Below are 57671 nucleotides of genomic sequence, written 5' to 3'. Positions count from 1 at the left end.
GGAATATGAAGGGTTCGGCCTGGTGGCGCTGGAGGCGATGAGCGCCGGTCTCCTGCCGGTGCTGAACGCCAACGATGCCTTTGCGACGCTTGCCGCCCGGCATCCCGCTCTCATGCTTGCCGATTTCACCAATTCTGAGACCGCCGCCACGGCGCTCGAAACGGCCTATGAACACCTTTGGCGCCAACCGGACACCGTTCGAACAGAGCTTCTCGACGCCGCCCGCGGCTATTCCTGGGATATCGTCGCCGGACGCTATATCGATCTCTACAGATCGCTTGATGTCGTCGCCGCGGAAAGCATCTGATCCCGTCTTCCTGCCGCATAAGCTACAGCATTGCGCGTGTGAAACGACGCGGCGCTGTAGCATCGCCGGTTATGCTTTCGCCAGACGGATGATCTCGTCGAGCACGAATTTACGCGATTGCGGCGGCGTCAGATTGTGATCGGCATCCGGCAGCATCAGCAGCCGCACGTTCGGATAGCGGGAAAGCCTGGCGCCGCGCGGTCCGAAGTGGAAATAGACGTGGTCGAGCCCGACATCGGCCTCGCTGTAGATCAGTGTCAGCGGTACCTTACGCTTACCGAACAGCGCGAATGAGTGCCGGACCTCGCGGGCGATATGGCGCCGGTCGGGAAGCAGCTCGAGCAGCGGCGCGATCCACGGCGACAGCCGGCGGCCGGCGGCGATGACGATGTTCTGCAGCGCCGCAACGACGTCGACCTGGCCGCGCAGCAGCCGCTTCAGCGTGTCGAGTCGCGCCAGGCGCTGGCTGTAATCATCAAGGCTACGCGGGACCGAGACGACATGCTCCCGGCGAACCGGCACGTCGGGATCCCAGTAATAGACGAACGGATTGATCGACACGACTGCCTTCAGCCGTTCGTCGGCGACGCCGGCGCGGAAGGCGACATAGCCGCCGCTGCATCGGCCGGCGACCATGACGGGACCGGCGACGACGTTTTCGAGTAGATCGAGCGCGGCGACAGCATCTGCGGTCTGCGTATCCGAATAAAGCACCTGTTCCGGCGCATCCGGCCGCGGCGGGCTGTCGCCGACATTGGCGGAATCAAAGCGCAGCGAAACGACGCCTTGGCGGGCAAGCTCGCGCGCCATATCAACCGTCGTGCGTCCCCAGCCGGCATGCCGGTCATAGGCCGTCGACAGGAAGAGCACGGCATTGCCCTTGATCTCGCCGAGCGGCCGGCTGACGACGCCGACCAGATGGTTATGGCTTCCGAAACGGACCGGCGTTTCCTCAAAACCTTCGCCGGCAAGCGGCGGGTTGTCGATCGCTGCCGGCGAATGGGCGGCGGATGTTTCCGTCGTCGTCGCCTCCAGCCAAGCCGTCAGCAGCGCCACGACAGCCATCGGCGTCTTGGCAAACAGCGGATTGGTGGCGAGCTCGTCATAACCTTCGAAAGCCTTCTGCTCGACATCGGCGCCAAGCGCCTTCAGCGCATCGGCAAAACCGGTATCCTCGGCCTTGGCAGGACGTTCGAGGATCAGATAGCGGGGGGCTGCGATCCCCTGCGGCGAGGCGATGCTGAGCTTGCCGAGCTCGGCAGCGATCTCTTCGGGCATGACGAGCCCGGCGATCTGCACCTTGTCGGTCTGGACATGCTCCTTGCCGAGGCCGAGATCGGCATCGATGATCTTGGACCACATGTTGAGTTCGCGTAGATAGGCTCTGCCGCTCAGCACCGGCGCCAGCATGACGAGGCTGTCGACGCCGTCGATCGAGGAACCGACGCGATGGGCAAGGGTCGCGCCGAGGCCTTGGGCGATGAGGATGACGCGGTCGCAGCCGCTCAGTGATTTCAGCTCGGCGGTGGCCGCACGGATCGAGTTTTCCCAGGTTTCCAGCCTTGCCGGCAGCGCGGCGAAATCGAGCGCGTCACCGGTGCCGCGATAGTCGAAGCGCAGGCTCGCCACGCCGATATCGGAGAAATGCTCGGCCGCGACGCGGAAGAATTTCCGGCTGCACATCTCCTCGAAACCCCAGGGACTGACGAAGAGCACGGCGGCCGAACGTTTCTTGGCGAGAGGATTCTCAGGCATGAACAGCCCGATCGTGCCGTCGAAGACGACAGGCAGGGCGGCACTCCGTCCCGCGCCTTCTGCCGGCTCGAGCGAGAATTCACCAGGCGCGACCTTGGCGCGATCGGGATCGCCGGGAAGCCGCGGCGCGATGAAATTGATCGCATGGCCGACCGGCCGGCGCAGCAGGGACGGCATCTTCTCGAGAATGGAGCGCATGACTTCGACATCCTCGCCCGGCACGGCGCGCAGCACCCGCAGTGCTGCGAAATAGCAGAATGCGCCGACGATGATCGCGCCGACGAGGCCGAGCGGACCCTGGACGAATTCCAGGACGGAAATCGCGCCGCAAGCACAGAGCACGGAGGCGAGTGTCACCTTCGTCAGGCTCGCGTAGAGACCCGAAAGCTGGGATCCGAATCCTGTCTGTCTGATCATCATCACCGACATCGCAACGAATACGAAGATGCGCACGAGTGCGGCACCCTCGGCAGCAAGCCTAGGTATGATCAGTAAACAACCCGCTACCATCAGTAGGCCACCTATTACACTGATGTTCAGGCGAGAGCGGGCCCTGTCCATCGACAGCAGGTAGAGGCTGAGGATCTGCATGAAGGTATAGGCAGGAGCAACAAGCGCAAGCAGCGCCACCACCGTCCCGCTGCGGCGGAACGCTTCGCCGAACACCACAAGCACCAGTTCGCTGGAGATCGCGGCAAGCCCGAGGCTCATCGGCAGCACGATATAGGCCATGCTGCGGGTAACGGCGGTGAAGACCTCGACCGGCAATGTCGAATCGTCGCTGCTGTGCCGCCGCTCGGAATAATAGGGCAGCAGGCTGCCGGTCATCTGGATCGGCAGTTGCAGCGCGATATTCGCAATCGACAGGCCGACGGCATAATAGCCGACCATCTCTACCGACCAGAACTGCTGAAGGAACAGCAACTCGAGGCGGTTTAGGAAAATGGAATCGATGATGAACTGGATCGACAGGATGACGGAGGAGGAGGCGAGATATTTCAGCGAGACCCCGCACCAGTCGCGCCGCGCCAGAAGGATCGGCAGGGTGGCGAAAAACAGCACGAGCTGGCCGAGCGCATAACCGACGAGAACGCCCTCGACGCCGTAGAAAACGGCGCCGACGGCAACGCCGGCAAGCTGCACGATCGAGACGGCGACCGTCAGCTTAAAGAAGGCGCCCAGCTTCTTTTCGCCGATCAGGTAGAATTTGACGAAGGATCCGATCGCCTGGATGAAGAACAGCACCCCCGTGACTAGGGCGACGGATGGCGCGGTGTCGGCCCAGTGCATCTTTTCGGAAGTCAGGAAGAACAGCGCGTAGAGCGCCAGCAGCACGACGGTCGAGAACATCATGAAGCTGACGAGGATGGCGGCAAAACCCCGGCGGCGGCGCGCGTCGAAGCCTTCCGCCGAAAGTTGCGGCAAGGTCTTCAGCAGCGTGATGCTGGAGCCGAGCTCGGCGATCGAGGCGCCGGTCACCACCAGCCAGAGCGAGAAGGCGACGATGCCGTTGGCTTCCGGCCCGAGCAGCCGCGCGGTTATGATCGATGAAACAAAGCCCGTCAGAAGCAGCAGCATGCCTGCCGCTGCGTTCATCACCGAGTTTGCGATAATACCCTTCGACATCTGTCCATCCGTCAGGATCGGCCTAAAGCGCGTCGCGATCTTCAGATCGCTCCTCGCACTTTAGGTTTTTGTTTTTACGCATGTCGTTATCGCAAAACCGCTGCACACTTTTGCGCGACATGCTCTAAAGCCGCATACCCGCCATCTCTAATGCGAAAATGTTAAAATAAAGCGGAGTGACACCTTAGCTGGCCTGCATCGCCGCCAGCGTCTGAAGCGCCTTCTCGTAGCTGTTTTCCGCGAGGTAACGCAGCAGGAACTCTCGCGCCTTCTCGGCCTTCTCTCGTGCACGCTCGGGTGTGCGGAAGATATCTTGCAGGTGCGCGGCGGCTGCTTCTGGAGAGGGATCGGCCCAGACCGCGCCTTCGAGCCCGGCAAATTCGGGATGGGTATCGACCACCGGAATGAGGGGAGAGGCAACCGGCCAGCTGTTGTCGGGATCGCAGAAATCCACCGTGCCCGACCAGGCCGTGGAAATGACAGGCGTACGCTGCATGATCGCCTCGGCCACCGTCAGCCCGAAACCCTCGGAACGATGCAGTGAAAGATAGGCGTCTGAACAGCGGATGAGGCCATTAATATCGGAGTCCGACATCCTGTCGGTGACGATCCTGATCCGGGTATTACCCGCGACCGAGGCGACCAATTCGCGAAGGCCCTCGTCATTGTTGATGTCGCCACTGGCCTTCATCAACAGGAAGGCGCTGGGGCAATCGGCGGCAAATATCCTGAAGGCCTCGATGACGGCCTGCGGATTCTTCCGGTTGATCGAGGAGCCGGTGCTGAAGATGAAGCTGACGAGAAAGGCGTCTTCATCGATGCCGAATTTCTGACGCATGCCTTCCGTCGCCGGCTTCTCGGTGACAGGATGCGGAACGACGATGACCGGTGCCGCAGTGAGGGGCGCTATCGCCCGCCTCGTGAATTCCGACGGCACGAAGACGGCATTCATGTAATGCATCGCATTGCGCCACTCGGCCGGCACGACTTCGAGCTCCCAGGCGAAATAGCCGATGTTGAAGGCGCGGGTGAAATTGGCAACGCCCTTCTTCAGGATGGCGCGCGGCAGCATCGGCGGATTGAGATGCCAGATCCGGCTCCCCGCGGGTTCGGTGGAGAGATGTGACGGCATCCATCCGGCAAAGGAATTCTCGTCTGGATGCGTGCTGACGTCGGAGAGCGAAATCGCCCGCCCAGCCTCCGATAGAGCGCCGGCGCAGAGCCTTGCCGATTCGCCGACGCCGACCGCCATCGAGAGATAGCCGACGATTTCCACCGGCCTGCGCGGATTGAAGGCAAGACGCGACCGCGGGATCAGCCGCTGCAGGACATGGGCGCGCAGAAAGCGGTATATCGTTCTCAAATCACGGTCTTTCCCAATGAATCGGCATCATCCTTCGCAGCGGCGTCAGCCCTCGATTGCGACGCGATGCAAACTGCCTAGACTTCTGATTTCACCCGCAGGCGGAATATCGCTTTTCACGCCGGACAGCGCGTGGAGCTTCACGCGCCGCATCGCGCCGGGGGCAAGGTGGAACCAGTCGTCGTTGGCCCGATAGCCTTCGACGTCGATATGCACCGATTGCGCCAGCCGGTCGGTCCTGAGATCAACGAACCAATCGTCGCCGTCTCTGGTGAATGATGCTTCGATACCTGCTTCATGCAACGCCTTCCCCCGTCCGCACGGGAAGTGGAAGCTCTCGGCGAGAATGGCACCGTCCGCCAGCGAGCGCAGGCGCGCCACACTGGCATCATGCGCCGGCGGCCCGAAACGGAAAGCATAGGTCGTGTCGAAGAAGGCGCCGAACAGCGCGGTGCAGGCAAGGCGCTCCGTGTCTCTTGCCGCCAGCTTGAAGGCCCTGCTGCCGCTGACGACCTGCTGTTTTCCGCCGCGCAGGCAGACGACCTCGAGCTCGACGTCGAGCACGGCATCCGTCTCGTTGACGACATGCACGTCGAGACCGTTCGTTCCCTCGTCGGTGAAGACCACTTGCACCGGCCGGAATGCACGGCGCATCGCATACCAGACCGGCTTCGGCTCGCCGGTGGAATCGATCACCCCCCAGCCGGGGCCGGGCAGCAGGTCCTGCAGCGTCCAGACGAGCGCGCCGTTGCAGGCAGAACCCTTGCGCCGCCATTCGGCAAAAGTCTCCTCGATCATCTCGCCGGTAACGGCGCGGGAGAGATCGAGATAGCGTTCGGGATCTTCGCGGCGCAGATGGGCCGGATCGAAACCGTAGAGAAGCTGCAGGTAAAAGTCGCGAACATCCTCGAAATCCCACGATGCGCTGCGGTCGCGGGGCACGCGGGCCTTCCACAGCGGGCTGTGGACGGCGGGCACATCGAGATGACGCTGCAGCGTCCTTTGCTGCGGCACATGCGCGAAGGCGAGGCATTCGGAAGCAAAACGCACATCGGCGCGGCGCGCATCGGCAATCGGTCGCATATAGGCGCCGACGCCGTAATAATGCGCAATGCCGGCATTGGGCGAAAAGGGCATCGCTCCGCCATGCGGCGAGTTCGGCACATAGGGCACGTCGGGGCGCATGCGCGCGACGACCGCCGGAATGATTTCATCGGTGACCGGTCCGCTCCAGAATTCCGCCGGCAGACCGAGCATTGCAGCCTGCTGGTGGATTTCGCTGCCGCCACAGAGCACGGCCAGCGAAGGCGATGCCTGCACGCCGTGCAGAAATTCCTCGACCTCCGCATGCACGTGACCGAGAAAAGCCTTGTCGTTGCGCGGATAATCGAAATTGGCGAACATGAAATCCTGCCAGACGAGCAGACCGAGCTCGTCGCAGAGCGTGAAGAAATCAGGCGTTTCGTAGGCCATGGTGCCGCCGATGCGGATCATGTTCATGCCGGCTGCAGCGGCAAGCCGCAGGAACGGCTCATAATCCGCCCGCCCGCCCGGCAATCGCGCGATATCGGCGGTCGTCCACACCGCGCCGCGGCAGAAGATGCGTTCGCCGTTGACGAGGAGCGCGAAGTCATCGCCATCAGCACCACGGTCGACGTCGATACGTCGAAAGCCGGTCCTGCCGAGCGGATATTCCACGCCGTCGGAAACCAGCGTCAGCGCGTAGAGACGCGGAGCGCCATGCGTATGCGGCCACCATGCCTCGATGTCGGAAAGCTTGAGGATAGCCGAGTAATGACTGTCACCGACCTTCTCGAAGGCCTGCTCCATTCCGCCGCAGCGCAGCAGCATCGCCGGATCCTCGGCATTGCTATGGAGGGAAACGCTGAGACGGCCGACGCCACTCTCCTCCAATACGGCGCGGATGGAGACATTGTCGATCGAGATCGGATGACGCCGCACCATCGAAATCGCCCGCCATGGCCCGACGGCATGGATATCGGGGCACCAGCCGGGCATATGACCGAGCAGCGTCGTGCGGAAATTCTTCAAGCCCGCCGGCGTGATCATCTGCGGCCGCCAGCGCGCGCGCGGTCCTGGCTCCGACAGGCGGGGGCCGAGCGCCCGGAAGCACAGTGCCAGTTCGTCGCCGCCCGAAAGCGTCACCGGAATCTCGTGCGCCGTGAACATGCTCTCGGAAAACAGGATTTCCTGGCCGTTCAGGAAGACATGGCAGAGCGTCGCCAGCCCTTCGAAACGCAGGATCGCGTCGCCGGGCTCGGCATCGAAAAGCCGGCAGAGATACCAGGCATCCCGCGTGTTCAGCGGCTCGGGATTTTCACGGTCGAAGAGCCCGGCTTTTTCAAGCGCTGCGGCGACGGTGCCGGGAACGGGTGCGGGAATGAGCTGTGCGGAGAGCGGGATGTCATGCGGCACGGCGCAGGCGCCCGGCTCCGTCAGGATCAGGTTCCAGCCTTCGGAAAGTAGACTTTCCTCGGCACCGATGCTCGCCAAACGCCCCCGCATGGTCAGATCTCCGGCCTCAGATTCGCCCCGCAAGCGACGCCATCATGGAATCCCATGCATCGGCGGCCGGATCAAGTGCTGCCTGCAACGGCTCGAACTTCCTGCGGGTGACCGCGCGGGCAAGCTGGAACTGCACGGATTTCGCCACCTCCGAAATGCGCCTGGCATGCTCGGCAGCAGCCGCGAATTCATCCGGGGAGAGCCAGGTGAGATGATCGGCCGCCAGCTCGAAATTGGCGCCAACCTGGCGAAGCGTGTTGAAGGCGTATTTATGGAAGAAGCCGAACGGCCGTTCCGCCACCGCCTCGACCTGTTGCGGAAAAACGCTTGCAAAGGCGCGGATCGGGTTTTCGCGGGGACGCCTGATGAAGTGAAAGCCGGCAAGCCGCCGCGCGGTCGAACGCAGATGCGCTTCATCAGCCGGTCTTTCCGGGAATCGGGCAAATTCCGTGTAGGGCAGGAACGGCGGGTCGTTTTCCGTCAGATGCAGCTGGAACAGTCCGTCGAAATCCTCGCCTTCGAGACGGAAATAACCGGCATTATGGAAATAATCGACGCGCTTGGCCGCAACGTCCAGCCGGTTGATCGCAACCGTCGTCTTGCCGTGCTCCTGCCGGTAGGCGGTGCCGCGTGTATCCGGCATGTAGAAGGAATCCATTTCGATCAGGCAGAGACGGCCCCGCGCGATCTGCACCTCGACATGGCGTTCGACACGGTCGTAAATGGCAAGCTCGGTCGCACGAATGCCGTAGAGGGCTTCGAGATCCTCGAGCGGCACTTTGAAGAAGGTGAACTGATCGCCCTCGAAATCCTGCGTCAGGGTAAAACCCAGCATCGCCTCCGGCGCAACGCCTGATGTCGCCAGCACCTCGATCCAGAGATCGACATAGCAATTGGTTTCCGGCCAGGCGCGCTCGCCGGAATGCAGCGCATGCGCCCGGTAGGTTTCCGGGTCGATTCCCGAAAATACCCCCGAAAATGCCGATACCATCGATTTGCTCAGCCCCACAGCGCTTTCCGGACGCTGACCGGCCATTGCTTCACATCTAGTCCGTGATGATGGAAGAGGGCAAGGGCGATGCGCTCCAGTCCGAAGCCGACGCAGGCGGTGTGCGCGACACTGCCGTCCTCGAGATTGAGACCCCACTTCGTGCCGAAGGCATCCTGATGGTAGTTGAAGCTCATGCAGGCGGTCGGATTGGCGGCCGAGGTGATCGGGATCAGAAGCTCGAACTTCAGGTTCTGGTCGCGCTGATTATTGGCGAGCATCTTGCCGGCGCGGCCGAAGAACGGATCATTGGCAACGTCGATCGTCACCTCGAGGCCGACTGCCTTCATCATCTCGACGCCGCGATCCATCCAGCGCTGGCGGAAATCCGTGACGTGCAGCTCGGTGCCCATGCAGACATATTCACGCATGCGGAACAGCTGCTGGCGGGCCGGATCTTTCGACGGCTCATGGCGGAAGCAATAGGATTGCAGGTCGAAGAGGCCGCCCGTCTTTGGCAGGTTGCCGCGCTTGGCGATCGTCGGATAGAGCGGATAGCAGGCAGCCGGCGTCAGCACGATGTCGGTCGCCTCCTGCCCCTTGGTCCAGTCTTCGCCGACTTCCATGCATTGCAGCAGGCTGACATGATCGAGCTCGCTGCCGCAGAAGCTGTGCACCGTGCCGGCGAGCTGCGGGAAGCTCTTCATGTAGCCGCTCTTCTCGAAGAAGGCGCGGTTCATGCCGGGCGGAAAGCGCATGGCTTCGGCACCATCGGCGCCGCCGAACGTGTCGATCAGGCGCTCGAAGGCAGCGATCACGTCTTCGAACTGGCCGCTACGGCCATAGAGCCCGTCGATGCCGGTATCGATCAGCAGACCGGATTCGAAAAGCCGGTCCAGAAACGAGGTCTGCATATCCATGACTGTCACCCCAGTAGGCTAGTGTCCTGCTTATGGACAAGAAGCATGCTCGACGTATTGCCGAGGATGCGGTCATTCGAAATCATGAGCTGTGCGGAATGCGCGTCGCGCAGATGGCGTCCGAGGCTGAAGGGCGTGCCGTTCTTGTAGCCCATGATGCCGCAGATCAGCATGGCATGGTTGACGATCTCCAGGATCGTCTCCGAAGACGCGATCTTGACGTTGTTCATCGCCACCGCAAAGCCCATCGAGGACAGCCTGTCCACGTCGGCCTTAGCATCCTCATAGGCCTTGAGACCGGCAACCACGTTGGATTTCACCATCTGCAGCAGGGTCGAAACCTCGGCGAGGCGCAACGCGCCCGGCGGCTGGGCATCCGGCGCCTTGCGGGCGGCAGCACGCACGAAAGCCTGGGCGCGCACAACGGCGTCGACGGCGATGCCGTACCAGACGCCACTCCATAAGAGGTGCGAGGAAGCAAGCATGGATTGCGCCGCGATCTCCGCGAAAGGCTTCGGCAGGATCTGGCAAGCCGGCGCTTCGCCCTTGAACAGGAAGCCGTCCGAGCAGGTGCCGCGCATGCCGAGCGTATTCCAGACATGCGTTTTCTCGAGCGTGTACTGGTCCTTGAGGAAGGCAGTCAGCACCTGATCGGAGGAAGCCGCCTGCGCGTGGGCACGCGAAGTGATAAGGATGGCGTCGGCATGCGAGCCATAGGAAATGACGGTCGCATCCTTTTCGAGGCGGCAGGTATCGCCATCGACCTCGACCGCGCAGATGCTATTGCGCAGATTTCCGCCGATACCGCCTTCGGTGGTGGCGGATGCGATCAGCAGTTGTTCGGCGGCGATGCGGCGCATGAAACCACGATGCCATTCGCTGTCGGCGCCATGTTCGACGAGGCTCGACAGCTTGATGTGGTGCATGGCGAAGACCATGGCGCTTGCAGCGCAAGCCTGACCGAGCATCGAGCACAATTCGGCGATCTCGGTGATCGAGGCGGATTCGCCGCCGAGATGGCGCGGCACCTGGATGCCGAGCAGCCTTTCGGCCTTCATCGCATCGACGGCTTCCCGGGGGAAACGGGCCTCGGCATCAACGGTATCCGCGTGCTTCGCCGCGATTTCGGCGACGCGGGCCACCCTTGTGACAAGACCGTCCTGCATGATCTTGACGGGGAAATTCATCAGGCGACCTTCCGGCTGTCCCGGATGAGATCGACGGTCCTGGCGATGGCCGAGATGCTCGCGAAGGATTTGCGATTCAGGAGATTGTCGGGAAATTCGATGTCGAAGGCCTCTTCGAGGCCCAGCATCAACTGCACAGAAGCAAAGGACGTCAAACCTGCCGCATAAAGATCGGCGTCGTCGGCGACCTGGTCGATCGACCCAGGAAGCTTGCCGAATTTGGCTACGAGGTCGCGGATTGCCTTATTCATCCCATCACTCCAAGATTCTCATGATCCCGAACCGGCGTTCATCGCCTTGTCATGAGCGTTCTTTTAGTGCGGAAAACAGAACATTCCGCTAATTTATTGAGTTAAATATGACTGAGGCTCACAGTTAGGATTTTAGCGATCATTCCCGCACCGTCGTAAACAACCAGCTTAAATCAATGACTTAAGGTAATTTCGATACTGCGACACACTCTGGTTTCTGGCGTGGAGAGTACAGAAATGACACGCAAACGCCGCGTTTTGTCTCAATCGGCCGGCGGATAGGAATGCTCACCGCCGCGATAATCGGTGACGGAATAACATCCGTCGCCTGTCGCCCGCATCGCGCTTCCGCTGATGACGGCCTTGCCGTGACCGCCTGGGATATCGAGGATGTAGGCCGGCTGGCAGAGACCGGAAATCCGGCCGCGCAACCCCGCGACGATCTCCTGCCCCTCGTCGATCGTCACCCTGAAATGACTGGTGCCGGGCGCCAGATCCGGATGATGGAGGTAATAGGGTTTGACGCGGATTTCGACGAAGGCCTTCATCAGCTTCGCCAGCACGTCTGGATCGTCGTTGACACCCTTGAGCAGCACCGACTGGCTGACCATGGCGATGCCGGCATCGACGAGGCGGCCGCAGGCGGCCCGCGCTTCCGGCGTCAGTTCGCGCGGATGGTTGGCGTGCAGCGCCACATACACCGTCTTGCCGCTCGCCTTCAGCGCGGCGATCAGCGCCGCATCGATCTTCTCGGGGTCGACGACCGGAACACGCGTGTGGAACCTGATGATCTTCACATGCGCGATGCCGGCAAGCGCCTCCATGATCTCGCCGAGCCGGCGCGGAGAAAGCACCAGCGGATCGCCGCCGGTGAGGATGACTTCCCAGATCCCCTCGTGACCGCGGATATAATCGAAAGCGGCCTGCATCGCTGCGGCATCGAGCGTGCCGAGGCCCTGCGGCCCCACCATTTCGCGCCGGAAGCAGAAGCGGCAATAGACCGGGCAGACATGCACGGCCTTGAGCAAGACACGATCGGGATAGCGGTGAACGATGCCTTCGACGGGGCTGTGGGCATGATCGCCGATCGGATCGGCACGTTCTTCCGGGGCGATCGTAAGTTCGGCTGCATCGGGCACGAATTGCCGTGCGATCGGATCATCGGGATCGGCTCGATCAATGAGCTTGCTGATGCCAGGCGTCAGCGCAACCGCGTAACGCGCCGCCACCTCCTCGAGCGCTGCGCGATCGGCAGACGCGACCAGCCCCGCCTTCACAAGATCGTCGACGCTCTTGATCTGTTTGACGACATTCATCTTCCATACTCCGCCACCGGCGCCCAGAGCACCTGGTCGATGCGCGATGCTCCCGTCGCCAGCATCACCAGCCGGTCGAAGCCGAGCGCGATACCGCTTGCCTCAGGCATCAGCGACAGCGCGGCGAGGAAATCATCGTCGATCGGATAGGTCTCGCCGTAGACCCGCGCCTTCTCGGCCATCTCGATCTCGAACCGTCGCCGCTGTTCGGCAGCGTTGGTCAGTTCGCCGAAGCCGTTCGCAAGCTCGACGCCGCAGGCATAGAGCTCGAAACGTTCGGCAACTCTGGAGTCGCGTGCCGAGGGACGGGCAAGGGCTGCCTCCGAGACCGGATATTCGTCGAGGATGGTGATGCGGCCGAAACCGAGATGCGGCTCGATCTTTTCGACCAGCACCCGGCTGAAGAGATCGGCCCAGCCGTCGTCATCGGCAACACGCATGCCGACGCGCTTCATCTCCCTCGCCAGATGGTCGCGGTCGGTCGAACCGTCGGCTGCGACCGAGGCGAGAAGATCGATTCCGGCATGACGCTCGAACGCTTCGGCAACGCTGATCCGCTCCGGCCCGGCGAAGGGATCGCTCTCGGCGCCGCGATAGGCAAGCTTCCCGGTCTTCGCCGTCTCAGTCGCCAGCGCCAGGATCCGCACGCAATCCATCATCAGGCTTTCGTAGCCTTCGCCGGCCCGGTACCATTCGAGCATGGTGAACTCGGGATGGTGCAGCGGCCCGCGCTCGCGATTGCGATAGACATGCGCAAAACACGAGATGCGCTCCTCGCCAGCCGCAAGCAGCTTCTTGCAGGCAAATTCCGGCGAGGTGTGCAGGTAGAACGGCGCCTTTTGCCCATCCGTCGTCAGTGCTTCCGTCGCGAAGGCATGCAGATGCGCCTCGTTGCCGGGGGAGACCTGCAGCACCGCGGTATCCACCTCGATGAAATCCTCGCGCGCGAAAAACCCGCGCAACGCCGCCTGGATCGCATTGCGTCCGATCAGGAACGGACGGCGGTCGGCATGCACGGACGGGGTCCACCAGGGGGACGCTTTCGCCGAAGAGTTCATTCCAAGCTTTCTTCGCCGGAGAGGCCGGTATGGGGGGTGGCTATTTCCCGGATTTTAGGTTAGTTGCGCCCCAAAGAAAAACATTTGCGTCTTCGGAGCGTCTCGACAGTCATCTACGACGCCGAAAGCCGAGTTACAAGGAAGTCTTATGGTCAAGGTCATCGCCTCTTCGGTCCGCAAGGGCAACGTTCTCGATGTCGACGGCAAGCTCTATGTCGTTCTCACCGCCCAGAACTTTCATCCGGGCAAGGGCACGCCGGTCACCCAGGTCGACATGCGCCGCATCGTCGACGGCGTGAAGGTTTCCGAGCGCTGGCGCACCACCGAACAGGTCGAGCGCGCCTTCGTCGAGGACGTGAACCATCAATTCCTCTACGAGGACGGCGAAGGCTTTCACTTCATGAACCCTCAAAACTACGATCAGGTCGTCGTCGATGTCGACACGATGGGGGACGACAAGGCTTATCTGCAGGAAGGCATGACCTGCGTTCTGTCAATGCATGAAGGCATTGCGCTGGCGATCCAGATGCCGCGCCACGTCACGCTCGAAATCATGGAGACGGAACCGGTCGTCAAGGGCCAGACGGCTTCGTCTTCCTACAAGCCGGCCATACTGTCGAACGGCGTGCGCGCCATGGTGCCGCCGCACATCAATGCCGGCACCCGCGTCGTCATCGCGACGGAAGACAATTCCTACGTTGAACGCGCCAAGGACTGATCCTGGTTTCAGCCTACCGAAGAGGCCGGCTCACGCCGGCCTTTTTTGTATCCGCCGCCTTTAGAGCAATTCCTTGCCTAATGGTAGACTCCAAGTTGTCAAGGCGCGCAGATCGTGGCCCTTGATTGCACAATATCGAACTGTTGACCAGTCGGTACCGGTCCCCCGGCCTCATGCCCTGATCACGCTCCGAGCAATCGGCCCGCTATAGCGATTCGCTTGTCTATCTCTCCTGACGTGTCTTTCGGGCGCTCCACATATTTCACGAATGCCTCAACAGCGTCCTTGAGCGTCGATGCGGAAACGAACGAACGAGACCGCCTGGCTTCGGCAATGATCAACGCGATGTTGAGGTCGGGGTCCATGAGTTGCTCCACAGAGTACCCCTTCCCCAGTCCCGCTGTCTGATTGCATTGGAAAAGTCCGAAGCTCTTTTCCGGAGGATCGGATGCCGCCCTGGGATTTAAGCCAGACTCCCTTATCCCGTTTGCCAACGCCGCCACCAGCTGATGTCGCGTGTTGAAACCCGCTCGCTTGAACCTATCGACAATCAAATCACCGTATCGCTGGAACTCCGCCTTGACCTCAGCCTTCGTCATGTCGAAGGCACCGGCCGCTCCAAACGGAAGAGCCTCGGCCAGCATTCGTATCGCCGAAATTTCCGTCACGGCAAACGACTTCTGCGAGACCTGATCGTCCTGATTGCCTCCGAGCAACTCCACTTTCCGGTTTTCCGCGAACTTCTCGAAGAACGCGACGTGCCCGCTTGTCTTGGGATCCTGGGGCTTTAGAACGACAACCGCGCCCAACGGAATATCTGACGCACCAAGCGGAAAACTGCGGTTACCCCAAGTCTTCCAGTTCGCCGCGCGGGCTGGCCCGTCAGGCAGGCTTGCTCCTGAAGTCTTCACGCAGAAGCCAACGAAGGCCCCGCACCAATGTGGTACCTTGCTGTTTATATTTCCGAATCTGATTGCGTCGAAATATACCGGAATCCGGTCTGCGTTCACCGTTTCACTTACGGGCCGCGCCAGTTCAGATCGCGCAATCGTCAACCATGGAGGAACGCCCCCCTCGGCCTTAGGCAACTCGTCAGCCGCCAGGGTTTTAATACGGTCGAATGCGGAGTCGAGCAGACGGGCGAGCACTTCAGAGACGTTCTTGAGGAACGCGGAAACCGTCGTGTCTGATTTCGTTCCAGCGAGGCCCGATCGCGACGACAGGGCAGAAATAGTCGCGTTCGTGAGGCCGAACTGAGCCAACGTTTGCGACTTGTCCAACGCTGGATCGGATAGAGCCACGGCTGTGCTTAGATCGATGAGGTAAGCGAGAAAGAGATCCAGATAACTCGGGACATCGACATCGTTGACAGGATTGGTCCTCGCGGTGCTCGCTTTGCTGAAGTCCCTCGCCGTCTTGCTCACGGCGTATCCGCAGGCGAATATCTGAGCCAGTAGCAGCCGGCTGTCGCCCGGACCGAATTCTTTCGCGAGGTCTAGACCAGACAACGTCAGGAAATCGCTGAACTCTGTCGAAGTGAGAGCGAGCGGTCCCATCGGCCCGGCCAAGCTCACGCCACCTGCCGAGAGGCCCGTTTCAAAGATCGCACGCGCGATCAAATAATCGGCAGCGACGTACCAAGGTGCCGTCTTGGCATCGGCGTTGAGTTCCCGCTCAACAGTCAAACAGCTTCGCACGAAGAACTCTTCGTCGAGGGGACGGGGAGCTGGGTCGGGCTCCTCCTTGAAATCGATAGCGAGGATCCACCCAGTCGTTTTGTCGTCGGGAAGAAACACCTCAATCCACTCGGATGGATCGTTCTGCGTCGCGCCGGCAACAGTCTTGCCTGTGCCGAAAAGCTTTTCGCCCGGCCCCACGCGCGCGAGCCGACCTGCATCCGGTTCAGGCATTGCCCTGACCGGCTTAATACCATTCGCGGCATAAACCATCACAGCCCCCTTAAAGTTTGTCGATGAGTTCCGCAGTCAATTGTTTGGATAGCGTTGGATCATTGAGTTCAAGACCCAGGCTCGGATCGGCGCGCACCTTCGCGATGCCCGCGCGGATCGTCGGCTCGTCGGCTCCGGCCGGCAGTCGGTCTGCCTCGGCAAGGCGTCCGTTGATGAGTTCGATCAGGCTGTTGCTCGCGCTCATGATCCCAGACGGATATGCCTTCTGTTCATAGAAGTTTTGTGCCGTCGAAAGCGAGCAAGGTGGCAGGCCGGCAACCTCGGCTAAATCGCCATCGTCCATTTTGCCGTCGAGGACTTTGCCTGGAACGGATTTCCTGATTTTCCTATACTGCTGCAGCACTTTAACGAGTACAACGGTGTGCGGCGTGGGATTGTCGACTTCCTCTGGGGAAGCGCAAATCGCGGTAAGTGCACTCTGGATCAGCTTTGTCGAGCGCAGGTTCGCCTTAGTCGATATCAGCTCGTACTTTGAGTTACTATCGATGGGAGGGTTCGGCGGCCGATAGACCGCTTTCTCGGGTTTGAGCGACTCCCGCCGCAGAAACGCCAGATCGATCAGCGGCGTTTTTTCAGCGCTTTCCAGGGCTCGCGTGCCGCCAAGCTGGTAAGTGGTGATCGTGGTATTGATCTGGTTCTCGATCGTATAGGGCATGCAAAGGCGCAGATATTGGCGCAGCACGTAGATTGCCGTCGGACGATTCTCGACGCGAACCAGTGCAAACTCCTTCCGGAAACGTTCCTGATTCGACAGCACGATTGTCTGGACCGTCGAGTGGTTCACCTCCATCAGGAGCCGAGATTGAGTGTTGTCAAAGCTATTTCGCGCAAATCCGAAGGCTGCAGCGACGATCCCTATGGCAGTTCCGGTAGCACCCGTGGCTGCCATTACCGTGGCTGTTGTGGTGGCGGTATCCGCGATTTGCTTTTGTATGGGACCATTTGTGCGGCGGCGGTTGTCGAGCCACGCCAGGTAACCGTCGCAACGTGCGTCGATGTCGTTCATCCCGGCAAGCGTAAAGCCTTGCCAATCAACCGAGCAGATGCCTGGCGCTGAGCCAGATTGCCGGCATATGAACGTCACGTAATTGTCCTCGGCGGCGGTGCGCTGCCCCATAGTGCTATAGGAAAGCTCGGTACCGACGCCCCCGCCGTATGTATCAACCACACCCTGCGTGCATGCGGAGACGACAAACGAGCAGCAAAGAAGAACAGCAAGCAGTTTGAAACGCATGAGACCCCCACAATCCCAAGTTCGAACACGATATCAACAGTTCACTGCTAGGCGCGTCAGGAGGGCGGGGGTATCAAGTCCGGGCAAGTGAGCGGCTGCCCCTTGCCTTTAACCCAGCAAGGATATGAAAGCTTATCGGTGACATCGTCACCGACACTGGCACGTGTGGCTTTCTCGAACTTAATCCGTCGGATCTTCTGCGTGTCGCTGTAGAACAGGGAAACCCGATAGACATAATCCAGCTTGGTTGTCGTGGAAGCCGAAACCGGCGTTCCCACCGCCACTACTTCCACACCGGAGCGCGTGCCGGCGTTGGCTACCTCGCCAACCTGAGAGCGACGGCTAACCAGGATCTGGACCGGCGACTCTTCCGATGTTTCGATCTGGTAGCGGTTGAGATGGAATGTATCCAGGCAGCTGATCAGATCGCTTTTCGCTATGTTGTAACCGGTGCAGGACGGAAGGAGGTTGTCGCCCGTCATGTCCTCGACCTGCTCCATCTCGTCCTCGAGCTGGTCCTGATAGATCGTCATCGTCGTCATTCCCCGACGAAGACCTGTCGCGAAATACTCGATGCGGTCTTTCGTCGGTACGGTTTGGTTGACCAGCGGTTCGAAGATATGATGTACCGAGATTTTCTGCCAGTCGCTCTTACTGAAGCACACCGATGATTCTTCTGTGTAGGCGGCTGACTTTTCGCCGCTCGAAAGAAGCTCGTAGATCATCCTGGCGGTGTCGATATCGTTGAATCCGAACGTGTTAAGCCCGATTGTCCGCAATTGCCTGCAGGCATCAGAAAGCCCTGTCGTCGCCGTCTTTTCATATGCAACCGCAGAGAGGATCTTCAGGTCGCCATCGTCGGAAGCGAAGCTCCCCAGAATGGTATTCTTCTTGTCGCCGATCGCCGGGAGTTGGTATCCAAGGATCCCGCCGACCGTCGAGTAATCAACGACCAAATCCTTTGGGCTCCTGTCGGACGATATCGAGTTGCCGGCAATGATCGACCGTCGCATTTTGAGCGACACGGTCAGGCTTCCGATGTCTGCGTCACCCTGCCCCGATTTCAATGTGAGTACGCGCTTGACCACGCCGGCGGCGGCCTCGTCGCCAAGTGAGAAGCTGGCGGTCGTTGACTCATCGGAATTGTAGTAGGCATCGAGCACCGTGTCAGTGACATCCGCGACAGCGTTGAGCGCCGGCTTAGCCGCTTCGGAAACCAACCAGACGTTCGGCGATGCCGTCGCGATAATCGGCTGTACACGATCTATCAATCCCTTGATGTCGTGATCGGCCTTGCTTGTCGCGCGCGCCTTGAGCACGAAACTCAGCGGTTGTTGATCGTATCGTATGTAGGGCGTCGTGAATTCGAATTGGCCGGATGTTCCAAAGGTCCGCTCCGGCTTGCTCGCGACGTAGGTATAGATTGGAGTCTCAACCGAGTCATAGTTGCCGATTTTCGGCAGAACCGAGAGCGCGATCTCTTGTGCGTCGTCCTTGGTGACCAGACTTTTCAACGCGTCAAGAACGCTCCTGCTCTCCGCTGACCCGACCGGTTTGCTTTTGAGAACGAAATGGAATTGCAGGGCTGCGTAGATTTGCCCGGACGGAGGTACGTAGCCGTCCTTCCAGTTTTGGCAATCCGTTTGGATAAGGTTCAAACCCTTCCAGGAAGGCGAGCCTCCGTCGGCGCAAGTCGTTTGTGCGGCGGCGGTGGCCGCGCCTATCAAAGAGCCAAAAAGAACAATGCTACACGCACGCAACATCCATCGCCCTCCCCACAAGAGTGGAACGTCTTTACTTGCCAATTAAGCACAGCTTCACCCGGCGGCGAGTTGCTGCAGAATTATATGCGTATTCACCGACCCTGATGAACAGCATATACTGTGATTGAGATTACCACAAGTTGATCATTTCGATACAACCTGTGTTCATTATTGCAGAGGTTGAGCTTAGAGGAGTGGAAGCTTCAATGCATTTGATCGAGAGCATTCACGAGCGACGGTCGACTGGGAAACATCGAGCGCGCGGTTGACGTCGTAACCGACGCGGACAGAGAAGCTGTGATAGCTACAGCCCCGCAGCTTGGTTCCAACAAAGTTTAGCCTCCACCTGCATCATGCCGCATACACTGGATCACCGCTTCACTTGCTGTCTATCGCGCAGATATCTCATCAGTTTGGCGCATTGAACCCCCAGCACCCGAAATTTGGAGAAATCTCCGGCGAGAACCGGGCTCTCGGGGATAAGTATCGTTGGATCTGCTATTGTGAGGGCATCGGCGTCCGACGTCGAATCTTTGATGCTTGCTAGATCTGAAAGTCCGCGCAGAGCAAGAAGAGCAGTCATGTTCGGTTCTCGGTGTGGTATAGCAACCGAGTCGAAATCTTTGGACGCACACTCTTCGATGTGTTCGTCACCCTCGCCGTCGATCGAATTTGTTCGGAGCTGTGTGCCGCAAAACTTGATCTCTGGAACGAGCTTAATGGTTCCCGGATATCGGAAAAGACTCTCCATCTGCTGTTTATTCGACTTTGGTGCCACCCGCACAAAGCCCCTGACGCGCTCTCATTGATCATCTCGAAGTGCGTCGCAATCCATCACTGACCTCCGTAAGTCAATGTTGAATCTGATTGGCACCAGCCTGGGAATCCCCAACCGTTAAATCGTCACCACGCTCTAGAGATGCGGGTTGCGCGGCCGGTATTTCTTGACGAGCTTCTGGTTGATTTCGGCGGCACCCGGCATGTTGGCGCTGAGATAAATTGGCGCATCGCCGGATTTCGAAAGCTCCGAGGCGACGTCTGCGAAGATCGCATTGATGACCGTCACGCCCACCGCCGTCGAAACTGGCCCAACCCGAAGCCCCGTGCCTTCGAGATCGAGAACGGCGTCACCCGGCGGCAGCCCGTTGTCGAGCACCACATCGGCCACGTCGGCGAGCCGCCGGCGGCCATTGGCGATCGCTGAGGAGTAGGCGATCGAAGTGATGGCAATCACCTTTGCGCCGATTTCGCGCGCATAGTCGGCGGCCTCGATCGGCGCGGCGTTCACACCCGAATTGGAGGCGATGATGATGACATCGCCCGGCTGCATGCCGTAACGCTCCAGCATCGGTCGCACCAGGCCCTGCGTGCGCTCATAGACCGAACTGATGACCGCACCCTCATGCAGCATCGCCGAGCCGACAAGCACCGGCACGGTGAAGGCAAGCCCGCCGGCACGATAGTGCACCTCTTCCGCCAGCATATGCGAATGGCCGGTGCCGAAGACATAGACACGCTTGTCGGCGTGGGCAGCATCGAGGATGACGGCTGCTGCCTGCGCCATCGGCTCGGCCAGCGTCTGCTTCAGTTCTTCCAGCCGACCGATGAGGTTGGAGAAATAGGCATCGGTAATGTCGGTCATCCCACTTCTCCTAGAGCATGTCGCGCAAAAGTGTGCCGCGGTTCGCGATAACGACATGTGTCAAAACAAAGATCTAAAGCGCGAAGGGCGAATCTGAAAGGTCGCGACGCGCCTTAGCGTTCAGGCGGCTTCGCCGCTGAGCCAGGTGGCGGTGACGGCAAGCGCATCGGTGAGATGCACGAGATCGGCGCGCGCACCCGGCGAGAGATGGCCGCGGTCGGCAAGCCGGAGGAAACGCGCCGGATAAAGGGTCGCCATGCGCAAAGCCTCGGCAAGCGTCAGGTCGAGATAGGTGACGCCGTAACGGATCGTCGAGATCATATCGACATCGGATCCGGCCAGCGTGCCGTCGGACAGCACCAGCTTTGAGCAGAAGCCGCCCCTTTCGCGTCGGACGGTGCGCCCATTCAGCGTGAACGAATCCTTCTCAGAGCCAACGAGCGACATCGCGTCGGTGACGAAGAACAGCTTGCCCTCGCCGCGTTTGGCGCGCAGCGCCGTGCGCAAGGCCTTCGGATCGACATGATGGCCGTCGGCGATGATGCCGCACCAGGTCGAGGGATGATCGATCGCCGCGCCGACGAGACCGGGCGCACGGTGTCCCAACTGGCTCATGGCATTGAAGAGATGCGTGACGCCCCGCGCGCCGGCATCGAAACGTTCTTCCGCCGCCTCGCTCAAACAATCGGAATGGCCGATGCTGACGGTGACGCCGGCTTCCGCAAGCTCACGCACCTGGGCAACCGTCACCTGCTCGGCGGCCATGGTGACGAGCAGCGTGCCGATCGCCTCGCGCGCCCGGATGAAGGCCTTGACATCGCGGTCCTCTACCGGCCGCATCAGTTCGGCCAGATGCGCGCCCTTGCGCGCAGGCGCCAGATGCGGGCCTTCGAGATGCAGGCCGGCGACGCCGCGGTTCATTTTCACTGCCTCCTGGGCCGCCTCAATGGCGGCAATGGAGGCCTCTGATGTATCGGTGATCAGCGTCGGCAGAAGCGACGTCGTGCCATAGGGCCGGTGCCCGCCGGCGATGATGTCCATCGACGCGACCGAAGGCTCGTCGTTCAGCATCCGCCCGGCGCCGCCATTGACCTGCGCATCGATGAAGCCGGCCGACAGAACACCGCTGGCAAGCGTCACCACCTCGCCGTCCGGCAGATCATTTCTGCCAGCGACTGCTTCGACACGGCCGCCGGCAACGATGAGGGCTTTGTCGTCATGGAAGCGCTCACCGTCGAAAATGCGGGCACCGAGGAAGATCTTGCGGGCCATCAGACCGTCTCCGTCACCTTGAGCAGGTTTGCCGGCTTGTCGGGATTGAAGCCCCTGCGCCGCGTCACCGACTCGATCAGCCGGTAGTAGATGAGCAGCGACACCAGCGGATCGATGAGGCCGTTGCCCGTCGTCGGCACGCGCAGATGGACACCGGAAAGCGGCTGCGTCGAGAAGCCGACGGTGGTGGCGCCGAGTTTCTGCAGACGTTCCAGCGCCTGCACATTGTTGGCGAAGGCCGCATCGTCGGGTGCAAAGGCGACGATCGGGAAGCCCGGCTGCACCAGGCGCATCGGACCATGCATCAGTTCCGCCAGCGAGAAGGCCTCGGCATGCAGGCCGGAGGTTTCCTTGGCCTTCAGCGCCGCTTCGAGGGCGATCGCGAAGGCTGGGCCGCGGCCGGCCGTATAGAGCGAACTCGCGTTGAAGAGCACCTCCTCGGCCGCCGCCGTGTCGATCCCGGCGGTCGCCGACAATGCCTCCGGCAGCTTGCCGAGTGCGGCCTGCAGATCGGACGCACTGCCGATCGCAGCCGTTACCCCGGAAAGGGCTACAACCGAGGCGATGAAGGACTTTGTCGCCGCGACACTCCTTTCCGCACCGGCATTGAGGCTGAGAACGATGTCGGCCTGTTTCGCAAGCGGGCTGTCGGTGACGTTGACGACGGCGATCGTCGTTGCCCCGCCCTTCTTCGCCGCATCCTGCAGCGCGACGATATCTGGGCTGGCACCCGACTGCGAGACGGTGAAATGGACGCCGCCCTTCAGATTCAGTGCCGCACCATAGACCGAAGCGATCGACGGGCCGACCGATGCGACTGGAACGCCGCAGGTGATCTCGAAGAGATATTTGAAGAAGGTGGCGGCGTGGTCAGAGGAGCCGCGCGCCGCCGTCGTCACCACGCTCGGGCGAGCGGACGAAAACAGTCGGGCGATCTCGGCAAAGACCGGTTTTTCCTTTTCAAGCAGCGTGGCGACCACCTCTGGCGATTGGCCGGCTTCCTGCAGCATCAGTGACTGGGTGTCATTCATAGGTCATCTCCGATTCTCAATTCGGCAACGAAATCATAAGCATCACCGCGATAATGCGAGCGGGTGTATTCGACGACGCGCTGGTCTTCCAGGCGCGAGACACGTTCGATCAAGAGCGCCGGCGCGCCTGGTTTGACGTTCAGGATCGCGGCGGAGGACGGATCGAGCGTGACCGCCGTCAGCCGCTGCAGCGCGCGCACGGGCCTGTGGCCGCTGGCCGTCAACGCATCGTAGAGCGATCCCTCACCGCCGGCATCGTGTCCCAGGAACTTGATCGGCACCACGGCGCGTTCGATCGCCAGCGGCAGGCCGTCGGCAAGGCGCAAGCGGTCGAGTCTCAACACCGGCTCGTCGCCGCCGAGGCCGAGCAGGAAGGATTCCTTCGGCGACGGCGTATTGACCGCCCGCGACAATATCCGTGCGGCCGGCAGACGCCCGCGTGAACGCATGTCGGCGGAGAAGGAGGAAAGCCGCCACAGCGACTGTTCCATGCGCTCCACTCTGCTCGATACGAAAGTACCGCTTCCGTGGCGCGATTCCAGTGCCCCGGATGCCATCAGATCGCGATAGGCGGTGCGCACGGTGACGCGGCCGAGCTTCAGAGCCTCGGCAAGGTCGCGCTCACCCGGCAGCGCGGTGCCGGGCTTCAGCAGCCCTTCCTGAATGAGGCCGGTCAGCATCTGCGCCAGCCGCTTGTAGAGCGGCCCGGTCAGCGCCTCGTCACGCAGGCCGCGGCTCTTCAGTTCCGCTATCAGACTGGTTCTATCCATAGGCGCACAACAGAACCTATATAGAACCAATCGGCAAGGCACAATCGAACATGGAACGAAAAAACCCTCGCCGGCGGACCGGCAAGGGTTTCATAGCGCTCAAATTTGACAGTCGTGCGTCGACAGCACCCCGCGTTAGGAACGCGCGGCGCCGGAGGATGCTCAGTTCTTGGTGAAGATATAATCCGTCTCCTGGCGCAGCACTTCGCCGGGGCGCAAGACCGCATTCGGAAAACCTTGGCGATTGATGGCATCCGGCCAGACCTGCGTCTCCAGGCAGAAGCCGGCAAATGGGCCGTATTTGCGCCCGCCGATGCCGGGCGCCCCGACATCAAGCTTAAAGCCGGCATAGAACTGCACGCCTGGCTCCGTGCTGCGCACTTCCAGCGACACACCGGAATAAAGGCTGCGGGCAAGCGCGACGCTCCTTTTGGCGGTACGCTCGCGGGACAGGCAGAAATTATGGTCGTAGAACACTTGTTCGCTGCCGACGAAACGCTTCATCGGCGCCATCTCGCGGAAATCGAATTCCGTGCCCTCGACGGAACGGATCTCGCCGGTCGGCACCTGCTTCTCATCGGTCGGCAAATAGTGATCGGCGGCTATCATGATGTCATGGCCAAGCGCATCTTCGCGGCCGTCGAGATTGAAATAGGCGTGCTGGCAGACATTGGCGAGCGTCGGCTGGTCGCTGGTCGATTCGTAGGTGACCGACAGTTCACCATTGCCGTGCACCCAGAAAGTCGCCTGGATGGTGCAATTGCCGGGATAGCCGGCGCGGCCATCGGGATCGACGATCTTCAGTACGACGCGGTCGACGTCGTGCTCGACGATTGTCCAATTGCGTTTGGCGATATTGTCGCTGCCGCCATGCAGATGCGTCACGCCGTTTTCATTCAGTTCGAGCTGATAGTCCTTGTCGTCAAGCGCAAACCTACCGCCGCCGACGCGGTTGGCGCAGCGGCCGGGCGTCGCGCCGAAGTAGGACGAATAGAGAGGGTAGCTGTCAAAATCGTCGAAGCCGAGCTGCAGCGGCGCGTCATGTCCCTCGAGGCGCAGATCCTGGATGACCGCGCCCCAGCTTATGATCTTGGCCGTCAGCCCACCGCCCTTGATCACGACGCGATAGACGGTCTCGCCCGCCTGCGTCTGACCGAAAACGTCCCGCTCCAACTTATCCGACATGATCGACCGTCCATTCTATCTCTGCTGCAAATTCCTCAACTCGGGCTCGATTTGAGTAATTTGCAGCGATTCAAAGTGTGCATTGCACGTCCGATGAAGACGCGCGGTGTGGTAGGTTTCGGGACAGGAACCTGCCCGCATTTGCTTCAATCCGCAACCGGCGGATCAGAAAGAAAAGCCGCAGCAGTGATGCGGCGGCATAGGCTCGCGGCGCGATCGTCAATGGTCAGAGATCGGTGCCGATCTCTTCCACATCAAAGGGCGTCGTCTGGTAGATTTCGTTGATCCAGTTGCCGAACAAAAGATGCGCATGGCTGCGCCAGCGGTTCTGCGGCGCAAGCGCCGGATCGTTATGCGGGAAGTAATTGTGCGGCATCTTGATCGGCACCCCGGCATTGACGTCGCGGAAATACTCGTCGGAAAGCGAGGTGGAATCATATTCGACATGGTTGAACATGTAGAGCCGCCGGCCTCTCTTCTCGTGCACGAGGCAGACGCCCATTTCGCTGGACTCCATCAGGATCTCCAGGCTTTCGGATTTCTCGATATCGGCGCGGCGCACTTCGGTCCAGCGCGACACAGGCACCTCGAAATTGTCGGAAAAGCCGTTGAGATAGATCGAGGAAGGCTTCAGGTTTCGGTGGCGGTAGACGCCGAAGGCCTTCTCTTTCAGCTCGTATTTCGGAACGCCGTGAAAATGATAGACCGCCGCCATCGCGCCCCAGCAGACGTTCATCGTCGAATGGACATTTGTTTCCGTCCAGTCGAGAATCTCCTGCATCTCCGGCCAATAGGTGACGTCCTCATAGGGCAAAAGCTCGATCGGCGCCCCGGTGATAATGAAGCCGTCGAACTTGCGGTGCTTTACCTCCTCCCAGGTCTGGTAGAAGGCGAGCAGATGATCCTCGGACGTATTCTTCGCCTTGTGGCCGCCGATGCGAATGAGCGACAGCTCCACCTGCAGCGGCGAGGCGCCGACGAGGCGGGCCATCTGCAGTTCGGTCTTGATCTTGTTCGGCATGAGGTTGAGCAGCCCGATCTGCAACGGACGGATATCCTGACGGATCGCCAACGTCTCGGTCATCACCCGCACACCTTCCTGAACCAGGGTTTCGAAGGCGGGCAGCGTATCGGGGATCTTGATGGGCATTGCGGTCACTCGATCAAAAACAAAAACCGGCGGCGAAAAAAATCGCTACCGGTCCGCACGCGGCCCTTTAGCGACTTTTTTAACGTGGCTGCAAGCCGGCCGGCCAAATCACCACGGAGGCCTTAATTAGACCCAGTCGAATTGCGAATCAACTGGCGAATGCATGCAGGGGAGACTCATGCAAGCATCATCACACTTTAATGACTGATAGAATCTGTTGATAGACCGGTAACGCCACCATGTTATTTATAAGGGTATGGGCGATTTGGAAAAGCGTAATGGCAGATAAAATCGAGGGGAGGCCGGGCATCCGGAGGCAGGATAGGGTAGGGTATGATTTCAGCCTGACATATCGCCTCGGCGTCATGTTCTCAGCATTCTGGAATTCGGAAGTGCGTGGCAGGGTGCTGTTTCTGGCGACCGTGCTGATCCTCGTTATCCTGGCGACGTCCTACGGCCAGGTGATTTTGAACGAGTGGAATGCTCCCTTCTACGACTCGCTGGAGCGCCGCGACCTCGGCGAATTCTTCCACCAACTCGAAATCTTCGCGATGATCGCCGGCACACTGCTGCTGCTCAACGTGCTGCAGGCCTGGCTGAATCAGATGACGGCGCTCTATATGCGCGAAGGCTTGTCACGCGATCTGGTTGACCAGTGGCTGAAGCGCAAGCGGGCGCTGCGGCTTGCCTCCAGCGGCCTGATCGGCGTCAATCCGGACCAGCGCCTGCACGAGGATTCCCGCAACCTCGCCGAAAGCACGACGGGATTGGTTCTCGGCCTGCTGCAGTCGACCATTCTCCTGGTGAGCTTCATCGGCGTGCTCTGGGAGCTTTCGAGCGGGTTCATCTTCCGCATCAGCGGCCATAGCTTCTCCATTCCAGGCTACATGGTCTGGGCAGCGATTTTCTATGCCGCTTCCGCCTCGGTGTTGAGCCAGGTCGTCGGCCGCAAGCTGGTCAAGCTCAATGCCGACCGTTTTTCGAAAGAAGCCGAGCTTCGCTTCACGCTGATGCATGCCAATGAAAACATGCCGGCGATCACCGTTGCCCGCGGCGAGGAGAACGAACGCCGGCGCATCAACACCGACATCAGCTCGGTCCTGACAGTCGTCAAGCGGCTTGCCATGGCCAATACCAATCTCACCTGGGTTTCGGCCGGCTATGGCTGGCTGGTGATCGTCATCCCGATCATCGTTGCCGCCCCCGCCTATTTCTCCGGCGGCCTCACCCTCGGCCAGCTGATGATGTCGGTCGGTGCCTTCAACCAGGTCAACACGGCGCTGCGCTGGTATGTGTCCAATTTCGGCCCGATCGCCGAATGGCGCGCCACGCTGATGCGCGTCACCGATTTCCGCCAGGCGCTGGTCGAGATGGAAGAGGACTTCGACCTGAAGGACAGCATCGCCTATGAAAACGCCGCGCCCGACACGCTGACGCTGAAGGACGTGGTGATCGTCGCCAAGATCGGCGAAGACATCGAGGAATGCGGCGGTTTCCGCCTGCGTGAAACCAATGTCGTGATCAAGGCTGGCGAAAAAATCATGATCAACGGCGATCACAGCGTCAATCGCAAGCTGCTCTTCCAGGCGATGGCCGGCCTCTGGCCGTGCGGCAGCGGCACGATAGGCCTGCCGCCAATCGACGACATGCTCTTCGTTCCGCAGGTTGCCTATGTTCCCGGCGGCACGCTGCGCGAGGCGCTGGCCTTTCCCGAACGTCCCGAAGCCTACGAGAAAGCCGCCGTCGAGGCGGCCCTCGACAAGGTTGGTCTCCATTCGCTGATCGCAAGGCTCGATACCCGCGCCCGCTGGGACAAGATGCTCGACGGCGACCAGCAGAAAGCGATCGGATTTGCCCGGCTGCTTCTCGTGCGTCCGCGCTGGATCATCTTCGACGAAGTGCTAGAAGGCATGGAGCCGGAATTACAGGAAACGATGGCCAAACTGCTCACCTCGATGCCCGAAAGCGGCATGATCTATATCGGCCGCTCCGAGGCCTATCTCGAGGCGCTGAGGCCGCGCGTGCTGCATCTGCAGGCGCTGCCGCCAGCATCCGAGGAGCCGCCTGCCGTCCAGACCGGCGCCAGCGCCAGTGCGGGCGCTGCCGCCGTGCCCGCGCCGGCGCTTTAATGCATGCCGCCCAAAAGTGTGGAGCGGTTTTGGGATGACGGCATGCATAAGACGAGGATTTAAGCCGCAGGTCACATGGGCGGTATGACGCCGTTGAGGCCGACGGCGATCTGGCTGGCCGAGATGCTGCCATCCGCCGCCGTCTCGCCGGTGACGACGACACCGGCACCGGGCTTCAGATCATCCTTGGTCGCAGGCGCCAACGTCACGATCGGCGTGCCATCGGCAATCGAGATGGTCTTTTCCTTGCCCTGATAGGTCAGCGTGATCGTGTGGCCGTCGACGGATTTGACGGCGTTGCTGACAGTCGCGTTGGTCATCTGGCTGTTCGGCTGCGCATCCCAGGGACGGTTGCCCTCACCGGTTCCCTTCATTGACGCCGGAAAGATCAGCACCTCGATCGCCCCGTCCGGGCCTGTGCCCTTCGGAAGCGAAGCGACGCCGACGAAATCGCCGGGCTTGATATCCTCGACGGAAGCGTTCTTGATGCCGCCGACCTTCCAGCCGGCTTTCAGCGCGACCGTCGCATCGTTGCCCTCGCGCGTCTTGACGACGAGCGTATCGCCGCTGAGGCTTTCGATTGCGCCGCGAACACGAATGCGCTGGGCGTCTTGCGCCTGTGCGGCTTGCGACAGGGCAAGCGCCACGAGGCTGCCGGCAGTAAGTGCTGTGAGAAAACGGGAATGAGGCTTGCGAGACATATGACTTTTCCTTGTCGCCATTGCGATCGGCAATATCCCCGGCTGCCGGCCGGCACCTTATGCCGCAGGACGACACACTGACGAATCAAGGAAAAGTGAGCCTTGAGCCTGGAGAAAATCTCAGCCTTCCAGCTCTTCCCGCAGCATTTCGAGCTCCAGCCACTCCTCTTCCATGTCAGTCAGGCTGGCGCGCAGTTTTTCCATCTCGCCGGCAAGCCGGTTGAAGGCTGCGGGATCGCGCGTGAAAAGATTGGGATCTGCCATCACCTGTTCGCGCTTGGCGATTTCGGCTTCGGCCTTCGCCATTTCCTTTGGCAGGTTTTCCAGTGCGAATTTCTGCTTGAAGGATAGCTTGACCTTCGAGCTGCCTGAAGCTGTTGCTTGCTGCGTCTTCGGCTTCTCCGCTGCCTTCTCGGCCCTCTTACGCTCCTCGAGCGCGCCCTTGCGCTGTACAAGCATGTCCGAGTAGCCGCCGGCATATTCGATCCAGCGACCATCAGGCGCATCCGGGACGGCGGGGGCGATCGTCGAGGTCACGGTGCGGTCGAGGAAATCGCGGTCGTGGCTGACGAGAATGACGGTGCCGGGAAAACCGGCGACAATCTCCTGCAGGAGATCGAGCGTTTCGATATCGAGATCGTTGGTCGGCTCGTCGAGGATCAAGAGGTTCGTCGGGCGCGAAAGGATGCGCGCCAGCATCAGCCGGGCGCGTTCGCCGCCGGAGAGGCTTCTGATCGGCGTACGCGCCTGTTCCGGCTGAAACAGAAATTCCTTCATGTAGCCGGTAACATGACGCTGCTCGCCGTTGACGAGCAGGTTTTCGCCGCGCCCATCCGTCAGATAGTTGGCAAGCGTATCCTCGGGGTCGAGATCCTCGCGTTTCTGGTCGAGCGTCGCAATCTCCAGATTGGTGCCGAGCTTGACGATGCCGCTATCGGGTGAAAGCTGCCCGGTCAACATCTTCAGCAGCGTCGTCTTCCCGGCGCCGTTCGGCCCGACCAGACCAATGCAGTCGCCGCGATGCACGCGGATCGAAAACGGCGTGACGATTGCCCGCTCGCCGAAGCTCTTGGTGATCTTGTCTGCCTCGATCACCAGCTTGCCAGATTCCTGCGCGTCCGAAACCGTCGCCTGCACCGTGCCCTGCGGCCCCTTGTGGCCGCGATAGTTCGAGCGCATTGTCTGCAGCTCGCCAAGACGGCGCATGTTACGCTTGCGCCGCGCCGTGACGCCGTAGCGCAGCCAATGCTCCTCACGCTCGATCGACTTGCCGAGCTTGTGCTGCTCCAGCTCCTCGGCCTCCAGCACCTGGTCGCGCCAGGCTTCGAAATGCGCAAAGCCTCTGTCGAGCCGGCGTGAGGTGCCGCGGTCGAGCCAGACGGTTGCCGTCGAGACTTTTTCGAGGAAACGCCGGTCGTGCGAGATCAGCACCAAAGCGCTACGTGTCTTTTGCAGCTCGCCTTCCAGCCATTCGATGGTCGGCAGGTCGAGATGGTTGGTCGGTTCGTCGAGCAGAAGAATGTCCGGCTCCGGTGCCATAACCCGGGCAAGGGCTGCGCGCCGCGATTCGCCACCGGACAGCATTTTGGGGTCTTCATCGCCGCTCAGCCCGAGATGCGACAGCAGATAGGTGACACGATAGGGGTCATCGCCCGGCCCGAGGCCAGCCTCGGCATAGGCCTGCACCGTGTTGAAGCCGGCAAAATCCGGCGCCTGCTCGAGATAACGCACCGTCGAGGACGGATGGCGGAAGACCTCGCCGGACTGCGCCTCGACCAGGCCGGCGGCAATCTTCAGCAGCGTCGATTTTCCCGAGCCGTTACGCCCGACGAGACAGATTTTGTCACCGGGCTCGATCTGCAGGCCAGCACCCGCCAGAAGCGGTGCACCGCCAAAGCTCAGGAAGATATCGTCGAGTTTCAGAATGGGAGGGGCCAAAAATCAGACTCCGGAAAGATCATAGGGCCGGGCGAGCACAATTGCCCGGCCGCTGCGGAGCGAAAAGCGAACCTTGCCTTCCGCAACATTGGAAATGGTGCGCGACGAGCCGAAAGGCAGATGGAAATCTGCCAGCGGATAACGCGCATTCTCGATGGTAAGCCCTCTCAGCTCGCTGAATCCGGGCACGGAAAACAGGCTGCCTTTGGGAAGGTCCAGTTCGATCGTACCGGCCACCAGCGGCACGGCCTCTTCCTTGCCCGAGGTCAGCAGCAGGTCGAAACCCTCTTCTGCCAGGCTGACGGCCGACAGCAGATGCTGAAGCGCGTGGTCGGAACGTTCACCGCCGAGCGCACCGGCCAGGATGAGCCGCCGCGCACCCCGCGCGATTGCTTCCGCCACTGCGATTTCGCCGTCCGTCGCCGCCTTCGCGGCCGGATAGGGCTGTTTCGGCACATCGGGAAATGCACCCGCGAGATCATCAGGTGTCGAATCGAAATCACCGACCCAGAGCTCCGGCGTAATACCGAGTGCTGCCGCATGCCGCATGCCGCCATCGGCCGCAATGAAGCGGCTGTCTTCGATGGCATCGCGCAGGCGCTCCGTCAGGCTGAGTTCGCCGCCAAGGAGAATGGTGAAGGTGGATTGGCTCATGGGCATTGCCCTTAGCGCAAACGAGGGGTCGAGGGGAAGGGCCGGCGAACGACGGCGTCTGCCTCAGCCCGGCGTATCCTTGTCGCGCGACAGGAAAACCGCCTCGTAGCCGCCGATGAAGCGCTCGAAAAGCGCTGCGAAGCGCTCGACATCTTCCTGCGGCCAGTCCGAAACAATTTCGGAAATGATCGCAAGCTTCTGCGCGACGATCTCGGCAAGCAGGTCCTGGCCGACCTCGGTCATGACGACGACGATCCGCCGCGCATCGGCCTGTGAGGCCTCGCGGCGCAATACGTTGCGCCCGACCATGTCGGCCACCACCCGGCTTGCCCGTGACGGATCGATGCGCAGCATCTCCGCGATCATGCCGACCGTGACCTCGCCGGCAGGCTGCGCCCTGCGCACGGCATCGAGCACGTCGAGATGCGAAAGCTCGAGGCCCGGTGCAGCACTCTGGATCGCCAGCCGGCCGATTAGCCGCCGCCCGGTCATCAGCCGCATGCGCGCCATGCTCCGGCCGATACGCGGCACGTTTTCACGATCCGGCTCGGCCGGCTCCGCAGAAGGGGTCTTGGTCAGGACGTCGCTCATCACAGGACCATAACAGAGCCGATTCAAAAATTGAATATGCCGATGTCATTAATGTGCCATTGACAATTATATGCTGTTAGCACATAAAAGCACATCAACCTGGAACGATGCCTCCCATGGACATGCAACTCGCGCCTGCGCCGCTCGTGACGGATCCTCATCGCCGGCTTATCCTCTTCTTCTTCCTGATGACGGCCATGTTCATGGCGACGCTTGATAATCAGATCGTCTCCACGGCTCTGCCGACGATCGTCGGCGAATTCGGCCATCTCGAGCGCTTCGGCTGGATCGGCTCGGCCTATCTCCTATCGCTGAGCGCCGTCATGCCGGTCTACGGCAAGCTCGGCGATCTGTTCGGCCGCAAATACGTGATGATGACCGCGATCATGATCTTCACCGTCGGATCGACAGTCTGCGGCCTTGCGGTCTCGATGGACACGCTGATCGCCGCCCGCGTGCTGCAGGGCCTTGGCGGCGGCGGCATCATGGTGTCGATCTTCGCCGTCAATGCCGACCTGTTCGAGCCGCGCGAGCGGGCTCGCTACCAAAGCTATTCCAGCCTCGTGCTGATGGCATCGGGCGCGATCGGCCCGGTGCTCGGCGGCACGATGAGCGATCTCTTCGGCTGGCGCTCGATCTTCCTCGTCAACGTGCCGATCGGCTTCATCGTGCTCACCGGCCTTGCCTTCATGCTGCCCTACCGCAAACCGCATCGCCGCCCCAAGATCGATTATGCCGGTGCGCTTCTGCTTGCCATGACGACGACAAGCATCGTGCTTGCCACCGACAGCAGCGAACTGTTCGGTGCACTGATTTCGCCTGAGAGTATCGGCATCGTCGTCTTCGGCGTCGTCTGTGCGGTCACCTGGGTGTTCGTCGAGCGCCGTGCGCCCGAACCGATCGTTCCCCTGCAGCTGTTTCGCAATTCGACCTTCAGCCTGCTCCTGGTGATCTCGATCATGGGCGGCGCCATCGCCATCGGCATGGTCAATTATCTCGCCCTCTTTCTGCAGACCACGACCGGCCTTTCGCCGTCTGCCGCCGGCCTGCTCTTCATCCTTCTGACCGGCGGCCTCGTCTGCGGGTCGCTTTCCGCAGGCCGCATCATCTCGAAGACGGGGCGCTACAAGCCCTTCGCCATTGCAAGCCTCACCTGCAGCGCCATCGCCTTCGCACTGATGTCGCAGATCCACGCGGGAACGCCGATCGCCTTTATTGGCGCGGTCATGATGCTGCACGGCATCGGCATCGGCCTTGCCCAGCAGGTTCCCGTCATCGGCGTACAGAATGCAGCACCCGCCCGCGACGTCGGCGCCGCCACCGGCTCGGTGACGCTGTCGCGCATGGGCGGCGCCTCGATCGCCATTTCCATCTATGGCGCCATCATCGCCTCTCAGCTCGGCAAGGTCGGCATTTCCATTCCCGGCGTCGCCGATATCGAGCAGCTGACGCCGAAAATGATGGCCGCCCTTCCCGAAGCGAGCCGCCAGGCCGTCGCCGATACCTATGCCGCCGCTTTCTCGCCGCTCTTCATGACTTCCTGCGCCATTGCGCTGATCGGCCTTGCCGCCGCCATCATGCTGAAACCCGTGCCGCTGCCTCGCGCCGGGGAGACCACGAAGCCGCAACCGGCGACGGCGGAAGCTGCCGAATAGTCGAATCGTTACTGCGAGAGGATGCTTCATCGGGAGACGTTCCTCTCGATGCCTATATCAAAGGTTGCAATTTTCTCGCAGGACTGTCGCAATCGAGCCGGTTGCTTCAATCGGGCCGTTCTTTTTCCGCACCGTCGACGAATCTCCGCTTTGTGACGGAACTTTCGCCATAATTTCATCCGAGCGAAAGGAAGCCTTAATGCCTGAGGCTTGCTAAAATGCAACGGCGCCACATTTAAACGAAGTCTCGCTATGCAACCGATGCGTAAATCAGCTACAGCAACGACTTGTATCGGCCGATTGTGCAGCGCGAGATCAGGGGTGCGCACCTGTTGAGTTCCCCTTGCCACGGTCGGTCCGAATCTGCGGCAAACCGGCAAAACAGCGACATGATGCGGAGAATCAGACTGGACAGCTTGACGACGTGGAAATCGCCCGCGCTTTCCAGTGATGCCATCTCCGCGCCGCGGCGCTTCGCGCGTCGCATGATGCTGCTTTCGGCCCTCGCAATGGCGCTGAATGGCTGTCAATCGCTGATCGACCAATCCTATCAGCCCAGTGTTTCGCCTTCTTCCAATCCGCAGATCGTCGACGAGGTGCAGAAGAACGATCCGCGCGCAGCGATGGGCGCCCGTGAGCATCCGCGCATCGTGGCCAGCTACGGCGGCGAATACAAAGACGCCAGAACAGAGCGCCTCGTCGCCCGCATCGCCGGCGCGCTGACGGCGGTGTCGGAAAATCCGAGCCAGTCCTACCGCATCACCATCCTGAATTCGCCGGCGATCAACGCCTTCGCGCTGCCGGGCGGTTATCTCTACGTCACCCGCGGCCTGCTCGCCCTTGCCAACGACGCCTCGGAAGTCGCCGCTGTGCTGTCGCACGAAATGGGCCATGTGACGGCAAACCACGGCATCGAGCGGCAGAAGCGCGAAGAGGCCGAGGTTATCGCCAGCCGCGTCGTCGCCGAGGTCCTGTCCAGCGACATCGCCGGCAAGCAGGCGCTTGCCCGCGGCAAACTGCGGCTCGCCGCCTTCTCCCGCCAGCAGGAACTGCAGGCCGATGTCATCGGCGTGCGCATGCTCGGCGAAGCCGGCTACGACCCCTATGCCGCCGCCCGGTTCCTCGATTCGATGGCCGCTTACAGTCGCTTCATGTCGGTTGATCCCGAAGCCGACCAGAGCCTCGACTTCCTGTCGAGCCATCCGAATTCGGCCCAACGCATCGAACTTGCCCGCACCCACGCCCGCGCCTTCGGCCAGGAAGGCTCGGTCGGCGACAAAGGTCGCAATTATTATCTCGATGGCATAGACGGACTGCTCTACGGCGACAGCCCGGAAGAAGGCTATGTGCGCGGCCAGACTTTCCTGCATGGCGGCCTAGGTATCCGTTTCGACGTGCCGCCGGATTTCCACATCGACAACAAGGTCGAAGCGGTGATGGCCACCGGCCCGAACGACATCGCAGTCCGCTTCGACGGCGTCGCCGATAACGAGAAACAGAGCCTCACCAACTATATTTCCAGCGGCTGGGTGACCGGGCTCGACCCGTCGACCATCCAGCCGATCACCATCAACGGCATGGAAGCAGCCACCGCGCGCGCCAGCGCCGACCGCTGGGATTTCGATGTGACCGTGATCCGCAACAATTCGCAGATCTTCCGTTTCCTGACCGCCGTGCCGAAAGGCAGCGGCGCCCTTGAGCCAACGGCGAATGTGCTTCGGGCGAGCTTCCGCCGCATGACGCCGGCAGAGACCGCCTCGCTGAAGCCGCTGCGCATCCGCGTCGTCACCGTCCGGCAGGGTGAGAACATCTCGACGCTCGCCGCCCGCATGATGGGCACAGACCGCAAGCTCGATCTCTTCAAGCTCATCAACGCCCTGCCCACGGGCGCAGCCGTTGCAACGGGCGATCGCGTCAAGATCATCGCCGAATAAAAAAGGCCCGGTTTGCGCCGGGCCAGTCTGTGCTGCTGGAGGGGATAAAACATCTCGCGCAAAACTGTGCGGCGGTTTTGCGACAATCACCAAAAGCGCGACGCGCTTTCGCTTCAGGCGTAGGCGGCCATGTGCGGATCGGCGCTGACGAGCGCGCTGCGAAGCTTCTCCATCGCCCGGCTTTCGATCTGACGTACGCGCTCCTTGGAAATGCCGAGATCGGCACCGAGCTCTTCGAGCGTGGCACCGTCTTCCGCCAGTCGCCGCGCGCTGATGATCTTCATCTCGCGTTCGTTGAGATGTTTCAGCGCCGAGGCGAGCCAGACGCGGCGGCGCTCGCCGTCGATCATGTTGGACACCTGCTCGTCCGGCAGGGGATCGTCGCTGACGAGGAAGTCCATCTTCTCCGCACTCTCGGCATCGCCGGAGACCGAAGGCGCCTGCAGCGAGGCGTCATTGCCGGAAAGCCTGGCATCCATCGTCTGCACATCCGAGAGGCTGACGCCGAGGGCCGCGGCGATTTCCTGGTGAATGGATTGCAGCGTCAGCTGCGTGTCGCCCTTGGCGAGCTTGGCGCGCAGACGGCGCAGATTGAAGAACAGCGCTTTTTGCGCCGAACTGGTGCCGCCGCGCACGATCGACCAGTTGCGCAGGATATAATCCTGGATCGACGCCCTGATCCACCAGCTTGCATAGGTGGAAAAGCGCACGTCGCGTTCCGGCTCGAAGCGGGCGGCGGCCTCGAGCAGACCGACATAGCCCTCCTGCACCAGATCGCTCATCGGCAGGCCGAAATTGCGGAACTTGCCGGCCATGGATATGACGAGGCGCATATGGGCCATGGCGATCTGGTTGCGCGCACCGCGGTCGTCATGATCCTTCCAACGGGTGGCGAGATCGTGCTCTTCCTGGCGGGCGAGATAAGGCGCGGCCATCGCGATTTTGATCATGCGACGATCTGCAGACATGTTCTTCATTTCAATCTCCCGAAACAGGCCTCTCGCCCTGAAATGAACAATAAAACTCATCTTCCGGAACATCGCTGTCCGGATTGAATGGCGTTCTGAATGCATAAAAGCCTCGCCCCTGGACTTTTCAGGGGGAGGCCCTATTTCTCATCATGTGCCGGTAAGACGGCTGGGCAGGATCTGTTTCTTCACCTTGCCGGATGGGCAATATAGAAAAGGCATGATCCGCTCCTCATCGAACATTGACGGAATAGCAGTTCGCCCGTGAGGCCATTGCCCGACGAGCAGTCCGCAATTACGTGTGATAAACGCGGCAATCGGGAAAAAGTTCCAATAAAAAAACCCGGCTCGAAGGCCGGGTTTTTTTGACAGAAAAACAAGGTCGCATTATGCGGCTTCGTCCTGTGAATCGTCTTCTTCGATGGCCTTGCCGCGCTTCGGACCCTTGTTGAGATTGGTCTCGACGAGGCGGACGGCTTCGGTTTCCGACATCTTGTTGACCGCGGCGATTTCGCGCGCCATGCGGTCGAGCGCAGCCTCGTAAAGCTGACGCTCGGAATAGGACTGTTCAGGCTGGTTCTCGGCACGATAGAGATCGCGCACGACTTCAGCGATGGAAATCAAGTCGCCGGAATTGATCTTGGCATCATATTCCTGGGCGCGGCGGGACCACATGGTGCGCTTGACGCGCGCCTTGCCCTGCACGACCTTCAAAGCACGCTCGACGAAATCCGTTTCCGAAAGCTTGCGCATACCAATGCTCATCGCCTTGGCGACCGGAACCTTCAGACGCATTTTGTCCTTCTCGAAATCGATAACGAAAAGTTCGAGCTTCATGCCGGCAACTTCTTGCTCTTCGATAGCGGTGATGGTACCGACGCCATGAGCGGGGTAGACGATCGATTCACCGGTCTTGAAGCCGTGACGTGCTGTAGAAGGCTTTTTCTGCTGAGTCGTCATTCTATTCAAAAACTCCCTGTTACGCTTCCGGCGGCGGCCGGAGCCGGGTCAGTCAGGCCCGGGTGAGACGGTAGTATCCGTCGGGTGACTTCACTCTGGTCCCATCGGGCAAAAGCAAAGACTTCTTGCGCACGATCTTGGGACCCGGCGCTCAAAGCGTTGATATGTCACGGAAACCGTGTACGGATTTGTTTTGCTTTCGTGATGGTTTTGGGCATGCGTCATGCCGCAAATGGAACAGTAGACGAAACCTATCATAAAAATATGAGGAAATCAATAATTTGCTTCGCTTGAGTCATGCGGGCAACACATGTCACCCATATGCCTCACGCAGCTTTTAAAACGTTTCGCCCCGCGGTCGCCCGAATCCGGGGACTGGATGTGGGCGCTGTCTCAATCGCCGGAACCGGGCTTCTCCGAAAAATACTTCTCGAATTTTCCGGTCTCGCCATCCATTTCCTTGGCCTCGGGCAACGGGTCCTTCTTGACCGTGATATTCGGCCAGATCGTGGCATATTCGGTATTGATTTTCAGCCATTTGTCGAGGCCAGGCTCGGTATCGGGCTTGATCGCCTCGGCGGGACATTCAGGTTCGCAGACGCCGCAATCGATGCATTCGTCGGGATGGATGACGAGGAAATTCTCGCCCTCGTAGAAGCAGTCGACAGGGCAGACTTCCACGCAATCGGTGTATTTGCACTTGATGCAATTGTCGGTCACGACATAGGTCATGAAGAACTCCAGGATTTCCATGCGGATGGGGCCGGGCAACCTGGAACGTCGCGCCTATCCCCGTGCCGGAGGAAAAGCGTGAGCAGGCTTGGGAGGCAAGCACGCTTCCGGCAGGTTGTCAGTGACCTATCGGCTTTATCGCCGGATTTCAAGGATAAACGATCTGCAAAAGCCGCCGCCGCAGACAGAGTTTTCTAATCCTCGTCCGACATCAGCCTGTCGATTGCACGTCTTTCCTTTTTGGTCGGACGGCCGGTGCCGGTCGCCCGGATCGCCTGCTCGTAGGGCGTGAGACGTTTTGCCTCATCGGGCGGCGGGGACTGGTCGTCGTAGAGCAGCCGCGCCTCCTCGTAAGGCCCCCGCCGTTCGCCGGCAAGGCGCATGACGAGAACGACATCGCGCCGCTCCATCGTCAGCTCGATACGGTCGCCCGGCTTGACCATCTGGCTTGGATGGCTGCAACGCTCGCCATTGATGCGCACATGGCCCGATTGGATATGGCTCTGCGCCAGCGAGCGCGACTTCACCATGCGCGCGAAGAACAGCCATTTGTCGATGCGCTGGCGCGAACCGCTTGTCGGCTGTGTCTCCCCGCTCATGATTACTTCTTCATCTGCTCCTTGAGAGCTGCGAGCTTGGCGAAAGGCGAATCCGGATCGATCGGCTTCTCCTTGCGCGGCGGCTTGGCCTCGAAGCGCAACGGCTGCGAGCCGCCACGATTGTTGTTGCGGTCGTTGCGATCGTTACGCTCGCCGCGATCCTTGCGATCGCCACGATCCTGCCGGTCGCCGCGCGGCTGGTCGCTCCGTGGTTGGTTGTTGCGGTCGCCTCTTGCCTGCTGCGGCCGGCCACCATCGCGACCGCCGCCTTCCTTGCCGCGATTCTGGCGATTGTTGTCGCGGCCGTCGCCGCCGCGATTGCCCTCGCCGCCTTCACCGCCGCCCGGCCGGCGATTGCGGTCGCCGCGCTCCTGGTTCTGACCGCGCTCCTGGCCCTGGGCGCCACGGCGTTCGCCATGCCCGCCGCGCCCCTGGCGCTGATTGTCGTTGCGACCGCCAAGACGCCACAGAAGAACCGGCTTCGGTTCCGTCGGCTCGCCGGCTTCCCCAGGAGCAGGTCCTGCTTCCTCGGAAGCCGCTACCGCTTCCGCAGGAGCGGAGGTTTCTTCGGCAGCTGAGGCTTCCGCGGGAGCGGCTGCCTCGATCGCTTCGGCCGGAGCGGGGCTTTCGACCGCTTCCGTCACCGGCGCGTCGGCGACCGCCGAAGCCGCCTCGGTTGTGGCTGGCTCGGCAGCAGTCTCTTCCGCGGTGCCATCGGCATCGTCGTGGTCGGCCTTCTCGGCGGTCTCTTCCGCAGGCGTTTGCGCGCTGGCGGCAGGCACTGAGGCCGCATCCTGCGCCGCAAGATGGACCGATGCTTCTTCCGCCTTCACGGCATCGGCGCGATAGCCGAGACCCTTGAGGATTTCTTCCATGTCCTCGAGCGTCGCACCGAGGATCGACAGCATCGCCGTCGTCGTCGTGAAGCGGCGGCCATCATAGGCGCCCTCCGGACGGTTGTTCTGACCGGGCTTCCATTGCAGCAGCGGACGGATGATATCGGCAAGCCGTTCCAGGATGTCGATGCGCACGGCGCGCTTCCCGAGGAAACGGAAGCCGGCGAGCTTGTAGAACATCCGCTCATAGCTCGGATCGGTGACGACGGAGGTGCGGCCGGCGGCGAGCACCGGAATGAGATCGCCGTAGCCCGGCTTGTCGAGGCCGTCGTTCTTCAGCGCCCAGAGCAGCGTGATGAGCTCGGCCGGCGCCGGCTTCAGAAGTGCGGGAACGAAGATATGATAGGCGCCGAAACGCACGCCGTAGCGGCGCATGGAGGCGCGGGCCTCCTGGTCCAGCGACTTCACCTCCTCGGTCACGTCGCGGCGGAACAGCACCCCGAGATTCTCGACGAGCTGGAAGGCAAGCCCCTTGGCGAGACCCTGCAGGTCCTCGGCGCGCGACAGGTCGTCGAGCGGCTTCAGCACCGTGCTGATATGATGATTGACGAAGCGCTCGATGCGGGCGGCAACGTGATCGCGGGCATTGCCCGTCAGTTGCTCGTCGGCGAGCAGAATCACGCGCGGACGCATGATGTGATCGCTGCCCGAAAGCCGCGCCACCGGGTCGCCCAGCCAACGGATCAACCCATCCGAACCGATCACCAGATCGCTGTTGCCGGCGGCATGCATCCGCGCCGCGCGGGCTTCGAACTCGAGCCCGAGCGCCTTCTGCGACGCAGCCTGAACCGCCTTGGCATCCGGTCCGTCCGTTCCCGCCACCGGCGTGAAACGGAATCCGCTCAACTGCCCTACATGATGTCCTTCAACGAAGACATCGCCATTCACACTGATTTCAGCTTCCAGCATCGCATTCTCTCTCAGGCGCTTCATGAGCACAGATGTCCTGCGATCAACAAAGCGTTTCGTCAACCTTTCATGTAACGCGTCGGACAATCGATCTTCGATTTCCCGCGTCTTTTCCTGCCAGTGTGTCGGATCGGCAAGCCAACCGGGCCGATTCGAAACGTAGGTCCAGGTTCTTATCTGCGCGATTCGCGCCGAAAGCGTGTCAATTTCGCCATCTGTTCGATCGGAGCGATGAACCTGCTCCGCAAGAAACTGCTCGTTCACCGTGCCATAGCGGACGAGATCGGAAAAGAGGGTCGAGATAAGATCGGCATGTTGTGCTGGGGTGATACGCCGATAGTCGGGAAGCGCGCAAGCCTCCCAGAGTTTTTCGACGCGCGCCGGCCTGTCGGCGAGATCGATGACCTCGGGATAACGCGATAGCTGTTCCAGCGCCTGCTGGTCGACCGCAGGCAGCGCCCGCGTCAGCCCCGGCACGCGCGGACCCGCCTCGAGGCTGGCGCGCAGCGACGCGATGGAGGAGAAGTCCATCTCCGTCGTCCGCCACTGCAAAACCTTGACGTTGTCGAATTCATGCCCCTCGATGCGCTGCACCAGCTCGTCGTCGAAGGGCGCGACTTGCCCGGTGACGCCGAAGGTCCCGTCCCGCACGTGCCGCCCGGCGCGCCCGGCGACCTGGCCGAGTTCACCCGGATTGAGATTGCGGAACTGGTAACCGTCGAATTTCCGGTCCTGGGCAAAGGCGACGTGATCGACATCGAGGTTGAGGCCCATGCCGATCGCATCGGTCGCCACCAGATATTCGACGTCGCCCGCCTGATAGAGCGCAACCTGCGCATTACGGGTGCGCGGGCTGAGCGCACCGAGCACCACCGCCGCGCCACCGCGCTGCCGGCGGATGAGCTCGGCGATGGCATAGACCTCGTCGGCGGAGAAGGCGACGATGGCCGAGCGCTGCGGCAGCCGGGTGATCTTCTTCTGCCCGGCATAGAAAAGATGCGAAAGCCGCGGCCGCTCGACGATAGTGATGCCGGGCAGGAGCTGCTGCAGGATCGGCCGCATCGTCGCCGCGCCGAGCAGCAGCGTTTCCTCGCGGCCGCGCAGATGCAGGATGCGGTCGGTGAAGATATGGCCGCGCTCGAGATCGCCGGCGAGCTGCACCTCGTCGATCGCGACGAAGGCGGCCTTGGTCTCGCGCGGCATCGCCTCGACCGTGCAGACGGAAAAACGGGCATTGGGCGGCGAAATCTTTTCCTCGCCGGTCACCAGCGCCACATTCTGCGCGCCAACCTTCTCGACCACCCGCGTATAGACCTCGCGCGCCAGCAGCCGGAGCGGCAGGCCGATCACGCCCGTCCCGTGCGCGACCATGCGCTCGATGGCATAATGGGTCTTGCCGGTATTGGTCGGCCCGAGCACCGCGGTCACACCGCGCCCACTCAGAATCATCGGCTGCGAAGTCAGAGTCATGGGTCCATGCAAATGAGGCGGGGTGGCCCCAGGAAAATCTTGGCTCCCGATGGAAGCTGGACAACACATGGACAGCTGCCGCCGCAAACGCAAGGGCAGATTTCAAAATGCCTCGGGGATTACGACCTTTGCGAGTCGCCCGAAACGCGCGAATTTCCGATTCGGAACAGCGTGAGAACGAATCAGCGACGAATCGACGACTCCCGCTGATTCAGCTTTTGTTCACGGCTAAGTATTGATTTTGAATCACTTTTTCCCACTACATGCTGAATCGCAAGACTCCCTCCTGTTCCTATTTTCGTCGTCGTGAGTGACGATCTTCGCCCGATCTCGAACGGGTGAAAATCCGACCGAAGTTAACTTCTCGACCAAAGCCGGAACGAATCGGAGACGAATCGCTGACGCCGCCATTTTCGCCTTTCGTTCACGGCTACATCTGGTAGCGCTATCAGGTCCAGGCCCTAGATGCGCATTGGCGGCAGATCGCCTCGCTCCGCCTCGTCGTATCAGTATTAATCTTTCAAGCGCCGGATTCAGATAGCGTTAAGTCAGGGCGTCCAATCTCGGCTCGCCGATCAAAAACGGAACGAATCGCTGACGAATCGGCGACATCGCGATTTTCCCGCTTTGTTCACCGCAACATATTGTATTTAAATGTCTTTTTAACCATAGCCGCATTTTTGCGAGAAGACGGAAATTAAACCGTGAATCGGGCTTCGTCACATTTCCAGAGCTCAACCGGGAACAAAAATCGCCAATGCGTGTTTCTCGTCCATCCAAATTGCGGATGAAATGAAGGAAACACACCATGCTTGGCACGATACTTCTTATTATCCTCATTCTGCTCTTGATCGGAGCCTTGCCGAATTGGGGTTATAGCCGTGGCTGGGGCTATGGACCTTCCGGCGGTTTGGGGCTAGTTCTCGTGATTATCATTATCCTTGTACTAATGGGCCGCATCTAAAGCCCAACTAACCTGGGGAGTTACGACATGATGAAGAAGATTGTTCTTATTGGTGCCCTCGTCGGCGCCTTGGCATCCTGCACAGCGACCGAGCAAGGTACGGCGATCGGCGCCGGCACCGGTGCGGTCATCGGCGGTGCCGTCACCAACAGCTGGGGTGGTGCCGCCGTCGGCGCCGTTGCCGGCGGTTTGACCGGTGCTCTGATCGGCCAGTCGGTCGAACGCCGGGGCTACTGCGTCTATCGCGACCGCTACGGCCGCCGCTACGAGGCCCGTTGCCGCTACTGATCGGCAAGCATATCGGACTCCCGACGGGCGCCTTGGCGCCCGTTTTCTTTTGGCCTGCCGCATCCGTCAACGACACGTTGACAATCGGTTGCGAAAGTCAAATCTACCGCCGCCCAACGGGCAGGCACATATTTCCTTCACGAGCGCAACGGACAGGCAGAGCCGCCCGGCGCAGCTGAAAGGAACGCCTCCAATGACCCAGATTTTGCTTAATTCTCTCGTCGCTGTTCTGATTACATCGGCTTTCCTGACGACCGCGATATCAGCCCTTAGCGGCGAAAATCGCTCGCTGCGCAAAGTGCCGGCCAGAGCTCGGCCACAGCGACGTCCATAAACAGCAATTGGCGCGTCCGGCCGGACGCGCCAATTGCTTTGACTCTGATCTCTACTGTCGACTCGAAGACAGAAATGCCTAGGCGAAGAACTGTCCGCCATTGGCCGTCAGCGTCGAACCGGTGATGAAGCCGGCATCGTCGGAGACGAGGAAGGTGACGCAACGCGCGATCTCTTCCGGTTCGCCGAGACGACCGACGGGGATCTGCGGAATGATGCGTTCGTTCAGCACCTTCTCCGGCACGGCAAGTACCATTTCCGTTCCGATGTAACCGGGGCAAATGGCGTTGACGGTGATGTTCTTGTTTGCCCCTTCCTGGGCCAGCGCCTTGGTGAAGCCCAGATCGCCCGCCTTGGCCGCCGAATAGTTCACCTGGCCCATCTGGCCCTTCTGCCCGTTGATCGACGAGATATTGACGATACGGCCGAAGCTGCGGTCACGCATGCCGGTCCAGACCTGATGCGTCATGTTGAACAGGCCCGTGAGGTTGGTATTGATCACCTCGTGCCACTGCTGCTGCGTCATCTTGTGGAACATCGCGTCGCGGGTGATGCCGGCATTGTTGACGAGGATTTCGACCGGGCCGATCTCGCTTTCGACCCTGGCAATTCCTTCGCCGCAGGCGAGGTAATCCGAAACATCCCATTTGAACACCGGAACGCCGGTAACGTCGTGGAAGGCTTTGGCCTTCTCGTCGTTGCCGGCATAGCTGGCGGCGACCCTGTATCCGGCATTTTTCAGTGCCATGGATATTGCCGCGCCGATGCCGCGTGTACCCCCGGTGACCAAAGCCACTCTGCTCATGTTCCGCTCCCCTTTTGTTTTTCGCCTCGCCGCGTGGCGGGATCTTCAATCAATCCTGGATCGTATGCTATTTAAAGTGCTTCAAAGCACATGGCCACACCCATGCCACCCCCGATGCAAAGCGTGGCGAGACCCTTCTTCGCGCCGCGGCGCTTCATTTCGAACAGCAGCGTGTTGAGAACGCGCGCACCCGAGGCGCCGATCGGATGGCCGATCGCGATCGCTCCGCCATTGACGTTGACGATCGACGGATCCCATCCGAGATCCTTGGTGACGGCGCAGGCTTGCGCCGCGAAGGCCTCGTTGGCTTCGACGAGATCGAGATCGTTGACCGACCAGCCGGCCTTCTCGAGCGCTTTGCGCGAAGCCGGGATCGGTCCGGTGCCCATGATCTGCGGATCGACACCCGCCGTTGCCCAGGAAACGATGCGGGCGAGCGGCTGGATGCCGCGCCGGACTGCCTCAGCTTCGCTCATCAGCACAGCCGCAGCAGCACCGTCGTTGAGGCCGGACGCGTTCGCGGCCGTGACCGTGCCGTCCTTGTCGAAGGCCGGGCGCAGCTTCCCCATCGCTTCAATCGTCGCGCCGTGACGGATATATTCGTCGGCATCGACCGTAACGTCGCCCTTACGTGTCTTGATGACGTAGGGGATGATCTCGTCGGTAAAGCGGCCGGCCTTCTGCGCCGCCTCCGCCTTGTTCTGAGAGCTGACCGCGAACTGATCCTGGTCGTCGCGCGAAAGCTGCCACTGGCGCGCAATATTCTCGGCGGTGATGCCCATGTGGTAGCCATGGAAGGCGTCGGTCAAGCCGTCCTTGATCATCGTGTCGATCATCTTCATGTCGCCCATCTTGACGCCGCCGCGTAAGTGCGCGGCATGCGGCGCCATCGACATGGATTCCTGGCCGCCGGCAACGATGATCTTGGCATCGCCGGTGGCGATCTGCTGCATGCCGAGCGCGACCGCGCGCAGGCCCGAGCCACAGAGCTGGTTGACGCCCCAGGCCGTCGCTTCCTGCGGAATGCCGGCCTTCATCGCCGCCTGGCGGGCCGGATTCTGGCCCTCGCCGGCGGCAAGCACCTGGCCGAGGATCACCTCATCCACCTCGCCGGCATCGACGCCGGCGCGCTCGAGCGCGCCCTTGATGACGGCCGCCCCGAGCTCATGCGCGAGGACTGTCGCGAAAGCACCGTTGAAGGCGCCGACTGCTGTTCGCCCTGCGCTGGCGATGACGATGGATGGATTGCTCATGGGGACGCTCCTCGTTTTCGTCTCACTTACATAAGTGGAAACTGGCAAAGCTTGGAGCACAAGTCAAACGCGAAGACCGGCTGCGGCCATTTTTCGGCAGCAGCCCGCAGGAGCCCGATTCATCTGCTCCGTGAAAGGTTTGCCGCATCGCACAAAGAGATTGTCACCGGGCTTCTTTTGCGTTTACAGTCTCAAATGGAGGAATATCCATAAATCAGACGGGGGTTCAGGAGACTGATATGGCGAAGCATGAGGGTCAGATCGTTATCAAGAAATACGCCAATCGACGCCTATACAACACGGGCACCAGCACCTACGTGACGCTGGAAGACCTGGCGGAGATGGTGAAGAAGGGCGAAGAATTTACCGTCCAGGATGCAAAAAGCGGAGATGACATCACCCATTCGGTGCTGACCCAGATCATCTTTGAACAGGAATCGAAGACCGGCAATACGTTGCTCCCGATCTCCTTCCTGCGCCAGCTCATCACCTATTATGGCGACCAGATGCAGATGGTCGTGCCGAGCTTTCTCGAACATTCGATGCGCTCCTTTACCGAACAGCAGGCTCAGATGCGCGAGCAGGTGAACCGCGCCTTCGGCGAAACGCCGCTCGGCAAGAACCTGCAGTTGCCGATGCAGATGGTCGAGGACCATGTTCGCCGTAACACCGAGCTGTTTCAGCAGGCGATGCAGATGTTCTCGCCCTTCATGACGCCGCCCGCCAAGGAAAGCCGCAAGGCCGAGGCCAAGGATATCGACGAGCTGAAGGAACAGCTCCGCGCCCTTCAAAACAAGCTCGACAACCTATAATCCGATCGAGACGTCCCGCCCGGCGCTCCGGATCGACACGGCAAAACCGCCGATGACATCGATCAGAGCGATCGTCATCAAAATGAAGAAGACCTGCGTCGCAGCATCCCGGACGAGCAGAAACTCGACCAGGAAGGCGATGAACACCAGCATCGACAGCATGTGGTTGACGAGATTGCCGGGACCGGTTCTGGTCGCTTTGAGGATTTCGAAGAACAGCACGACAAGGGCGATGACGATGAAAAGATCGCCGAGCGCCATGCTCCAGATCGCGCCCGAGATCATCGACAGCACGATGATATCATGTTGCAGTGCCGGAATGCCGCCATCGCCCATCAGGCCCAGCATCGCAAGATTGTAAAGAATAAACGGGATAATCATTAGGGGCATGGCGGCTATCATCGGCAATCTCCCAGCGCATCATGGAAGAATACTGCCGCAAACCCTTGCCCCACCGCAAGTCATTGCAAATATTATATTGTCGAAATGCAAAAGGCCGGCATGACGCCGGCCTTGAAACTTCGATCGGACAAGCCGAATCGGGAAATTATGCGCTTTCCTTCGGCGTCAGAACCTGGCGGCCGCGATACATACCGGTCTTCAGGTCGATATGATGCGGGCGGCGCAGTTCGCCGGAGTTCTTGTCTTCGACATAGGTCGGAGCCTTCAGGGCGTCTGCCGAACGGCGCATACCGCGCTTGGACGGGCTTGTTTTTCTCTTCGGTACAGCCATTTCTCTTACTCCACTTGCGGGCAAAACATTCCCACGGCCACACCGGCGGCCGAAACGGACATGTCGCGATTTCGGAATTTGGCGCGCTTATACATGCAAGGGGTGACCTTGACCAGTCCCCATGCGTATTTTTTGCAAAGCCGATGATTCCAGGCTCAGACTTCGTCTTCCGGCACGATCCAAGGCTCGGCGCGGGCCGCCTCTTCCCATTTCCGCCAGGCCGGATGCGCCTTCATGGTCTCCATATAGGCCAGCGTATCGTTTCGGCTGACGAGGTCATAAATGTCGAACCGGTTGACGACAGGCGCAAACATCGCATCCGCCCCGCAGAATGCGCCAAACAGAAACGGTCCGCCGGATTGCTGCAGTAGGTCGCGCCAGATCGTCTCGATGCGGCTGATATCGGCGTCGACACCATCCTGCAACGCGATCCTGCCCTTCGGCCGGCGAATATTCATCGGGCAGGCACTGCGCAGCGCCCGGAAGCTCGACAGCATTTCCATCGAAACCGAACGGGCGAGCGCCCGCTCGGCGCGATCCCTCGGCAGAAGGCCGGCGTCCGGATAAAGCTCGGCGACATATTCGATGATCGCCAGCGATTCCCAGATCTTCAATGCGCCGTGCTGCAGCAACGGCACACGCCCGGTGGGTGAGATGGCCTTGATGTTGGGATTGCCACCCGCATAGTCGAAGGGGATGAGGACTTCCTCGAAATCGACACCGGCGCCCGTCAGCGCCATCCACGGCCGGAACGACCAGGAGGAATAATTCTTGTTGGCGATGTAGAGCGTCGGTCTGTCCATGGGCCTCTCCCGTTCAGGCTTCGAAATCGAAGATCAGCAATTCGTGAAGATGGTTCATGTCCTTGAGCACGCAGAATACCGGCGGGGCAAGCTCGAAAACAGGGCGCCTCGATGACGCTTGCCGCTTCTCATGATGCCGAAAACTGTGAGCGGTTTTCGGGCATCATCATGCTCTAATGACAAGTTCTGGTCTCAATCGTAGATGCACTTGATGTAATCGCCCGAACCTTGCGCACGCCTCTCGATCAAGCCGGCGAGCCGGCGAAGGCCTCGTCCGGGCTTGCCGGCATTGCGGTCGATCGGGTTCGGCAGCGAGACGGCAAGCAGCGATGCCTGGCGCCGCGTCAGCTTCGAGGCCGGCACCTTGAAATGGTGTTGGGCCGCCGCCTCGATGCCGTAAATGCCGGGACCCCATTCGGCGATATTGAGATAGATTTCCATCAACCGCCGTTTCGACAGAACGAAATCCGTGGTCACCGCGAGCGGAAGTTCCAGCGCCTTGCGTACGAAGGAGCGGCCGTTCCAAAGGAAGAGGTTTTTCGCCGTCTGCATCGGGATCGTACTGCCGCCGCGCGTCGCCTGACCTTTCAGCGTATCCTCGACCAGCATGCGCATTTCCGCCCAGTCGACACCGCCGTGAAAGCAATATTGCCCATCCTCCGACATCATCACCGACTGCACCACAACAGGGGCGATCTTATCAAGCGACACCCATTGCCTGTCGTAGCCACGCAGCAGCACGAGATCGCGCAGCATCAGTGTCGAGACGGGGTGAATGAAGGGCAGCAGATAGAAAAAGATCAGCGCATAGGGAAGGATCAGCACGATCAGCACGGCAAGAACAATGCGTTTCAACACACGCCTGTCTTCGAACCATCGCCGACGAGCCGGCATGTCGACGCTGTCCTCTCTCTCCGGCGCTATATCCAATGTCCCCAGTCCGATTTCGCTCCTGTGGTTCTCATAACGCCTGTGCGGAGCTTATGCCAGAGTGCGCGGCGAATCTTGCTGCCGCCATCGACAATTCCGTTGCAAGCCCGGGGGCGCTCATGCCAAACAGCGCCCATGGACGCGAACCCGGACACTTTCGAGACGAGGCTGAAGAACAACGCCCGCGACATCGAGGCGCTGCTCGACGCGTTGCTTTCGCCGAGTGCCCTTTCCGATGAAATCGCCAGGCCCAAGACGCTGCGCGATGCCATGCATTATGCCGTGCTGAACGGCGGCAAGCGGCTGCGCCCGTTTCTGGTCGTCGAAAGTGCCGCCCTTCTCGGCGGCGATGCCGAGGCGGCCCTTCGTGTCGGCGCAGCCCTCGAATGCGTCCACTGCTATTCGCTCGTGCATGACGACCTGCCGGCCATGGACGATGACGACCTGCGCCGCGGCAAACCGACGGTCCACATCAAGTTCGACGAAGCGACGGCGATCCTCGCCGGCGACAGCCTGCTGACCTATGCCTTCGACATCATCGCCGCGCCGGAAACGGCCCTTCCCGATACGAGCAAGGCATCGCTGGTGCTGGCCCTTGCCCGCGCAGCCGGTCTCGGCGGCATGGCTGGCGGCCAGGCGCTCGATCTCGCGGCGGAAAAGCGGGCCCCCGACGAGACCGGCATCATCCGCCTGCAGGCGATGAAAACAGGCGCGCTGATCCGCTTCGCCTGTGAAGCCGGCGCGGTCATCTCGGCAAGCCCGCCGGAAGATCGGCGCCGCCTGCGCGCCTTCGGCGAAAAGATCGGCCTTGCTTTCCAGCTTGCCGACGACATTCTCGACCTGACTTCGGATGCGGCGACCATGGGCAAGGCGACCGGCAAGGATGCGGCCCGCGGCAAGGGAACACTCGTCGCCCTGCATGGCATGGAATGGGCCGAAACCCAACTGCACCAGCATGTCCGCGATGCCGAGGCGCTGCTTGCCCTCTATGGGGCCCGTGCCACGACCCTCATCGCTGCGGCGCATTTCATCGCCGACCGGAACAGCTGAACCGCAGGTCAGGCTGCCAGTATCTTTTTGAGGGCCGAAACCAGGTGGGCACACTCCTCATCCGTGCCGACGCTGATCCGCAGGAAATCCGAAATACGCGGCTTGGCGAAATGCCGGACGAGGATGCCCCGCTCCCGCAGGGCGGCTTGAAGAGCTGCCCCCGAACGGCTTTCTTGCCTTGCGAAAACGAAATTCGCCTGCGACGGCAAGACCTCGAAATCCAGCGCTTCGAGTTCCCTAACAAGGCTTTCCCGGCTGGCGATGATGTTCCTCCGGCCTGTCTCGAACCACGCCTCGTCCTTGATCGCCGCCGTCGCGGCAAGCTGCGCCAGACGATCGAGTGGATAGGAATTGAAGCTGTCCTTGACCCGCTCCAGCGCCTCGATCAGCGGCCGCTGCCCCAGCGCGAAGCCGATGCGCAGACCGGCAAGCGAACGGGACTTCGACAGGGTCTGGATCACCAGCAGGTTGGAATGCATGGATATCAGCGGGATGGCGCTCTCCCCGCCGAAATCGATATAGGCCTCGTCTATGACGACGACCGCATCCGGATGGGCGGCAACAAGTGCCTCGATGCCTGTGAGCGGCAGGCCGATGCCGGTCGGCGCATTCGGATTGGGGATGATGATCGCGCCACAGGGCCTGTCGTAATCGGCCAGGCGGATCCGGAACCCATCGTCAACAGGCACTTCGATCGCTTCGACGCCGTATAGCAGGCTATAGGTCGAATAGAAGGCGTAGGTCACATCGGGATAGAGAAGCGGCCGCTCATGTTTCAGCAGCGCCTGGAACGCATGCGCAAGAACCTCGTCGGAGCCATTGCCGACGAATACTTCCTCCGCCGTCAGGCCGAAACGAACCGCGATCGTCTCGCGCAATTCCGTGGCAGTGGGATCGGGATAGAGCCGGAGACGATCGTCCGCCGCCTCCCGGATTGCCTCGATCGCCCTAGGAGACGGCCCGTAAGGATTTTCGTTGGTATTGAGCTTGACCATGTTCGCGGTACGGGGCTGCTCGCCCGCGACATAGGGCCGAAGCTTACTGACGATTGGCGACCAGTACTGGCTCATCCGAAGATGCGGCCGGTCATTCCGCCGCCGTCCGCTGGCCGAAACGCTTCTCGATATAGTCGACGACAAGCGCCTCGAAATCGGCGGCAATATTGGGACCGCGCAGCGTCAACGCCTTTCGGCCGTCGATGAAGACGGGGGCGGCCGGCGTTTCGCCAGTGCCCGGAAGCGAAATGCCGATATCGGCATGTTTGCTTTCGCCCGGCCCGTTGACGATGCAGCCCATGACGGCGACGTTCAGCGCCTCGACGCCGGGATATTTCTCGCGCCAGACCGGCATGTTTTTGCGGATGTCGTTCTGGATGTTCTGGGCAAGTTCCTGGAATACCGTCGACGTCGTGCGTCCGCAGCCCGGACAGGCAGCAACCACGGGTATGAACTGGCGGAAGCCCATGACCTGCAGGATTTCCTGCGCCACCTGCACTTCGCGCGTGCGATCGCCGTTCGGCTCCGGCGTCAGCGACACGCGGATCGTATCGCCGATGCCGTGCTGCAGCACGAAGCCCATCGCCGCCGACGAGGCGACGATGCCCTTGCTGCCCATGCCGGCTTCGGTCAGGCCGAGATGCAGCGCATGATTGGAGCGTTCGGCGAGCATGGAATTGACGGCGATCAGGTCTTGAACCTGGCTGACTTTGGCCGACAGGATGATGCGGTTGCGCGGCAGGCCGATCTCTTCGGCAAGGGCTGCCGACAGCAGCGCCGACTGCACGATCGCCTCGCGCGTTACCTGCCGGGCCGAAAGCGGCGACCCAGCCTCGGCGTTCCGGTCCATCAGCGCCGTCAGCAGATCCTGATCGAGCGAGCCCCAGTTGACGCCGATGCGCACCGGCTTGTCATAACGGATCGCCATCTCGATGATCTCGGCGAACTGCTTGTCCTTCTTGTCCTTGAAGCCGACATTGCCGGGGTTGATGCGGTATTTCGCCAGCGCTTCGGCACAATCCGGATGATCGGCGAGCAGCTTATGGCCGATATAATGGAAGTCGCCGATCAAGGGCACGTCCATGCCGAGGCGCAGAAGCCGCTCGCGGATCTTCGGCACGGCGGCCGCACTCTCGTCGCGGTCGACGGTAATGCGCACCAGCTCCGAACCCGCCCGGTGGAGAGCGGCGACCTGCGCGACGGTGGCATCGATATCGGCCGTATCGGTATTCGTCATGGACTGCACGACGACCGGCGCCCCGCCGCCGACGATGACGCCGCCGACATCGACGGCAACGGAAGCGCGGCGCGGTTTCGGATCAAAATCGGCGGCTGAAGACATGGATAGTTCTTGCACCCCTAAAAACAATGCTTTTCAGGTGGATCAAGGCCGGCTGCTTGTCAACCGCCCCTGATATCACTTTTGTTGGGAGGCGGCTCAGTGACCGCCTCCGGAGGTCTCATCGGCATAATGGGCTAGGTTGGACAGCAGCAGAACGACGAGCAGCAGCACCGGCAGCGCCATGAAAACGACGGCAAAACCGATATGCTCGGCGACGAAGCCGATCAACGATGGCGCAACCAGCATGCCGGAATAGCCCATGGTGGTGACCACCGAGATGCCGATGCCGGGCTTGAGGCCGGGAATGTTGCCCGCCGCCGAGAAAGCAATCGGCACCATGTTGGAAATGCCGATACCGCAAAAAGCAAAGCCCAGAATGGCAAGCTCGGCATTGGGGGCCAAGCCTGCAAGCAGCATGCCGACAATGGCAAAAAGCGTGCAGATCCGCAGCGTCTTGACGCCGCCCAGACGGTCGCGCACTAGGTCGCCGCCAAAGCGCATGATTGCCATAGTGGCCGAAAAGGCTGCGAAACCAAGACCGGAAAGCGCGACGGACGCATCCATTTCCTGCCGAAGATAGAGCGCGCCCCAGTCGAGAACCGCGCCTTCCGGCACCATGCTGAACAGCGCCATCAATCCGAGCAGCCACGGCAGCGGCACCATCGGCAGCTTCGTCTTTTCCTTCTTGGTGTCGGGATGCGGCGGATCCGCAAGGATCATCGGCCAGGCGACGGCAAGGAAGATTGCCGCCAGCACCGTCGCCAGTTGCGCATGGCCGAGAATGCCGAGCTTGGAGATCACGATGCCGCCGAGACCTGAGCCGATCAGTCCGCCAAGGCTCCAGAAAGCGTGGCAAGACGACATGATGGCGCGGCGCATGGATTTCTCAACCGACACCGCATTGGCATTCATCGCCACATCCATTGCGCCGATGAAGCCGCCGAACAGGAAGAGCGAGATCGCCCCGGTGAGCACGTTTGGCGCCAGCGTCAATGCCAGCAGTAACGGCAGCACACAGACGGCCAGGACTTGAACGACGATACGCGAGCCGTGTTTGGCGATCTGCGCACCGGCGATCGGCATCATAACCAGCGAGCCGACGCCGAAGACCAGGATCATCAGCCCAAGCTCGAACTTGGTCAGCGCCAGACGCTCGGCAAAATCCGGGATCTTCGGCGCCCAGCAGCCGACGACAAAACCATTCATAAGAAAGAGCAGGGAAACCGCCGCCCGGCTTCTGGTAATGAAGCCACTTCGGGCTCCCGGCGTACTCACATGACTATCCATTTCCGGTCTTCCTCATTGCCGGGCTTGCTTGGCCCGGTTTCCCTAAACTCTATGATGGCGCCTCAGTTCGTTTTCTCGGCGAGAACAGTTCTGCATCCGCGCTCGCGATAACGGGCGAGAATGGCCGGATCGGCATCGTGCTCGACAACCAGGCATTCGCAATGGGCAACCGGCAGGATGCTATGGGGAGCAGCAGTGCCGAACTTCTCCGAGGTTGCAGCCACCAACACTTTTCTGCTCCTGGACGTCGCAAACCGCTTGAACTCCGCATCCTCGAAGCCGAACACCGTGATGCCGGCCTCGAGATCGACGCCGCAGGCGCCAAGAATGCAGAGATCGGGCGAAATCTGCTCCATATCCCGCAAGGCCTTGGCGCCGAGGGAACCGCCCGTCTGCCGGTCGACCATCCCGCCGATCAGGATGACGTTGACGGCAGGCTTGTCGATCAGCGCCGCGGCAATCGCCGGCGCATTCGTCGCAGCCGTGAGTGGAAGTTCGGCCGGCAATGCGTTGGCAATCGCCAGATTGGTGCTGCCGGCATCGAAGAACACGGTCGAACCGGCTGCAATCTGCTTTGCCGCAGCGCGCGCCAGCGCCTGTTTCCGGTCAGCGGCAAAGCCGATGCGTTGCGTCATGCTTCCATGTGCCGGCGAGACCGGCAATGCACCGCCATAAACCCGCTCGCAGAGCCCTGCCGCCGCCATCTCGCGCAGATCCCGCCGTACCGTGTCCTCGGAGACACCGAATTCGAGCGCAAGCTCGGTCGCCAGCACGCGGCCATTCAGCCGCAGCCTCTCGGAAATTACGCCTTGGCGCTCTCGCAACAGAAAATCCTGCATGTTCCTACCGGTTCGCGACCTCATAAACCAGAAACGTGCATAACCGCTTATGATCATGCAGGCAATATGCACGGTCACACGTTTTCTGACGTTTCGAAACAAAGCTCCACCGCCAGAGCCAAATATGCCCTGTTGACCGATCCGAGAGGCGGGAATGCAGGCGGCCGTGCTCTGGGCCTGCGCCATGGTGCTGCTGCGCAAGACCTCACTGCACGAAAAGACCATCATCCAGCTCGCCGTTTCCAACGTCTTTTTTCTTGCCATGACCGGCATTGCCGTTCTCTACACTTGGCAGACACCCGACATGACGCAGCTCGCCCTTCTCATCGCCACCGGCGTCGTTGCGGGCTGCGCGCAGTTCGCCCTTTTCGAAGGCATGCGCCTGGCGCCCGTCTCCGTGCTTGCGGGCCGATATCTCCACGCCCAATGTGGTCGTCGGCGCGGCGATGATCCTTGGCGCCAGATTGATCATCATCGTCAGCGAAAAGCTGCGCCGCCGCATCGCGGCCTGTGCCTGTTTCTGCAGGATTCGTGATTCAGACGGCCGCTTGAGAAAAATATTTGCAGTTGCTGCTTTTATTCGTAGTTTTCTACGCTTCCGGCGCCCTAATTTTCTGCAAACTATCCCACCCGATGACAACCTCCCAAGGATGGATAAAACAATGAACTGGTTGAAAACCGTCGCCGCCGCTGCCCTCATTCAGGCTGCAGCCCTGCTGCCCGCCCATGCCGGCGAAAACCTCGCCGCCATCAAATCGGCCGGCGTCTTCAAGATCGGCACCGAAGGCACCTATGCGCCCTTCACCTATCATGACGAAAGCGGCAAGCTTGTCGGCTTCGATGTCGAGATCGGCGAAGCGATCGCCGCCAAGCTCGGCGTCAAGGCCGAGTTCGTCGAAGGCAAGTGGGATGGCTTGATCGCCGGCCTCGACGCCAAGCGCTACGACACGGTCATCAACCAGGTCGGCATCACCGAAGCCCGCAAGCAGAAATACGATTTCTCCGAGCCCTATATCGCCTCCAAGGCCGTGCTGATCGCCCGCGAGGGCGACGACAGCATCAAGACCTTCGCCGACCTGAAGGGCAAGAAGGCCGCCCAGTCGCTGACCAGCAACTTCGGCAAGCTCGCAACCGAAGCCGGCGCCGAGCTCGTCGGCACCGATGGTTTCGATCAATCGATCCAGCTGGTATTGACCAAGCGCGCCGACGCCACGATCAACGACAGCCTCTCCTTCCTCGATTTCAAGAAGCACAAGCCGGACGCGCCGGTAAAGATCGTCGCCGAGCAGGAAAATGCCGATTACTCCGGCATCATCATCCGCAAGAACGAGCCAGAGCTTCTGGCCGAAATCAACAAGGCGCTTGCCGACATCAAAGCCGACGGCACTTACAAGAAGATCGCCGACAAATATTTCGGCCAGGACGTTTCCAAGTAATTTAAACCGCTTCCCATCCCCTCCCCACAAGGGGAGGGGTTTCGATGCTGCCGTTCACATCTCAAAACAGCCTCCCAGCCAACAGTACGGTCGCTATTTGGTGCGCCGGGGCCTCCTATAAGCCCTCCCCCTTGTGGGGAGGGGTTGGGGAGGGGTATTCCACTTCAAGGTTCCAACCGACCAGAAAGAACGCCCTTGCCGCACTGGCTCCAACTCATGGCGGAATCGCTCCCCTCGCTCCTCTGGGCGGGGTTGATCTTCACCATTCCGCTGACCCTGCTATCCTTCGCCTTCGGCCTGACGCTTGGGCTCGCCACCGCGATCGCCCGGCTCTTCGGGCCGATGCCGCTTTCGGCCGTCGCGCGCTTCTATGTCTGGGTCATTCGCGGAACGCCGCTGCTCGTGCAGCTCTTCGTCATCTTCTACGGCCTGCCGAGCCTCGGCATCCTGCTCGATGCCTTTCCGGCCGCCCTCATCGGCTTCACGCTGAATATCGGCGCCTATAGCTCCGAGATCATCCGCGCCGTCATTTCCTCGGTACCGAAGGGCCAGTGGGAAGCCGCCTATTCGATCGGCATGAGCTGGCGCCAGGCGATGAGCCGCACCATCCTGCCGCAGGCCGCCCGCGTCGCCGTGCCGCCTTTGTCGAACACCTTCATCTCGCTGGTCAAAGACACCTCGCTTGCCGCCGCCATCACCGTGCCCGAGCTGTTCCAGGCCGCACAGCGCATCGTCGCCACCACCTATGAGCCATTGATCCTCTATATCGAGGCGGCGCTGGTCTATCTCGTCCTGAGCTCCGTCCTCTCGCAGCTGCAGGTGCGGCTGGAACGCCGCTTCGCGCGTTATGGCGGCATGCTGGAGGCAAATGCATGATCGAGCTTTCCAACATCGAAAAGCGCTTCGGCGACGCCGTCATCCTCAAGGATATCAGCATCCGCATCCCCGAAGGCAGCGTCACCGCGCTGGTTGGGCCTTCGGGCGGCGGCAAGAGCACGCTGCTGCGCTGCATCAACCTGCTCGAAATTCCAACCGCCGGCTCCATCCGCCTCGGAGAGGAAACGCTGGCCTTTGCGCCGGGCAAACGAACGAGCTGGCCGGCGATCCAGAAGATCCGCCGCCAGACCGGCATGGTCTTCCAGAACTTCCAGCTCTTTCCGCATCAGACCGCGATCGAGAATGTCATGGAAGGCCTGGTGACGGTGCTGAGATGGCCGAGGCCAAAAGCTCGCGAGCGTGCGATGGAATTGCTGACCAAGGTCGGCATGACCGACAAGGCCGATGCCTGGCCTTCGACACTATCGGGCGGCCAGCAGCAGCGCGTCGCGATCGCCCGTGCGCTGGCGCCGTCGCCGCGCGTGCTTCTGTGTGACGAGCCGACATCCGCCCTCGATCCCGAGCTTTCGGCCGAAGTGGTCGATGTACTCGGCAAACTTGCCAGCGAAGGCACGACGATGGTGATGGCGACCCACGATCTCCGGCTCGCCTCGAAGATCGCCAATGACGTGGTTTTCCTGGAAGCCGGCAGCGTGGTGGAAACGGGCAGCGCCAGAGCAATCTTCAGTGCGCCGGAGCGCGAACGCACCAAGCGCTTCATCTCGACGATCAACGCCGCCCATACTTACGATATCTG

General features: G+C 61.0%; 50 protein-coding genes, 2 pseudogenes and 1 riboswitch (1 of these 53 cut by a window edge). Of the genes and pseudogenes, 13 read left to right on the top strand and 39 right to left on the bottom strand.

Translation table 11 applies throughout. From position 1 onward, the window contains the following. Positions 1-307, top strand: partial view of a glycosyltransferase family 4 protein gene (locus tag FY112_RS35530; protein ID WP_094087146.1) — the 3' end only. 872 nt of this gene lie to the left of the window's left edge; only the last 307 of its 1179 coding nucleotides appear in the window; the start codon falls outside the window, past its left edge; its stop codon occupies positions 305-307. Positions 308-376: 69 nt separating this feature from the next. Here the strand turns inward: FY112_RS35530 and FY112_RS35525 are convergent, their stop codons facing one another. The 9 genes from FY112_RS35525 to epmA form a co-directional block, all read right to left on the bottom strand. Continuing rightward, entirely contained in the window at positions 377-3688 is a 3312-nt protein-coding gene (locus FY112_RS35525; protein WP_151520416.1) for an oligosaccharide flippase family protein, read from the bottom strand. 184 nt (positions 3689-3872) lie between these two features. Further along, on the bottom strand, positions 3873-5051 hold the full coding sequence (locus tag FY112_RS35520; RefSeq protein ID WP_151520415.1) for a glycosyltransferase family 4 protein: 1179 nt from the start codon (positions 5049-5051) through the stop codon (positions 3873-3875). Between the two features lie 45 nt (positions 5052-5096). Then, the gene (locus FY112_RS35515; RefSeq protein WP_151520414.1) at positions 5097-7577 is read right to left on the bottom strand and encodes a glycoside hydrolase family 2 protein; all 2481 of its coding nucleotides are present in this window, start codon (positions 7575-7577) and stop codon (positions 5097-5099) included. Positions 7578-7593: 16 nt separating this feature from the next. Beyond that, positions 7594-8586: a DUF1839 family protein gene (locus tag FY112_RS35510; RefSeq protein WP_181018330.1), complete on the bottom strand. Its 993-nt coding sequence runs from the start codon at positions 8584-8586 to the stop codon at positions 7594-7596. Continuing rightward, on the bottom strand, positions 8577-9485 hold the full coding sequence (locus FY112_RS35505) for an amino acid--[acyl-carrier-protein] ligase (protein ID WP_151520412.1): 909 nt from the start codon (positions 9483-9485) through the stop codon (positions 8577-8579). Before FY112_RS35505 ends, FY112_RS35510 begins: the two co-directional genes overlap by 10 nt. A gap of 5 nt (positions 9486-9490) precedes the next feature. Next, positions 9491-10672: an acyl-CoA dehydrogenase family protein gene (locus tag FY112_RS35500; protein WP_151520411.1), complete on the bottom strand. Its 1182-nt coding sequence runs from the start codon at positions 10670-10672 to the stop codon at positions 9491-9493. Then, the gene (locus tag FY112_RS35495; protein WP_003543737.1) at positions 10672-10923 is read right to left on the bottom strand and encodes an acyl carrier protein; all 252 of its coding nucleotides are present in this window, start codon (positions 10921-10923) and stop codon (positions 10672-10674) included. The genes FY112_RS35500 and FY112_RS35495 overlap by 1 nt, the downstream gene beginning before the upstream one ends. A gap of 263 nt (positions 10924-11186) precedes the next feature. Next, complete coding sequence (locus FY112_RS35490) at positions 11187-12239, bottom strand: lysine-2,3-aminomutase-like protein (RefSeq protein WP_151520410.1); 1053 nt, start codon at positions 12237-12239, stop codon at positions 11187-11189. After that, on the bottom strand, positions 12236-13297 hold the full coding sequence (epmA, locus tag FY112_RS35485) for an EF-P lysine aminoacylase EpmA (protein ID WP_151520409.1): 1062 nt from the start codon (positions 13295-13297) through the stop codon (positions 12236-12238). The genes FY112_RS35490 and epmA overlap by 4 nt, the downstream gene beginning before the upstream one ends. Positions 13298-13445: 148 nt before the next feature. Between epmA and efp the strand changes: the two genes are divergently transcribed. Next, on the top strand, positions 13446-14015 hold the full coding sequence (efp, locus tag FY112_RS35480; protein WP_017962511.1) for an elongation factor P: 570 nt from the start codon (positions 13446-13448) through the stop codon (positions 14013-14015). A 182-nt stretch (positions 14016-14197) separates the two neighbouring features. On the opposite strand, the gene FY112_RS35475 is transcribed toward efp, so the two are convergent. The 10 genes from FY112_RS35475 to metA form a co-directional block, all read right to left on the bottom strand. Continuing rightward, positions 14198-15964: a hypothetical protein gene (locus FY112_RS35475; RefSeq protein WP_151520408.1), complete on the bottom strand. Its 1767-nt coding sequence runs from the start codon at positions 15962-15964 to the stop codon at positions 14198-14200. A gap of 10 nt (positions 15965-15974) precedes the next feature. Beyond that, positions 15975-17219 (bottom strand): hypothetical protein, encoded by a 1245-nt coding sequence (locus tag FY112_RS35470; RefSeq protein ID WP_151520407.1) that lies wholly within the window; start codon positions 17217-17219, stop codon positions 15975-15977. Positions 17220-17275: 56 nt separating this feature from the next. Then, complete coding sequence (locus tag FY112_RS35465; RefSeq protein WP_151520406.1) at positions 17276-18982, bottom strand: hypothetical protein; 1707 nt, start codon at positions 18980-18982, stop codon at positions 17276-17278. A gap of 370 nt (positions 18983-19352) precedes the next feature. After that, a complete protein-coding gene (locus FY112_RS37250; protein ID WP_210384816.1) occupies positions 19353-19733 on the bottom strand; it encodes a hypothetical protein in 381 nt (126 codons plus the stop codon). A gap of 162 nt (positions 19734-19895) precedes the next feature. Beyond that, a complete protein-coding gene (locus tag FY112_RS35460; RefSeq protein ID WP_151520405.1) occupies positions 19896-20624 on the bottom strand; it encodes an SIS domain-containing protein in 729 nt (242 codons plus the stop codon). A gap of 120 nt (positions 20625-20744) precedes the next feature. Further along, a complete protein-coding gene (gene nagA, locus FY112_RS35455; protein ID WP_151520404.1) occupies positions 20745-21896 on the bottom strand; it encodes an N-acetylglucosamine-6-phosphate deacetylase in 1152 nt (383 codons plus the stop codon). Next, positions 21896-22927, bottom strand: coding sequence for an SIS domain-containing protein (locus FY112_RS35450; RefSeq protein ID WP_151520403.1), 1032 nt, complete (start codon positions 22925-22927; stop codon positions 21896-21898). Before FY112_RS35450 ends, nagA begins: the two co-directional genes overlap by 1 nt. After that, entirely contained in the window at positions 22924-23697 is a 774-nt protein-coding gene (locus FY112_RS35445) for a GntR family transcriptional regulator (RefSeq protein ID WP_151520402.1), read from the bottom strand. Before FY112_RS35445 ends, FY112_RS35450 begins: the two co-directional genes overlap by 4 nt. Positions 23698-23859: 162 nt before the next feature. Next, positions 23860-24882 (bottom strand): aldose epimerase family protein, encoded by a 1023-nt coding sequence (locus FY112_RS35440; protein WP_151520401.1) that lies wholly within the window; start codon positions 24880-24882, stop codon positions 23860-23862. A gap of 226 nt (positions 24883-25108) precedes the next feature. Next, complete coding sequence (gene metA / locus FY112_RS35435; protein WP_003543755.1) at positions 25109-26032, bottom strand: homoserine O-succinyltransferase; 924 nt, start codon at positions 26030-26032, stop codon at positions 25109-25111. Between the two features lie 47 nt (positions 26033-26079). Beyond that, positions 26080-26157: riboswitch (SAM riboswitch) on the bottom strand. 114 nt (positions 26158-26271) lie between these two features. On the opposite strand from metA, the gene FY112_RS35430 reads away from it, so the two are divergent. Beyond that, positions 26272-28161, top strand: a complete 1890-nt coding sequence (locus FY112_RS35430) for an ABC transporter ATP-binding protein/permease (protein WP_172426316.1) — start codon at positions 26272-26274, stop codon at positions 28159-28161. A gap of 71 nt (positions 28162-28232) precedes the next feature. Here the strand turns inward: FY112_RS35430 and FY112_RS35425 are convergent, their stop codons facing one another. From FY112_RS35425 to FY112_RS35410, 4 genes are all read right to left on the bottom strand, one after another. Continuing rightward, complete coding sequence (locus tag FY112_RS35425; RefSeq protein WP_043294605.1) at positions 28233-28862, bottom strand: DUF5666 domain-containing protein; 630 nt, start codon at positions 28860-28862, stop codon at positions 28233-28235. Positions 28863-28982: 120 nt separating this feature from the next. After that, positions 28983-30800, bottom strand: coding sequence for an ABC-F family ATP-binding cassette domain-containing protein (locus FY112_RS35420; protein ID WP_017962519.1), 1818 nt, complete (start codon positions 30798-30800; stop codon positions 28983-28985). A gap of 3 nt (positions 30801-30803) precedes the next feature. Then, positions 30804-31460, bottom strand: a complete 657-nt coding sequence (locus tag FY112_RS35415; RefSeq protein WP_017962520.1) for a thiamine diphosphokinase — start codon at positions 31458-31460, stop codon at positions 30804-30806. A 57-nt stretch (positions 31461-31517) separates the two neighbouring features. After that, positions 31518-32045, bottom strand: coding sequence for a MarR family winged helix-turn-helix transcriptional regulator (locus tag FY112_RS35410; RefSeq protein WP_026158935.1), 528 nt, complete (start codon positions 32043-32045; stop codon positions 31518-31520). A gap of 116 nt (positions 32046-32161) precedes the next feature. On the opposite strand from FY112_RS35410, the gene FY112_RS35405 reads away from it, so the two are divergent. Together FY112_RS35405 and FY112_RS35400 are read left to right on the top strand one after the other, a co-directional pair. Further along, positions 32162-33700, top strand: coding sequence for an MDR family MFS transporter (locus FY112_RS35405; RefSeq protein ID WP_017962522.1), 1539 nt, complete (start codon positions 32162-32164; stop codon positions 33698-33700). Positions 33701-34089: 389 nt separating this feature from the next. After that, positions 34090-35634 carry a M48 family metalloprotease gene (locus FY112_RS35400; RefSeq protein WP_025396409.1) on the top strand — a complete coding sequence of 515 codons (1545 nt, stop codon included), beginning with the start codon at positions 34090-34092 and terminating at the stop codon, positions 35632-35634. Between the two features lie 113 nt (positions 35635-35747). Here the strand turns inward: FY112_RS35400 and FY112_RS35395 are convergent, their stop codons facing one another. From FY112_RS35395 to FY112_RS35375, 5 genes are all read right to left on the bottom strand, one after another. Beyond that, positions 35748-36611 carry an RNA polymerase factor sigma-32 gene (locus FY112_RS35395; RefSeq protein WP_012759432.1) on the bottom strand — a complete coding sequence of 288 codons (864 nt, stop codon included), beginning with the start codon at positions 36609-36611 and terminating at the stop codon, positions 35748-35750. Positions 36612-36989: 378 nt separating this feature from the next. Further along, the gene (locus FY112_RS35390) at positions 36990-37562 is read right to left on the bottom strand and encodes a CarD family transcriptional regulator (RefSeq protein WP_003543775.1); all 573 of its coding nucleotides are present in this window, start codon (positions 37560-37562) and stop codon (positions 36990-36992) included. A gap of 393 nt (positions 37563-37955) precedes the next feature. After that, a complete protein-coding gene (gene fdxA / locus FY112_RS35385; RefSeq protein ID WP_003567552.1) occupies positions 37956-38294 on the bottom strand; it encodes a ferredoxin FdxA in 339 nt (112 codons plus the stop codon). Positions 38295-38488: 194 nt separating this feature from the next. After that, complete coding sequence (locus FY112_RS35380) at positions 38489-38893, bottom strand: RNA-binding S4 domain-containing protein (RefSeq protein WP_017962526.1); 405 nt, start codon at positions 38891-38893, stop codon at positions 38489-38491. A gap of 2 nt (positions 38894-38895) precedes the next feature. Further along, positions 38896-42168 (bottom strand): helicase-related protein, encoded by a 3273-nt coding sequence (locus tag FY112_RS35375; RefSeq protein ID WP_131708622.1) that lies wholly within the window; start codon positions 42166-42168, stop codon positions 38896-38898. An 808-nt stretch (positions 42169-42976) separates the two neighbouring features. On the opposite strand from FY112_RS35375, the gene FY112_RS35370 reads away from it, so the two are divergent. Beyond that, entirely contained in the window at positions 42977-43132 is a 156-nt protein-coding gene (locus FY112_RS35370; RefSeq protein WP_017962528.1) for a DUF3309 family protein, read from the top strand. A 27-nt stretch (positions 43133-43159) separates the two neighbouring features. After that, on the top strand, positions 43160-43420 hold the full coding sequence (locus FY112_RS35365; protein WP_003543792.1) for a glycine zipper domain-containing protein: 261 nt from the start codon (positions 43160-43162) through the stop codon (positions 43418-43420). Positions 43421-43832: 412 nt separating this feature from the next. Here the strand turns inward: FY112_RS35365 and FY112_RS35360 are convergent, their stop codons facing one another. Beyond that, positions 43833-44558, bottom strand: a complete 726-nt coding sequence (locus FY112_RS35360) for a beta-ketoacyl-ACP reductase (RefSeq protein WP_017962530.1) — start codon at positions 44556-44558, stop codon at positions 43833-43835. Between the two features lie 71 nt (positions 44559-44629). Further along, on the bottom strand, positions 44630-45811 hold the full coding sequence (locus tag FY112_RS35355) for an acetyl-CoA C-acetyltransferase (RefSeq protein ID WP_017962531.1): 1182 nt from the start codon (positions 45809-45811) through the stop codon (positions 44630-44632). 239 nt (positions 45812-46050) lie between these two features. On the opposite strand from FY112_RS35355, the gene phaR reads away from it, so the two are divergent. Next, positions 46051-46623 (top strand): polyhydroxyalkanoate synthesis repressor PhaR, encoded by a 573-nt coding sequence (gene phaR, locus FY112_RS35350; protein ID WP_017962532.1) that lies wholly within the window; start codon positions 46051-46053, stop codon positions 46621-46623. Here the strand turns inward: phaR and FY112_RS35345 are convergent. The 5 genes and pseudogenes from FY112_RS35345 to mtgA all read right to left on the bottom strand — a co-directional run bounded on the left by FY112_RS35345 (position 46618) and on the right by mtgA (position 49089). Next, on the bottom strand, positions 46618-47025 hold the full coding sequence (locus FY112_RS35345) for a hypothetical protein (protein WP_003543801.1): 408 nt from the start codon (positions 47023-47025) through the stop codon (positions 46618-46620). The two genes, phaR and FY112_RS35345, sit on opposite strands and share 6 nt — an antisense overlap. A 145-nt stretch (positions 47026-47170) precedes the next feature. Continuing rightward, positions 47171-47356 carry a 50S ribosomal protein L32 gene (gene rpmF / locus FY112_RS35340; RefSeq protein WP_003543812.1) on the bottom strand — a complete coding sequence of 62 codons (186 nt, stop codon included), beginning with the start codon at positions 47354-47356 and terminating at the stop codon, positions 47171-47173. Between the two features lie 155 nt (positions 47357-47511). Beyond that, positions 47512-48159: a glutathione S-transferase family protein gene (locus FY112_RS35335; RefSeq protein ID WP_151520400.1), complete on the bottom strand. Its 648-nt coding sequence runs from the start codon at positions 48157-48159 to the stop codon at positions 47512-47514. A 13-nt stretch (positions 48160-48172) separates the two neighbouring features. Next, positions 48173-48271, bottom strand: a pseudogene (locus FY112_RS38405) (DUF1868 domain-containing protein); the annotation flags it as partial. Positions 48272-48351: 80 nt separating this feature from the next. Next, positions 48352-49089 (bottom strand): monofunctional biosynthetic peptidoglycan transglycosylase, encoded by a 738-nt coding sequence (gene mtgA, locus FY112_RS35325; protein WP_027668537.1) that lies wholly within the window; start codon positions 49087-49089, stop codon positions 48352-48354. 135 nt (positions 49090-49224) lie between these two features. Here mtgA and FY112_RS35320 point away from each other — a divergent pair, with 135 nt between their 5' ends. Further along, positions 49225-50139, top strand: coding sequence for a polyprenyl synthetase family protein (locus FY112_RS35320; RefSeq protein WP_151520399.1), 915 nt, complete (start codon positions 49225-49227; stop codon positions 50137-50139). A gap of 8 nt (positions 50140-50147) precedes the next feature. On the opposite strand, the gene hisC is transcribed toward FY112_RS35320, so the two are convergent. The 4 genes from hisC to FY112_RS35300 all read right to left on the bottom strand — a co-directional run bounded on the left by hisC (position 50148) and on the right by FY112_RS35300 (position 54602). Continuing rightward, a complete protein-coding gene (hisC, locus tag FY112_RS35315) occupies positions 50148-51209 on the bottom strand; it encodes a histidinol-phosphate transaminase (RefSeq protein WP_151520398.1) in 1062 nt (353 codons plus the stop codon). A gap of 16 nt (positions 51210-51225) precedes the next feature. Then, a complete protein-coding gene (gene ispG, locus FY112_RS35310) occupies positions 51226-52476 on the bottom strand; it encodes a flavodoxin-dependent (E)-4-hydroxy-3-methylbut-2-enyl-diphosphate synthase (RefSeq protein ID WP_151520397.1) in 1251 nt (416 codons plus the stop codon). Positions 52477-52572: 96 nt separating this feature from the next. Beyond that, positions 52573-53763, bottom strand: coding sequence for an MFS transporter (locus tag FY112_RS35305; RefSeq protein WP_131628240.1), 1191 nt, complete (start codon positions 53761-53763; stop codon positions 52573-52575). Between the two features lie 62 nt (positions 53764-53825). Beyond that, positions 53826-54602, bottom strand: a complete 777-nt coding sequence (locus tag FY112_RS35300; RefSeq protein WP_131620050.1) for a DeoR/GlpR family DNA-binding transcription regulator — start codon at positions 54600-54602, stop codon at positions 53826-53828. A 154-nt stretch (positions 54603-54756) separates the two neighbouring features. On the opposite strand from FY112_RS35300, the pseudogene FY112_RS35295 reads away from it, so the two are divergent. From FY112_RS35295 to FY112_RS35280, 4 genes and pseudogenes are all read left to right on the top strand, one after another. Next, positions 54757-55111, top strand: a pseudogene (locus FY112_RS35295) (EamA/RhaT family transporter); the annotation flags it as partial. A gap of 153 nt (positions 55112-55264) precedes the next feature. Further along, a complete protein-coding gene (locus FY112_RS35290; RefSeq protein WP_151520503.1) occupies positions 55265-56038 on the top strand; it encodes an amino acid ABC transporter substrate-binding protein in 774 nt (257 codons plus the stop codon). 195 nt (positions 56039-56233) lie between these two features. Further along, positions 56234-56914 carry an amino acid ABC transporter permease gene (locus FY112_RS35285; RefSeq protein WP_017962542.1) on the top strand — a complete coding sequence of 227 codons (681 nt, stop codon included), beginning with the start codon at positions 56234-56236 and terminating at the stop codon, positions 56912-56914. Then, positions 56911-57671 (top strand): amino acid ABC transporter ATP-binding protein (locus tag FY112_RS35280; RefSeq protein WP_094087128.1); only part of this gene is annotated, 761 nt, incomplete at its 3' end. The genes FY112_RS35285 and FY112_RS35280, both read left to right, overlap by 4 nt.

It is taken from the genome of Rhizobium sp. PEPV16 (assembly GCF_008919455.1).
GTDB lineage: Bacteria > Pseudomonadota > Alphaproteobacteria > Rhizobiales > Rhizobiaceae > Rhizobium > Rhizobium leguminosarum_Q.
This window is presented reverse-complemented; position numbering and strand designations above follow the sequence as displayed.

What these genes read in the sequence shown, in the direction of transcription:
- FY112_RS35425 (WP_043294605.1), bottom strand. Translation starts at nt 28,862, where the DNA reads ATGTCTCGCAAGCCTCATTCCCGTTTTCTCACAGCACTTACTGCCGGC.
- FY112_RS35490 (WP_151520410.1), bottom strand. Translation starts at nt 12,239, where the DNA reads ATGAATGTCGTCAAACAGATCAAGAGCGTCGACGATCTTGTGAAGGCG.
- FY112_RS35365 (WP_003543792.1), top strand. Translation starts at nt 43,160, where the DNA reads ATGATGAAGAAGATTGTTCTTATTGGTGCCCTCGTCGGCGCCTTGGCA.
- FY112_RS35465 (WP_151520406.1), bottom strand. Translation starts at nt 18,982, where the DNA reads ATGTTGCGTGCGTGTAGCATTGTTCTTTTTGGCTCTTTGATAGGCGCG.
- FY112_RS35360 (WP_017962530.1), bottom strand. Translation starts at nt 44,558, where the DNA reads ATGAGCAGAGTGGCTTTGGTCACCGGGGGTACACGCGGCATCGGCGCG.
- FY112_RS35440 (WP_151520401.1), bottom strand. Translation starts at nt 24,882, where the DNA reads ATGTCGGATAAGTTGGAGCGGGACGTTTTCGGTCAGACGCAGGCGGGC.
- ispG (WP_151520397.1), bottom strand. Translation starts at nt 52,476, where the DNA reads ATGTCTTCAGCCGCCGATTTTGATCCGAAACCGCGCCGCGCTTCCGTT.
- FY112_RS35345 (WP_003543801.1), bottom strand. Translation starts at nt 47,025, where the DNA reads ATGATAGCCGCCATGCCCCTAATGATTATCCCGTTTATTCTTTACAAT.
- FY112_RS35320 (WP_151520399.1), top strand. Translation starts at nt 49,225, where the DNA reads ATGGACGCGAACCCGGACACTTTCGAGACGAGGCTGAAGAACAACGCC.
- FY112_RS35460 (WP_151520405.1), bottom strand. Translation starts at nt 20,624, where the DNA reads ATGACCGACATTACCGATGCCTATTTCTCCAACCTCATCGGTCGGCTG.
- FY112_RS35355 (WP_017962531.1), bottom strand. Translation starts at nt 45,811, where the DNA reads ATGAGCAATCCATCCATCGTCATCGCCAGCGCAGGGCGAACAGCAGTC.
- FY112_RS35500 (WP_151520411.1), bottom strand. Translation starts at nt 10,672, where the DNA reads ATGAATTTCCCCGTCAAGATCATGCAGGACGGTCTTGTCACAAGGGTG.
- FY112_RS35495 (WP_003543737.1), bottom strand. Translation starts at nt 10,923, where the DNA reads ATGAATAAGGCAATCCGCGACCTCGTAGCCAAATTCGGCAAGCTTCCT.
- FY112_RS35370 (WP_017962528.1), top strand. Translation starts at nt 42,977, where the DNA reads ATGCTTGGCACGATACTTCTTATTATCCTCATTCTGCTCTTGATCGGA.
- fdxA (WP_003567552.1), bottom strand. Translation starts at nt 38,294, where the DNA reads ATGACCTATGTCGTGACCGACAATTGCATCAAGTGCAAATACACCGAT.
- FY112_RS35380 (WP_017962526.1), bottom strand. Translation starts at nt 38,893, where the DNA reads ATGAGCGGGGAGACACAGCCGACAAGCGGTTCGCGCCAGCGCATCGAC.
- FY112_RS35525 (WP_151520416.1), bottom strand. Translation starts at nt 3,688, where the DNA reads ATGTCGAAGGGTATTATCGCAAACTCGGTGATGAACGCAGCGGCAGGC.
- rpmF (WP_003543812.1), bottom strand. Translation starts at nt 47,356, where the DNA reads ATGGCTGTACCGAAGAGAAAAACAAGCCCGTCCAAGCGCGGTATGCGC.
- FY112_RS35300 (WP_131620050.1), bottom strand. Translation starts at nt 54,602, where the DNA reads ATGCAGGATTTTCTGTTGCGAGAGCGCCAAGGCGTAATTTCCGAGAGG.
- FY112_RS35305 (WP_131628240.1), bottom strand. Translation starts at nt 53,763, where the DNA reads ATGGATAGTCATGTGAGTACGCCGGGAGCCCGAAGTGGCTTCATTACC.
- nagA (WP_151520404.1), bottom strand. Translation starts at nt 21,896, where the DNA reads ATGGCCCGCAAGATCTTCCTCGGTGCCCGCATTTTCGACGGTGAGCGC.
- epmA (WP_151520409.1), bottom strand. Translation starts at nt 13,297, where the DNA reads ATGAACTCTTCGGCGAAAGCGTCCCCCTGGTGGACCCCGTCCGTGCAT.
- FY112_RS35290 (WP_151520503.1), top strand. Translation starts at nt 55,265, where the DNA reads ATGAACTGGTTGAAAACCGTCGCCGCCGCTGCCCTCATTCAGGCTGCA.
- efp (WP_017962511.1), top strand. Translation starts at nt 13,446, where the DNA reads ATGGTCAAGGTCATCGCCTCTTCGGTCCGCAAGGGCAACGTTCTCGAT.
- FY112_RS35475 (WP_151520408.1), bottom strand. Translation starts at nt 15,964, where the DNA reads ATGGTTTATGCCGCGAATGGTATTAAGCCGGTCAGGGCAATGCCTGAA.
- FY112_RS35470 (WP_151520407.1), bottom strand. Translation starts at nt 17,219, where the DNA reads ATGCGTTTCAAACTGCTTGCTGTTCTTCTTTGCTGCTCGTTTGTCGTC.
- FY112_RS35410 (WP_026158935.1), bottom strand. Translation starts at nt 32,045, where the DNA reads ATGAGCGACGTCCTGACCAAGACCCCTTCTGCGGAGCCGGCCGAGCCG.
- FY112_RS35375 (WP_131708622.1), bottom strand. Translation starts at nt 42,168, where the DNA reads ATGACTCTGACTTCGCAGCCGATGATTCTGAGTGGGCGCGGTGTGACC.
- FY112_RS35400 (WP_025396409.1), top strand. Translation starts at nt 34,090, where the DNA reads ATGATGCGGAGAATCAGACTGGACAGCTTGACGACGTGGAAATCGCCC.
- FY112_RS35405 (WP_017962522.1), top strand. Translation starts at nt 32,162, where the DNA reads ATGGACATGCAACTCGCGCCTGCGCCGCTCGTGACGGATCCTCATCGC.
- FY112_RS37250 (WP_210384816.1), bottom strand. Translation starts at nt 19,733, where the DNA reads ATGGAGAGTCTTTTCCGATATCCGGGAACCATTAAGCTCGTTCCAGAG.
- FY112_RS35505 (WP_151520412.1), bottom strand. Translation starts at nt 9,485, where the DNA reads ATGGATATGCAGACCTCGTTTCTGGACCGGCTTTTCGAATCCGGTCTG.
- phaR (WP_017962532.1), top strand. Translation starts at nt 46,051, where the DNA reads ATGGCGAAGCATGAGGGTCAGATCGTTATCAAGAAATACGCCAATCGA.
- FY112_RS35450 (WP_151520403.1), bottom strand. Translation starts at nt 22,927, where the DNA reads ATGAATGACACCCAGTCACTGATGCTGCAGGAAGCCGGCCAATCGCCA.
- FY112_RS35430 (WP_172426316.1), top strand. Translation starts at nt 26,272, where the DNA reads ATGTTATTTATAAGGGTATGGGCGATTTGGAAAAGCGTAATGGCAGAT.
- FY112_RS35515 (WP_151520414.1), bottom strand. Translation starts at nt 7,577, where the DNA reads ATGCGGGGGCGTTTGGCGAGCATCGGTGCCGAGGAAAGTCTACTTTCC.
- FY112_RS35395 (WP_012759432.1), bottom strand. Translation starts at nt 36,611, where the DNA reads ATGAAGAACATGTCTGCAGATCGTCGCATGATCAAAATCGCGATGGCC.
- FY112_RS35445 (WP_151520402.1), bottom strand. Translation starts at nt 23,697, where the DNA reads ATGGATAGAACCAGTCTGATAGCGGAACTGAAGAGCCGCGGCCTGCGT.
- metA (WP_003543755.1), bottom strand. Translation starts at nt 26,032, where the DNA reads ATGCCCATCAAGATCCCCGATACGCTGCCCGCCTTCGAAACCCTGGTT.
- FY112_RS35390 (WP_003543775.1), bottom strand. Translation starts at nt 37,562, where the DNA reads ATGACGACTCAGCAGAAAAAGCCTTCTACAGCACGTCACGGCTTCAAG.
- FY112_RS35335 (WP_151520400.1), bottom strand. Translation starts at nt 48,159, where the DNA reads ATGGACAGACCGACGCTCTACATCGCCAACAAGAATTATTCCTCCTGG.
- FY112_RS35415 (WP_017962520.1), bottom strand. Translation starts at nt 31,460, where the DNA reads ATGCCCATGAGCCAATCCACCTTCACCATTCTCCTTGGCGGCGAACTC.
- hisC (WP_151520398.1), bottom strand. Translation starts at nt 51,209, where the DNA reads ATGAGCCAGTACTGGTCGCCAATCGTCAGTAAGCTTCGGCCCTATGTC.